Origin of the sequence: Mycobacterium intracellulare ATCC 13950 (assembly GCF_000277125.1) — a bacterium.
In the GTDB taxonomy this organism is placed as follows: Bacteria; Actinomycetota; Actinomycetes; order Mycobacteriales; family Mycobacteriaceae; genus Mycobacterium; species Mycobacterium intracellulare.
This window is the reverse complement of sequence record NC_016946.1, coordinates 3,262,581-3,320,251: the sequence shown is the minus strand read 5'-3', so window position 1 is coordinate 3,320,251 and position 57,671 is coordinate 3,262,581. Positions and strand designations below refer to the sequence as shown.

General features: G+C 69.9%; 15 protein-coding genes and 1 riboswitch (2 of these 16 cut by a window edge). Of the genes, 11 read left to right on the top strand and 4 right to left on the bottom strand.

Annotation, left to right across the window (positions count from 1 at the left end; translation table 11 throughout):
* Together OCU_RS39940 and OCU_RS39935 are read right to left on the bottom strand one after the other, a co-directional pair.
* Positions 1-2,510: the 5' portion of an MMPL/RND family transporter gene (locus tag OCU_RS39940; RefSeq protein ID WP_009953332.1), read on the bottom strand. Its footprint begins 385 nt before the window's first position; the window shows 2,510 of its 2,895 coding nt (coding positions 1-2,510); it begins with the start codon at positions 2,508-2,510; the stop codon falls past the left edge of the window.
* On the bottom strand, positions 2,507-2,926 hold the full coding sequence (locus OCU_RS39935; RefSeq protein ID WP_036390192.1) for an MmpS family transport accessory protein: 420 nt from the start codon (positions 2,924-2,926) through the stop codon (positions 2,507-2,509). Before OCU_RS39935 ends, OCU_RS39940 begins: the two co-directional genes overlap by 4 nt.
* 867 nt (positions 2,927-3,793) lie before the next feature.
* On the opposite strand from OCU_RS39935, the gene OCU_RS39930 reads away from it, so the two are divergent.
* The 9 genes from OCU_RS39930 (at position 3,794) to OCU_RS39890 (ending at position 54,903) form a co-directional block, all read left to right on the top strand.
* Positions 3,794-4,024, top strand: a complete 231-nt coding sequence (locus tag OCU_RS39930) for an MbtH family protein (protein WP_003877688.1) — start codon at positions 3,794-3,796, stop codon at positions 4,022-4,024.
* A gap of 44 nt (positions 4,025-4,068) precedes the next feature.
* Positions 4,069-14,340, top strand: coding sequence for a non-ribosomal peptide synthetase (locus OCU_RS39925; protein WP_014380392.1), 10,272 nt, complete (start codon positions 4,069-4,071; stop codon positions 14,338-14,340).
* Positions 14,337-21,995: a non-ribosomal peptide synthetase gene (locus tag OCU_RS39920; RefSeq protein ID WP_009953336.1), complete on the top strand. Its 7,659-nt coding sequence runs from the start codon at positions 14,337-14,339 to the stop codon at positions 21,993-21,995. Before OCU_RS39925 ends, OCU_RS39920 begins: the two co-directional genes overlap by 4 nt.
* A 527-nt stretch (positions 21,996-22,522) precedes the next feature.
* Complete coding sequence (locus OCU_RS39915) at positions 22,523-47,296, top strand: non-ribosomal peptide synthase/polyketide synthase (RefSeq protein ID WP_014380391.1); 24,774 nt, start codon at positions 22,523-22,525, stop codon at positions 47,294-47,296.
* Positions 47,297-47,416: 120 nt separating this feature from the next.
* Positions 47,417-47,992, top strand: coding sequence for a carboxymuconolactone decarboxylase family protein (locus OCU_RS39910; protein WP_009957085.1), 576 nt, complete (start codon positions 47,417-47,419; stop codon positions 47,990-47,992).
* A 69-nt stretch (positions 47,993-48,061) separates the two neighbouring features.
* Positions 48,062-49,186 (top strand): NAD(P)H-dependent flavin oxidoreductase, encoded by a 1,125-nt coding sequence (locus tag OCU_RS39905; protein ID WP_014380390.1) that lies wholly within the window; start codon positions 48,062-48,064, stop codon positions 49,184-49,186.
* A gap of 82 nt (positions 49,187-49,268) precedes the next feature.
* Positions 49,269-49,450, top strand: a riboswitch (M-box (ykoK) riboswitch).
* A gap of 288 nt (positions 49,451-49,738) precedes the next feature.
* A complete protein-coding gene (locus OCU_RS39900) occupies positions 49,739-49,984 on the top strand; it encodes an Rv1535 family protein (protein ID WP_008257871.1) in 246 nt (81 codons plus the stop codon).
* Positions 49,985-50,190: 206 nt separating this feature from the next.
* Positions 50,191-53,304, top strand: coding sequence for an isoleucine--tRNA ligase (gene ileS / locus OCU_RS39895; RefSeq protein ID WP_014380389.1), 3,114 nt, complete (start codon positions 50,191-50,193; stop codon positions 53,302-53,304).
* 198 nt (positions 53,305-53,502) lie between these two features.
* Positions 53,503-54,903 carry a DNA polymerase IV gene (locus tag OCU_RS39890; protein WP_009955503.1) on the top strand — a complete coding sequence of 467 codons (1,401 nt, stop codon included), beginning with the start codon at positions 53,503-53,505 and terminating at the stop codon, positions 54,901-54,903.
* On the opposite strand, the gene OCU_RS39885 is transcribed toward OCU_RS39890, so the two are convergent.
* Positions 54,868-55,794 carry an asparaginase gene (locus tag OCU_RS39885; RefSeq protein WP_041787201.1) on the bottom strand — a complete coding sequence of 309 codons (927 nt, stop codon included), beginning with the start codon at positions 55,792-55,794 and terminating at the stop codon, positions 54,868-54,870. The two genes, OCU_RS39890 and OCU_RS39885, sit on opposite strands and share 36 nt — an antisense overlap.
* Positions 55,795-55,864: 70 nt before the next feature.
* Here OCU_RS39885 and lspA point away from each other — a divergent pair, with 70 nt between their 5' ends.
* Together lspA and OCU_RS39875 are read left to right on the top strand one after the other, a co-directional pair.
* Entirely contained in the window at positions 55,865-56,467 is a 603-nt protein-coding gene (lspA, locus tag OCU_RS39880; RefSeq protein WP_026071344.1) for a signal peptidase II, read from the top strand.
* On the top strand, positions 56,460-57,386 hold the full coding sequence (locus OCU_RS39875; protein WP_008257866.1) for an RluA family pseudouridine synthase: 927 nt from the start codon (positions 56,460-56,462) through the stop codon (positions 57,384-57,386). The genes lspA and OCU_RS39875 overlap by 8 nt, the downstream gene beginning before the upstream one ends.
* Before the next feature lie 54 nt (positions 57,387-57,440).
* Here the strand turns inward: OCU_RS39875 and OCU_RS39870 are convergent, their stop codons facing one another.
* Positions 57,441-57,671, bottom strand: the end of a protein-coding gene (locus OCU_RS39870) for a class I SAM-dependent methyltransferase (RefSeq protein ID WP_008257865.1). Its footprint extends 528 nt past the window's final position; the window shows 231 of its 759 coding nt (coding positions 529-759); its start codon lies off the right edge, out of view; it ends in the stop codon at positions 57,441-57,443.

Genomic DNA, 57,671 nt, shown 5'->3' with positions numbered 1-57,671 from the left:
AGCACGATCACCGAGGTGGACAGCACCGTCCAGTGCAACTGCATGCCCAGGAGGTACTGCCAGACCAATACGGATAGCCCGAAGGACGCGCCGAGGGACAGCAAAACCGTGCCGACGATCACCATGGCGGCGATAAAACTTCGCGTCATGATCAGCATGATGATGAAAATGAGGCAGAGCGCGGAGACGCCGGCGATCAGGAGGTCGAACTTGGACCCGTCCACCAAATCTTTGGTGATCGCCGCCGTGCCGGTGAGGTAGATCTTGGCGTTTTCGAGGGGGGTCCCCTTGAGCGATTCTTCGGCCGCCGTCTTGATCTGTTCCACCCGCGAGAGGCCCTCGGGTGTCGCCGGATCACCCCGCTGCGAGATGAGCAGACGGAAGTCCTTCCCGTCCGGCGACATGAACACCTTCTCGACCCGTTTGAAGGCGTCGGAGCCGTTGATGATCCCCGGCGGGAGGTAGAAGGAATCGTCGTTTCTGGAGGCATCGAATGCCTGCCCCATGACGCTCGGATCCTTGGCGCTCGAATCCATCTGACCCATGACCCCGGACATGGTGCTGTGCATGGTCAGCATCATGCTGCGCATGCCGGACATGGTTTCGATCATGGGCGGGATCTGCATGACCAGCTGCGGCAGGATCGCGTCGAGCTGATCGAGGTTTTTCACCATCTCCTGCAGCTTGTCGCTGATCAAGTCCACGCCGTCGAGCGTGTCGAAAATCGATCTCAGCGAGAAGCAGATCGGAATGTCGTAGCAGTGTTTTTCCCAATAGAAGTAGTTGCGTAGGGGCCGCCAGAAATCCTCGAAATCCGAAATATGATCGCGTAGTTCCGACGTGATGTCCTGCATTTCATGCGTCGTCTGGACCATGTGGTGAGTGGTGGCGACGAGCTCTTTCATCAGACCCAGCATGTGCTGCATGATGCCGATCATTTTTCCCAGCTCGTTGGCCTGGACGAGCATGTCGTTCATGCGGTCTTTTTGAAAGGCCATGTTCTGCATCTGGCTGGCCTGACCCATGCTGATGATCCACGGAATCGTGGTGTGTTGCAGGGGCACACCTTCGGGGCGGGTAACGGTCTGCACCGTGGCAATACCCGGGACAGCAAGCACGGCCTTGGCGAGTTTGTTGATCACCAACATATCGGTCGGATTGCGCAAATCGTGATCGGTCTCGACCAACAGAATCTCGGGCATCTGCATTCGCTGGCCCGGAAAGTGCCGCGCCGCCGCGGCGTACCCCACATTGGCGGGAATGCTTTGCGGAATGAATTTCTGGTCGTCGTAGCTCGGGTGGTAATTCGGCAAGGCCAACAGGCCGATCAGCGCAACGGCCAACGATGCAACCAGAATGGGTGCCGGCCACCGGACGATGGCCGTGCCGATCCGTCGCCACCGGCGGGCCGAGACCGCCCGCCGAGGCTCGAACAGGCCGAACCGGGCTCCGGCTGCCAGCAGCGCCGGCCCCAGCGTCAGCGCAATTAGCACCGCAACCGCTATGCCGACCGCGCAAGGGATACCGAGCGGTTGGAAAAAGGGCAGACGGGTGAAGCTGAGGCAGAGCACCGCGCCGGCGATGGTCAAGCCGGAGGCCAACACAACCTTCGCGACCCCGGCGAATGTGGTGTAGAAGGCGTCTTCGCGACTTTCGCCGGCCTGCCGAGCCTCTTGATATCGGCCGACGAAGAAAATGCCGTAATCGGTTCCCGTCGCGATGACCGCCGCGACCAACAAGTTGACGGCAAAGGTGGTAAGGCCGACCAGCCCGAGATGGCCGAGAAGCGCGACCATACCGCGCGCGATCTGCAATTCCAGGCCGACGATGAGCAACAGAAGGATGACGGTGACAATCGATCGATAAACGATCAGCAACGTCAGGAAAATCACGCAAAGGCTGGCCAAAGTCACCAGCGCGACCGTCTTCGCGCCGGCGGCGTTCATGTCCGCGACGATGGCCGCGGGACCGGTGACGTAGACCTTGAGCCCGGGCGGGGGAGAAGCCTCCTGCACGATCTTTCTAACTGCGGCCACAGATTCGTCGCCCGCGGCCGCGCCCGCGTTGCCGTTCAGGTTCACCTGAACGTATGCGGCCTTGCCGTCCTGGCTTTGCGCGGCGCCGCGGGTAAGCGGGTCGCCCCAGAAATCCTGGACGTGCTGCACGTGCGTGTGATCGGCCTCCAACTGGCGAACCAAACGCGTGTAATACGTGTGCGCGTCGTCGCCCAGTTGCTGTTGACCCTCCAACAGGACCATGGCCATGGCGCCGGTATTGGTTTCCTTGAAATCCTCGCCCAGCCGCTCCATCGCCTTGAACGACGGTGCGCCCAAAGGACTTAGCGATACCGCATGCTCAGCCGAAACCTGCTCCAGTGAAGGGACGGCGACGCTGATGAGGACCGCGATGCCAAGCCAACCCAAGATGATGGGCACCGACAACCGGTGGATGATCCGCGCCACCCGTGATCGCGCGGCTGGCTGCTGGGTCTCCAATTGCTCGGTGCTCATGTGGCCGTCAACACGCAGTAGGTGAATGCGTTCAATTGGTGCGAGATCCTCTCGGTCTTGACAACGCCGTCCACCACGATGCGGCAGCCAAGAGTGTCGCTATTGCCCTGCGCCACTACGTTTCCCACGATTGACGGCAACGTGGTCGAGATGTCGAACGTCCACGGCAGCACGATGCCGGTGATGTGGTTCGGCTCGCCGTTGGCGTCAAAGTAGCTGATGTCGGCCATCGTCCCCGCCGGACCGAAGACCTCGTATTTCACGTGCTTGGGGTTGAACGGTTTGGTGTCCTGCTGCCGTGATTCGGCGTACGACGGGCGGTGCTCGGAACCGAAAACGCCGTGCAACCGCGAAACGGTCATGCCCCCGGCAATAACCACCGCCACGATCACCAACGGGATCCACAGCCGCTTCAGCAGGCTGAGAACTGCGGCACTCTTTTGGGATCGATTCGTTTGACGGCCAGTTTGCTGTGTGGTTTCAGGCGAAGATCGGCGAGCAAAGCCCAAGAAACCGCGTCTCCGGCCAGACGGTTGGCTAATTTCTCGTCCTTCCGCGATGGTGTTGTCGGGCCGGGCCCGCACGTCGGATTCGACCACTGCACCCCCTTCAGCCGTCTTCATGTCCGCGCGGGCTCCGCCACCCGAACATGCAACTACAGACCGGTAGCAACACGCCAGACTGCGGCGCCTTGATGCGGTGTACGTCGCCGACCAGTCGTGTCTCCGTTACCTCATGCGAGCCCCGCCCCCGGGGAACGCGACCAGGTCTTGATGAGTAAACCACGCCCGTCGCTTCCGTATCAGTGCTTTGGCAACGCGATACGGGATCGTGACCGATTCCACCTGCGTAAACGGCGTTTTGCTGACCCCTCCGCCCCGGGTAGCGGTCGCCAGCGCCGCGCAACCACCTAAGCACAGCAGTCCTCACGTGTCACCGGCCGGGAGGGTTCAACATGCCCTGCCGGGAGGCGGCAGCTCCGCCTCCGGGTGATTTTCGCGGCCGTCACGCGTTCGGCTAGGATGTGTGTCGACGAGCACAAAAACTTCATCGGCCTGAAGGACGTGCCTGCCCCAATAGCGATATTTCGCACCAACCGCCATTGATGCAGGTCACTGGAGCGAATTCAGGGGCATCGGGGCCCCTTCGCACACCAATCATTCGGTGGCGCCAAGACCTTCTCGGCCACACCAGGAACTTTCCCCAAACCGCCGACGGGCAGTGTTGCCCTCCACTATGGTTTGGACCTGTTCCACTCATGTCCACTATCTATCTGGAGAATTGTGAGCATCAATCCATTCGACGACGACAACGGCAGCTTTTTCGTCCTGGTGAACGACGAGGAGCAACACAGCTTGTGGCCGGCCTTCGCCGATGTTCCAGCGGGTTGGCGAGTGGTACACGGGGAAGCCGACCGAGCTGCGTGTTTGGAGTACATCGAGCAACATTGGCCCGACATCAGGCCGAAGAGCCTGCGGGACAAGCTCGCAACGGGTCGGGGTTTTGACCAGTAACCAGCCGGGGTACGGGGCGGGTGGGTGGAGACTTGGGGGAGTCGATGGCGAGGGATGATCGAACGCTGCCACTGACACGGGGTCAGCTCGACATCTGGCTATCCCAAGAAGCCGGCTTCGCCGGCACCCAGTGGCAGCTCGGCCTCCTGGTCAAAATCGACGGCCCGGTCCATCGCGATCAGTTTCAGCAGGCACTCACCCAGACGGTCGGCGAGGCCGAATCGGGCCGGGTCTCGTTCTTCGAGGTCGACGGCCAGGTGGTCCAGAAGCCGATCGACTACCCGCACGTCGAGCTCGAGTTCCATGACCTGAGGGGCGCGGCGGATCCGGTGCAGGATGCCCGCGAGATGTCATCCGCCATTCAGCGCACGCCGATGCCGTTGAACGGCCAGATGTTCAAATTCGTGCTCTTTCAAACGGGGCACGAGGAATTCTATTTGTTTGGTTGCTGCCACCACATTGCGATCGACGGTTTGGGCATGGCCTTGGTCTGCCGCCGGGTCGCAACCATTTATTCCGCGATGGTGGCGGGAAAGCCAATTCCCGACGCCTACTTCGGTTCTGCGCAGGACCTGGTCGACCTCGAGTCCGAGTACGAGGCTTCCGAGGATTACCTCGAAGACAAGGCCTATTGGAGCGAGCACCTTCCGCCGGAGAGCGGACCGGTCGACCGGCTCCCTGATGCGGGCACCGAGCAAGACCATTACTCGCCGTCCGCGTCGGTCCAGTTGGACCCCTCGGTCGTCAACCGGATCAAGGAGCTGTCCAAGAAGCTGGCCATCCGCCGGTTTTCGGTCACCACCGCCGCGTGCGCGCTGTTGGTGCGCGGATGGTCGGGCAGCGGCTCCGAGGTGGCGCTGGACTTCCCGGTCAGCCGGCGGGTGACTCCGGAGTCGAAGACGCTTCCGGCGATGCTGGCCGGTGTCGTGCCGCTGGTCCTGTCGACGGAACCGCAGACGACGGTCGCCGACTTCTGCAAGCACGTCGACAAGCGGATCCGCGAACTGCTGAAGCATCAACGTTTTCCCGCGCACACCCTCGAGGGCGACGGCCTGCGGCAGGCGCCGAACCGGGTGGGCATCAATTTCCTACCGATGAGGCTGACCCTGGACCTGGCCGGCTCGCCGGCGACGGCGTCGTACACCAACCACGGGCCGGTCGGGCACTTCGGGTTGTTCTTCCTCGGCGCCGGTGACCAGCTCTTCCTCAGCACCGCGGGCCCGGGCCAACCGTTCGCCGGCTTCGGCGTCGCCGACCTGGCGGGACGGCTGCAGCAGATCCTGGCGGCCATGACCGCCGACCCCGAGCGGCCGCTGTCGTCGATCGAGCTGCTGACGCCCGACGAGCCCGCGCTCATCGACCGGTGGAGCAACCGGCCGGCATTGGCCGAGCCCGCGCCGCCCCCGGTGTCGATTCCGGCCGCGTTCGCCGAGCACGTGCAGCGCACCCCCGAGGCGCCGGCCGTGACATTCGGCGACCACTCGCTGACCTACGCCGAGCTCGACGAGGCGTCGAACCGCTTGGGGCACCTGCTCGCCGGCCACGGCGTGGGCCCCGGCGACTGCGTGGCGGTGCTGTTCCCCCGCTGCGCGGACGCCATCGTTTCGATGCTGGCGGTGCTCAAGACCGGGGCGGCCTACGTGCCGATCGACCCTGCGCACGCGTCGTCGCGGATGGACTTCGTGCTCTCCGATGCCGCGCCCAGCGCGGTGATCACCACGGCGGAACTGCGCCCGCGGCTGGAGGGCCATGACGTTTTCGTCGTCGATGTGCACGACCCCGCCGTCGACAGCCAGCCCAGCACCGCGCTGCCGAACCCGGCCCCCGAGAACGTCGCCTACATCATCTATACGTCCGGAACGACGGGGACCCCCAAAGGCGTCGCCATCCCTCATCTGAACGTCACGTGGTTGACCGAGTCGCTCGACGCCGCCCTGCCGCCCGGAAATGTCTGGACGCAAAGCCACTCCTCGTCCTTCGACTTCTCGGTGTGGGAGATCTTCGGCGCGCTGCTGCGCGGCAGGCGGCTGCTGGTGGTGCCCGAATCGGTGGCGTCCTCCCCGCAGGATTTCCACGACCTGCTGGTCGCGGAGAAAGTCAGCGTGCTGACCCAGACGCCGTCGGCGGTCGCGATGCTGCCCGCCGAGGGCCTGGAGTCCACGGCGCTGGTGGTAGCCGGCGAGGCCTGCCCCACCGACGTCGTCGACCGGTGGGCGGCCCCCGGCCGGGTGATGATCGATGCCTACGGCCCGACCGAGACCACGGTCTGCGCGTCGATCAGCACGCCACTGACGCCCGGCTCGCCGGTGGTCCCGATCGGCTCCCCGATAGCCGGGGCGGCGATGTTCGTGCTCGACAAGTGGCTGCAGCCGGTGCCCGCCGGTGTGGTCGGCGAGTTGTACCTGGCGGGTCGCGGCGTCGGGCACGGCTACGTGCGCCGGCCCGGCCTGACGGCGTCGCGGTTCGTGGCCAACCCCTTCGGCGGCCCCGGGGCACGCATGTACCGCACCGGGGACCTGGTGTGCTGGGGTCCCGACGGGCAGCTGCAATACCTGGGCCGCGCCGACGAGCAGGTCAAGATTCGCGGCTACCGCATCGAACTCGGCGAAATCCAGGCGGTCTTGGCCGGGCTCGACGGCGTGGACCAGGCCGCGGTGATCGCCCGCGAGGACCGCCCCGGCGACAAGCGCCTCGTCGGCTACGTCACCGGCACCGCCGACCCCGCGGCGCTGCGCGCCCAACTGGCCGAGAAGCTTCCGCCGTACATGGTGCCGACCGCGGTGATGGTGCTCGACGCGCTGCCGCTGACCGGCAACGGCAAGCTCGACAAGCGCGCCCTGCCCTCGCCGGAATACACCGCGAGCGAATACCGGGCCCCGGCCGACGCGATCGAGGAGATCCTGGCCGACATCTACGCCCAGGTGCTGGGCGTGGAGCGCGTCGGCGTGGACGACTCGTTCTTCGACCTCGGCGGCGACAGCATCCTGTCGATGCAGGTGGTGTCCCGCGCGCGGGCGGCCGGCGTCATCTGCCGCCCCCGGGACGTCTTCGTCGAGCAGACCGTGGCGCGGCTGGCGCGGGTGTCCGAGGTGGCGGTCGACGGCGACCTCGGTGCGGCCGACGAGGGGATCGGCCCCGTGGTGGCCACCCCCATCATGCGGTGGCTGCAGACCATCGACGGCCCGATCGACGAGTTCAACCAGACCATGGTGCTGGCGGCGCCCGCGGGTGTGAGCGCCGACGACGTGGCGGTGGTGCTGCAGGCCCTGCTCGATCGCCATCCCATGCTGCGGCTGCGCGTGCAGGACGACGGCGCCGGCGGCTGGTCGCTGGAGGCGCCAGAGGCCGGGTCGGTGCAGGCCGGTGACTGCCTGCGCACGGTCGACACGCTCTCCGACGCGGACCTGGTCGAGGCCCGTTCCCGGCTCAACGTGGCCGAGGGGGTCATGGTGAGCGCGGTATGGGCAAGTGCGACAAGCCAATTGGCGTTGATCATTCATCACTTGGCGGTCGACGGTGTGTCGTGGCGGACCCTGATCGAGGACCTCAACATCGCCTGGGTCCAGCATCACAACGCCCAACCGGTGGCGTTGCAGGCGCCCGGGACCTCGTTCGCCCGGTGGTCGTCGCTGCTGGCCGAGCACGCGAAGGACCCGGCCGTCCTCGAACAGGCCGGCGCGTGGCAGGAGGTGGTCGCCACCCCGCCGGCGCTGCCGGCCGCCGGGCCGGAGGACACCTACGCGAACGCCGGACAGTTCTCGGCGTCGCTGGACGTCGAGACGACCCGGCAGTTGCTGGGGGAGGTGCCGGCGGCGTTTCACGCCGGCGTGCAGGACATCCTGTTGATCGCATTCGGGTTGGCGTTCACGGAGTTCCTGGGGTCCGTGGGGACCGCGACGCCGATCGGCATCGACATCGAAGGGCACGGGCGAAACGAAGAGATCGCTTCCCGCGTGGATCTGTCCCGCACGGTGGGCTGGTTCACCACCAAATACCCTGCGGCGCTGTCGATTACCGGCGGGCTGAGCTGGTCGAAGGTGGCCGCGGGGGACGCCGCGCTGGGCGCGGTGATCAAGGACGCCAAGGAGCAGCTGCGCGCCCTGCCGGACGGCCTGACCTATGGGCTGTTGCGCTATCTGAACACCGAGGTCGGCCTGCAGGGGCCGGACCCCGTGATCGGGTTCAACTACCTGGGCCGGCTGGCCGCGGGGGCCGACCTCTCCGAGGACTTGTGGCGCGTCAGCGAGGACAGCCTGTCGTCGGCCGCGGTCGCGACGGCGGTGGCGATGCCGTTGGCGCACACCGTGGAACTCAACGCCGGCACCATGGACACCGAGGACGGCCCGCTGCTGCACGCCAACTGGCGGTGGGCGACCTTGGCGCTGACCGACGAACAAGTAAACCGGTTGAGCCAGTTGTGGTTTGAGGCCCTGGCCGGCATCTGCGCGCACGTGCGCGCCGGCGGCGGCGGGCTGACCCCGTCCGACATCGCGCCGGCCCGCCTGGACCAGCAGCAGATCGACGAGCTGTGCCGGCAACACCAGATCGCCGACGTGCTGCCGCTGAGCCCCGTGCAGCAGGGTTTGTTGTTCCACACCAGCTTCGCGGCCGAGCTCGAAGACCTCTACGCGGTGCAGCTGGGCATCACCGTGAGCGGCAGCCTCGATCAGCACCGGCTGCGCGAGGCCGTGCAGACCGCCGTCAACCGCCACCCCAACCTGGTGGCGCGCTTCTTCGACGAATTCGGCGAGCCGGTGCAGATCATCCCCGCCGAGCCGGTAATGGCTTGGCGCTACGTCGAATTGGACGGCGGCGCGGACCAGGACCACCAGCTCGAGCAGTTGGCCGCCGACGAACGCACCGCCGTGTGCGATTTGGCGGGCCAACCCACCTTCCGGGCCGCATTGATCCGCATCGCCGACGACCGGCATCGGCTGCTGTTCACCATCCACCACATCGTGATCGACGGCTGGTCGCTGCCGGTCCTGCTGCGGGAGGTCTTCGCCGGCTACTACGGGCAGCGGCTGCCCGCGCCGCCGTCGTACCGCAGCTACCTGATGTGGCTGGTCGCCCAGGACCACGCCGCCGCCCAAGCGGCCTGGCGCGAGGCGCTCGACGGGTTCGAGGCCCCCACCCTGGTGGCCCCGCCCGGCAAGATCGGGCGCCGCGCCGTTGCCACCTATGCGGTTTCGGCCGACACGACGCGCGCGCTCGGCGAGCTGGCCCGCTCCAGCCGCACCACCATCAGCACCGTGCTGCAGGGCGCGTGGGCGCAGCTTCTTACGTGGCTGACCGGCCAGCACGACGTCGCCTTCGGCACCGCCGTCTCAGGCCGGCCCACCGAGCTGGCCGGCGCCGACGCCATGGTCGGGCTGCTGATCAACACCGTGCCCGTCCGGGCCAACATCGCCGCCGCGACCACCGTCGTCGACCTGCTCGAGCAGCTGCAACGCACCCACGCCGAGACCCTTGAGCATGAACACTTGGCGCTCAACGAGATTCACCGCGTCACCGGGCACGACCAGCTGTTCGACACCCTGTTCCTCTACGAGAACTACCCGATCGACGCCGGCGCGATGATGGGCGCCCAAGAGCTGGCCGTCACCGAATTCAGCAGCCGCGAATTCAACCACTACCCGCTGTCGGTCGTGGCCACGCCGGGCCACGAACTGAGCCTGCGCGTCGAGTACGACACCGAGGTCTTCGACGCGCCCGCCATCGAAACGCTGATCGAACGGCTGCGCCACGTGATGGCGGCCATGACCGCCGATCCCGCGCAACGGCTTTCATCGATCGATCTGCTCGACCCCGCCGAACACGAACGGCTGGACGAGTGGGGCAACCGGGCCGTCCTGGCCCAGCGGCCCACCGGGCAGGAGTCGATTCCGGCGTTGTTCGCCGGCCAGGTCGCCCGCGCCGCCGACGCCGTCGCGATCACCTGCGGCGACCGGTCGTTCACCTACCGCGAGGTCGAAGAGTCGGCAAACCGGTTGGCGCACTTGCTCGTTGGGCAGGGTGCCGGCCCTGGCCAGCGGGTGGCGGTGGTGATCCCGCGGTCGGCCGAAGCGGTGATCGCGATCTTCGCCGTCCTCAAGACCGGGGCCGCCTACGTGCCGATCGACCCGAGCGTGCCCGCGGCGCGCCTCGAATTCGTGCTCGGTGACGCCGCGCCGATCGCGGCGGTGACCACCGCCGAGGTGCGGCCGCAGTTGGGCGGGTTCGCCGGGCAGATCATCGACATCGACGACCCGATAGTGGCCGACCAGCCCACGACCGGCCTGCCGGTGCCGGCGCCGGACAACATCGCCTACATCATCTACACCTCGGGCACGACGGGAACGCCCAAGGGCGTGGCGATCCCGCACCGCAACGTCACGTTGCTGCTGGAGACACTGGATGCTCAGCTGGGGTTGGGCCAGGTGTGGACGCAATGTCACTCGCTGGCGTTTGACTTCTCGGTGTGGGAGGTCTTCGGGTCGCTGCTGTACGGCGGGCGCCTCGTGATGGTGCCCGACGCGGTGGTGCGCTCCGCGGAAGACCTGCACGCCTTGCTGGTTCGCGAGCAGGTCAGCGTGCTCAGCCAGACCCCGTCGGCGTTCTACGCGTTGCAGAGTGCCGACGCGTTGGCCCCGGAGCTGGGTGAGCAGCTGAAGTTGCAGACGGTCGTGTTCGGTGGGGAGGCGTTGGAGCCGCGCCGGCTGTCGACGTGGCTGCATCACCATCCCGGCCTGCCGCGGATGATCAACATGTACGGCATCACCGAGACCACGGTGCACGCGTCGTTCCGCGAGATCCTTCGCGGCGACGTCGACAACAACGTCAGCCCGATCGGGGTGCCGCTGGGCAACCTCGCCTTCTTCGTGCTCGATGGGTGGCTGCGCCCCGTGCCGGTCGGGGTGGTCGGCGAGTTGTACGTCGCCGGTGGGGGATTGGCCACCGGCTACGTGGGCCGCCCGGGGCTGTCGGCCACCCGATTCGTGGCCTGCCCGTACGTCGGCGCGGAAGCGCCCGGACAGAGGATGTATCGCACCGGTGACCTCGTCCGGTGGAGCGCCGACGGGCAACTGCAGTACATCGGCCGCGCCGACGAGCAGGTCAAGATCCGCGGCTACCGCATCGAACTCGGCGAAATCCAGGCCGCCCTCGCCTCGCTCGACGGCGTCGAGCACGCCGCGGTGATCGCCCGCGAGGACCGTCCCGGCGACAAGCGTCTGGTCGGCTACGTGACCGGCACCGCCGACCCGGCGGAGGCCCGGGCCCAACTCAGCGAACGGCTGCCCGGCTACATGGTCCCGTCCGCGGTGGTGGTGCTCGACGTGCTGCCGTTGACCGTCAACGGCAAGCTCGACACCCGCGCCCTGCCCGCCCCGGAATACTCCGACGTCGACCGCTACCGGGCGCCGGCGAGCGCCATCGAGGAGATCCTGGCCGGCATCTACGCCCAGGTGCTGGGCGTGGAGCGTGTCGGCGTGGACGACTCGTTCTTCGACCTGGGCGGCGACAGCATCCTGTCCATGCAGGTGGTGGCCCGCGCCCGCGCCGCCGGCGTGGTGTGCCGCCCCCGGGACGTCTTCACCGAGCAGACGGTCGCGCGCCTGGCGCGCGTCGCCACGATCGCCAGCCCCGAGGACGACGTGGTCGACGAGGGCATCGGGCCGGTGGTGGCCACCCCGATCATGCGCTGGCTGCAGAACATGGACGGCCCCGTCGAACAGTTCAACCAGACGATGGTGCTGGCGGTCCCCGCCGACGTAACCGCCGACGACGTGCCGGTGGTGCTGCAGGCGTTGCTGGACCGGCACGCGATGCTGCGGGTGCGCGTCGAGGACGACGGCGTGGGCGGCTGGTCGTTCGAGGTGCCCGAGCCCGGCTCGGTGCAGGCCGGCGACGTCCTCGAGACCGTCGACGAGTTGTCCGAGGCGGCCCTGGTCGAGGCCCGGTCGCGGCTGAACCTGGCCGACGGCCTCCTGGTGAGCGCCGTATGGGCAAGCGCGACAAGCCAATTGGCGTTGATCGTCCACCACCTGGCCGTCGACGGTGTGTCGTGGCGGACCCTGATCGAGGACCTCAACATCGCCTGGGCGCAGCACCACAGCGGCCAGCCGGTGGCCCTGCCGGCCGGCGGGACCTCGTTCGCCCGGTGGTCGTCGCTGCTGGACGAGCACGCGCGCCGCCCCGAGGTGGTCGAGCGGGCCGAGGAGTGGCGGCAGGTGGCCGCGATCCCGGCGGTGTTGCCGGCCGCGCAGCCCGAGGACACCTACGCGACGGCCGGGCAGCTGTCGGCGTCGCTGGACGTCGAGACGACCCGCCTGTTGCTGGGGGAGGTGCCCGCGGCGTTTCACGCTGGGGTGCAAGACATTTTGTTGATCGCGTTCGGGTTGGCGTGGACGCAGTTCATGGGCACCGGCGCGCCGATCGCCATCGACGTGGAGGGCCACGGGCGCAGCGAGGAGCTCGGCCCGCAGGTGGACCTGTCGCGCACGGTCGGGTGGTTCACCGCCAAGTACCCGGTGTCGCTGCGCGTCGGCGGCCTGTCGTGGGGCCAGGTGATCGGCGGAGACGCGGCGCTGGGCCCGGTGATCAAGGACGCCAAGGAACAGCTGCGCGGCCTGCCCGACGGCCTCACCTATGGGTTGCTGCGTTACCTGAATCCCGATGTGGACCTTGGTGATTCGGATCCCGCCATCAGCTTCAACTACCTGGGCCGGCTCGGTGGCGGGGCCGCCGACTTGTCGCCCGACCTGTGGCAGCTCAGCGAGGACAGCTTCGCGTTGGCCGGTGCGGCCGGGGCGGTGGCCTTGCCGCTGCCGCACACGGTGGAGCTCAACGCCGGCACCATGGACACCGCGGACGGTCCCCACCTGCAGGCCAACTGGACGTGGGCGCGCTCGGCGCTGGACGAAAAGCAGATCGGCAAGCTCAGCGAGTTGTGGTTCGACGCGCTGGCCGGCATCTGCGCGCACGTCCGCGACGGCGGCGGCGGGTTGACCCCGTCCGACATCGCGCCCGCCCGGCTGACCCAGCGGGACATCGACGAACTGCAGCAGCAGCACCGCGTCGCCGACGTGCTGCCGCTGACCCCGCTGCAGCAGGGCCTGCTGTTCCACACCGGCACGGCGCAGGGCGCCCAAGGCTCCGAGGACCTCTACGCCGTGCAGCTCGACATCTCGGTCAGCGGCGCCATTGACCCGGAGCGGCTGCGCGACGCCGTGCAGACCGTCGTCACCCGCCACCCCAACGTGGTGGCCCACTTCAGCGAGGACTTCGGCGAGCCGGTGCAGGTCTTGTCGGCCGATCCGGAACTGGCCTGGCAGTACGTCGAGCTGGACGCCGGCGGCGACCAAGACCACCGGATCGAGGAGCTGTCGGCCGCCGAACGCGTCGCCGTCTGCGACCTGGCGGGCAAGCCGCCGTTCCGGGGCACGCTGATCCGCACCGGGGACGACACCTACCGGTTCGTGCTCACCAACCACCACATCGTGCTCGACGGCTGGTCCAAGCCCGTCCTGCTGCAGGAGATCTTCGCCAGCTACTTCGGGGTGCGGCTGCCCGCGCCGGTGCCCTACCGCAGCTTCATCACCTGGCTGTCCGAGCAGGACCGCGCCGCCGCCCAGGCGGCGTGGCGCGAGGTGCTCGCCGGATTCGACACCCCCACGCTGGTGGGCCCGTCGGGCCGGATGGGACTCGGTCCGCGCGGCGTCGCCGAATTCCACGTGTCCGCGGAGACCAGCCGCCTGCTCGGCGAATTGGCCCGCTCGTGCCGCACCACCGTCAGCACCGTGCTGCAGGCGGCCTGGGCGCAGCTGCTGATGTGGCTGACCGGCCAGCACGATGTGGTCTTCGGCACAGCGGTTTCGGGCCGGCCCACCGATTTGGCCGGTTCGGAGTCCATGGTGGGCCTGCTGATCAACACCGTGCCGGTGCGGGCGACGATCGGCGCCGAAACCACCATCGCCGACCTACTTGACCAGCTACAACAGGCCTACACCAGGACCCTGGACCACCAGCACCTGGCGCTGAACGAAATTCATCGTGTAACGGGACACGATCAAATTTTCGACACAATGTTCGTGTACGAGAACTATCCCATCGATACCGCCGCGCTATCGGCCGTGGACGAGTTAACTATTAGGGGATTCACGAATCGGGAATACAACCATTACCCGCTTTCGGTTCAAGCCGTGCCGGGCCACGAAATTGGCCTCCGCGTCGAGTTCGATACCGACGTGTTCGGCGAGGCGAGGATCGAGAAGCTGGTCGAGCGTTTCAAGCGGGTGCTGGAAGCCATGACCGTGGACTTGGAGGAGCAGTCATGACCGTCGGTGCGGGACGGCGATTGTTGTCGATTGATCTACTGGATGGCGGCGAGCACGACCGACTCGACGAGTGGGGCAACCGGGCGATATTGACCAAGCCGGTCAAGGCGCCCACGTCCATTCCCGAAATGTTCGCGGCCCAGGTGGCGCGCGCCCCCCAGGCGGCGGCGCTCAGTTTCGAGGGTCGCTCGATGACGTACCTGGAGCTCGACGAGGCCGCCAACCGGCTGGCGCACCTACTGGCCGAGCAGGGCGCCGCCCCGGGCGAGTGCGTGGCGCTGCTGTTCTCCCGCTCGGCCGAAGCCATCATCTCGATCCTCGCGGTCTTGAAGACCGGGGCGGCCTACCTGCCGATCGACCCCGCCCTGCCCGCCGCCCGCATGGAGTTCATGCTCGGCGACGCCACCCCGATCGCCGCGGTCACCACCGCCAGCCTGCGCACCCGGCTGGACGGCTTCGACCTGCCCGTCATCGACGTCGACGAGGCCGCCGCCGACAGCCAGCCCAGCAGCGCGCTGCCCGGACCGGCACCCGACGACATCGCCTACATGATCTACACCTCGGGCACCACCGGCGTCCCCAAGGGTGTCGCGGTCACGCACCGCAACGTGACCGAATTCCTGAAGACCCTGCACGCCAAGCTCCCGTCCGGCGCGGGCCAGGTGTGGTCGCAGTGGCACTCCCTGGTGTTCGACGTCTCCGTGTGGGAGATCTGGGGTGCGCTGCTGCACGGTGGGCGCCTGGTCGTGGTCCCCGAATCGGTCGCGGGCTCGCCCGACGACCTGCACGACCTACTTGTCGCCGAGAAGGTCAACGTGCTGAGCCAGACCCCGTCCGCGGTGGGGATGCTCTCGCCCGAGGGCCTGGAGTCCACGGCGCTGGTGGTGGCCGGCGAGGCCTGCCCCGCCGAGGTCGTCGACCGGTGGGCGCCCGGACGCGTGATGATCAACGCCTACGGCCCGACCGAGGCCACCGTCTACGCCGCGATGAGCGCGCCGCTGACGGGGGACTCGGGCGCGCCGCCGATCGGCTCGCCGGTGCCCGGCGCGGCGCTGTTCGTCTTGGACAAGTGGTTGCGGCCCGCGCCCGAGGGCGTGGTCGGTGAGCTGTACGTGGCCGGCCGCGGCGTGGCCACCGGGTACGCGCGACGGTCCGGCCTGACGGCGTCGCGGTTCGTGGCCTGCCCCTTCGGCGGCCCGGGCGCGAGGATGTACCGCACCGGCGACCTGGTGCGCTGGGGCACCGACGGTCAGCTGCAGTACCTGGGCCGCGCCGACGAGCAGGTCAAGATCCGCGGCTACCGCATCGAACTCGGCGAGATCCAGTCGGCCCTCGCGGCGCTCGACGGCGTGGACCAGGCCGCGGTCATCGCCCGCGAGGACCGCCCCGGCGACAAGCGCCTCGTCGGCTACATCACCGGCACCGCCGACCCGGCGGAGCTGCGCACCCAGCTCGGCAAGCGGTTGCCCGCCTACATGGTCCCCGCCGCCGTGGTGGTGCTCGAGGCGCTGCCGCTGACGGTCAACGGCAAGCTCGACAAGCGCGCCCTGCCCGCGCCGGAGTACCACAAGCGCGCCGGTGAGTACCGCGCCCCGTCCAACCACACCGAGGAGATCCTGGCCGGCATCTACGCCCAGGTGCTGGGTGTGGAGCGCGTCGGCGTCGACGACTCGTTCTTCGACCTGGGCGGCGACAGCATCCTGTCCATGCAGGTCGTGGCCCGCGCCCGCGCCGCAGGCGTGGTGTGCCGCCCCCGCGACGTGTTCGTCGAGCAGACCGTGGCCCGGCTGGCCCGCGTGGCCACCGACCGCGACGACGAGGAGGACGTGGTCGACGAGGGGATCGGCCCGGTGGTGGCCACCCCGATCATGCGCTGGCTGCAGACCGTTGACGGCCCGATCGACGACTTCAACCAGACCATGGTGCTGGCGGCCCCCGCGGGCGTCACCGCCGACGAGGTCGTCGTCGTGCTGCAGGCCCTGCTGGACCGCCACCCGATGCTGCGGCTGCGCGTCGAAGACGACGGCGAGGGCGGCTGGAAGTTGCACGCGCCCGACCCGGGCACGGTGCAGGCCGGCGACTGCCTGCAGACCGTCGACACCCTGACCGACGCGACGCTCGTCGAGGCGCGGTCGCGGCTGAACCCGGGCGCCGGCGCGATGGTGAGCGCCGTATGGGCAAGCGAGACAAGCCAATTGGCGTTGATCATCCACCACGTGGCCGTCGACGGTGTGTCGTGGCGGACCCTGATCGAGGACCTCAACATCGCCTGGGCGCAGCACCACAGCGGTCAGCCGGTGGCCCTGCCGGTCGGCGGTACTTCGTTCGCCCGGTGGTCGTCGCTGCTCGCCGAGCACGCGCAGAGCCCGGCGGTCGTCGAGCAGGCCGACGCCTGGCGCGAGGTGGTGTCCACCCCGGCCCTGCTGCCGGCGGTGCGACCCGAGGAGGACACCTACCAGACGGCCGAGCAGCTGTCGGTGTCGCTGGACGTCGAGACCACCCGGCTGCTGCTGGGTGAGGTGCCCGCGGCGTTCCACGCCGGGGTGCAAGACATTTTGCTGATCGCGTTCGGGATGGCCTGGACGGAATTCCTGGGTTCCAAGGCTGCTGGCGCGCCGATCGGCATCGACGTCGAGGGTCACGGCCGCCAGGAAGAGCTGGGACCGCACGTTGACCTGTCGCGCACCGTGGGGTGGTTCACCACCAAGTACCCGGTGGCCCTGACCATCGACGGGCTGGACTGGGCCAGCGTGGTGGGCGGTGACGACGCGCTGGGCGCCGCCGTCAAGGCCACCAAGGAGCAGCTGCGCGCCCTGCCCGACGGGCTGACCTACGGCCTGCTGCGCTACCTGAACCCCGACGTCGATCTGGGTGGATCCGACCCGGTGATCGGCTTCAACTACCTGGGTCGGCTCGGCGCGGCCGCCGACCTGCCCGGCGAGTTGTGGCGGTTGAGCCCCGACAGCCTGTCGCTGAGCGGCGCGGCCGCCGCGGTGGCGATGCCGCTCATGCACACCGTCGACCTCAACGCCGGCACCATGGACACCGAAGAGGGCCCGCACCTGCACGCCAACTGGACGTGGGCGGCCTCGGCGATGGACCGCGAGCAGATCAGCCAGCTCAGCCGGCTGTGGTTCGAGGCCCTGGCCGGCATCTGCGCCCACGTGCAAGCCGGCGGCGGCGGGCTGACCCCGTCCGACATCGCGCCGGCGCGCCTGAACCAGCGGCAGATCGACGAGCTGAGCAAGCAGCACCAGGTCGCCGACATCCTGCCGCTGACCCCGCTGCAGCAGGGCCTGCTCTTCCACGCCAGCTTCGCCCAAGACCCGGGCGACGACGTCTACGCGGTGCAGCTGGGCATCACCGTGACCGGCGCCCTGGACTCGCACCGGCTGCACGAGGCGGTGCACACCGTGGTGAACCGCCACCCCAACCTGGCGGCCCGGTTCTGCCCGCAATTCGGCGAACCCGTCCAGGTGATCCCGGCCGACCCGGTCATGGCGTGGCGCTACATTCAGCTCGGCCCCGAAGACCCCGACCCCGAACAGCGGGTCGAGGAGCTGTGCGCCGCCGAGCGCGCCGCGGTGAGCGACCTGGCCAACCGGCCGGCGTTCCGGGCCGCGCTGATCCGCACCGCGGACAACCGGTACCGGTTCGTGCTCACCAACCACCACATCGTGATGGACGGCTGGTCGCTGCCCATCCTGCTGCGCGAGATCCTGGCCAACTACTACGGCGACCAGCTGCCCGCGCCCGCGACCTACCGCAGCTACCTGACCTGGCTGGCCGGCCAGGACCGCGCCGCCGCGCAGGCGGCGTGGCGCGAGGTGCTCGACGGATTCGACGCCCCCACCCTGGTGGGCCCGGCCGGCCGGATGCGGCTCGGCCGGCGGGCCGTGGAGTCCTACCGGCTCTCCGCGGAAACCACGCGCGCCCTGGGCGAGCTGGCCCGCTCGTGCCACACGACCGTCAACACCGTGCTGCAGGCCGGGTGGGCGCAGCTGCTGATGCGGCTCACCGGCCACCACGACGTGGCGTTCGGCACCGCCGTCTCCGGTCGGCCCGCCGACCTGGCCGGCGCCGAATCGATGGTGGGCCTGCTGATCAACACCGTCCCGGTGCGCGCCAACATCGACGCGGAGACCACCGTCGCCGACGTGCTGGACCAGCTGCAGCAGCACCACAACGACACCCTCGAACACGAGCACCTGGCGCTGAGCGAGATTCACCGCGTGACCGGCCACGACGCCCTGTTCGACACCCTGTTCCTGTACGAGAACTACCCGATCGACACCAGCGTGCCGTTGGGCTTCCACGAGTTGGCCATCACCGATGTCACCAACCGCGAGTACAACCACTACCCGCTGTCGGTGATGGCGCTGCCGGGCCGCGAACTGGGCCTGCGCGTCGAATACGACACCGACGTGTTCGACGCCGCCGGCATCGAGAAGATGACCGAGCGGTTCCAGCGCGTGCTCTCCGAGATGACCGTCGACCCCACCCGACGGCTGATGGCGCTCGACGTCGTCGACGAGGCCGAGCACGAGCTGCTCGACTCCTGGGGCAACCGGTCGGTGCTGAGCCAGCCGGCGACCGGCACGTCGATCCCGGGGTTGTTCGCCGCGCAGGTGGCCCGCACCCCGGACGCGGCGGCGCTCAGTTTCGACGGACGCTCGATGACCTATCGGGAACTCGACGAGGCCGCAAACCGGTTGGCGCACTTGCTGATCGAGGAGGGCGCGGGCCCGGGCGAGCGGGTCGCGCTGCTGTTCTCCCGCTCGGCCGACGCGATCGTCTCGATCCTCGCCGTCCTCAAGACGGGCGCGGCGTATCTGCCGATCGACCCGGCGCTGCCGACCGCCCGGATCGAGTTCCTGCTCGGAGACGCCGAGCCGGTCGCAGTGGTCACCACGACGGGCCTGCGGTCGCGGCTGGAGGGCTGCCGCCCGACGGTCATCGACGTCGACGACCCGGCGCTGGACGCCCAGCCCAGCGACCCGCTGCCGATCCCGTCGTCGGACAACATCGCCTACCTCATCTACACGTCGGGCACCACCGGCGTCCCCAAGGGCGTGGCCGTCACCCACGACAACGTCACCCAGCTGGTGGAGTCCCTGCACGCCGACCTGCCGGAGGCGGGGGTGTGGGCGCAGTGGCACTCCCTGGTCTTCGACGTGTCGGTGCACGAGATCTGGGGCGCGCTGCTGCACGGTGGCCGCCTGGTCGTGGTGCCCGAATCGGTCGCGGCCTCCCCGGATGAGCTGCACGCGCTGCTGGTCTCCGAAGGCGTCACCGTGCTGAGCCAGACCCCGTCGGCGGTGGGCATGCTCTCGCCGGAGGGCCTGGACTCGACGGCGCTGGTGGTGGCCGGCGAGGCCTGCCCGGTCGAGGTCGTCGACCGGTGGGCGCCGGGGCGCGTGATGATCAACGCCTACGGCCCGACCGAGGCCACCGTCTACGCGGCGATGAGCGCGCCGCTGCAGGCCGGGGCCGCGTCGGCGCCGATCGGTTCACCGGTGCCGCGGGCCGCGTTGTTCGTGCTCGACCGGTGGCTGCGCCCGGCGCCCGAGGGTGTCGTGGGCGAGCTGTACATCGCCGGCCACGGTGTGGCGACGGGATATTCGCGACGGTCCGGTCTGACGGCGTCGCGGTTCGTCGCCTGCCCGTTCGGCGGCCCGGGCGCGCGGATGTACCGCACCGGCGACCTGGTCCGGTGGAGCCACGACGGTCAGCTCGAGTACCTGGGCCGCGCCGACGAGCAGGTCAAGATCCGCGGCTACCGCATCGAACTCGGCGAAGTGCAGGCGGCGCTGGCCGGGCTGGACGGGGTCGAGCAGGCGGCGGTGATCGCCCGCGAGGACCGTCCCGGCGACAAGCGGCTGGTCGGTTACATCACCGGCACCGCCGACCCGGTCGGCATCCGCATCCAGCTGGCCGACCGGCTGCCGGCCTACATGGTGCCGGCCGCGGTGGTGGTGCTCGACGCGCTGCCGCTGACGGTCAACGGCAAGCTCGACAAGCGCGCCCTGCCCGCACCGGAGTACCAGAAGCGCGGCGGCGAATACGTCGCCCCGTCCAACCCGACCGAGGAGACCATCGCCGGCATCTTCGCCCGGGTCCTCGGGATGGAGCGGGTCTCGGTCGACGACTCCTTCTTCGAGCTCGGCGGCGACTCGCTGTCGGCGATGCGGGTGATCGCCGAGATCAACACCGCCCTGGACGGCGCCCTGTCGGTGCGCACCCTGTTCGACTCGCAGTCCATCCGGGCTCTGAGTCAGCGGATCGCCAGCGGCGCCGACACCGAGAACGCCGCGGGGCCCGGCTTCGCGGCGGTGCACGGCGCCGACGCCACCGAGGTGTACGCCCGCGACCTCACGCTGGACAAGTTCATCGACGCGACGACGCTGGCGACCGTGCCGTCGCTGCGCGCTCCCAGCTCCGAGGTCCGGACGGTCCTGCTGACCGGCGCGACCGGATTCCTGGGTCGCTACCTGGTGCTGGAATGGCTCGAGCAGCTGGAACAGGTCGAGGGCAAGCTGATCTGCCTGGTGCGGGCCCGCTCCGACGAGGACGCCTGGCGCCGGCTGGAGAAGACCTTCGACAGCGGCGACCCCGAGCTGCTGCGGCACTTTCGGGAACTGGCCGAAGACCACCTGCAGGTGGTCGCCGGCGACAAGGGCCAGGCCAACCTGGGCCTGGACGACCAGACCTGGCGGCAGCTGGCCGACACCGTCGACCTCATCGTGGACTCCGCGGCCGTCGTCAACGGGGTGCTGCCCTACAACGAGCTGTTCACGCCCAACGTCGGCGGCACGGCCGAGCTGATCCGCTTGGCGCTCACCACGAAGATGAAGCCGTACGCCTACGTGTCGACGTCGGACGTGGGGCGCCAGATCGAGCCGTCGGCGTTCACCGAGGACGCCGACATCCGGGTCATCAGCGCCACCCGCGTCGTCGACGGCAGCTACGCCAACGGCTACGGCAACAGCAAGTGGGCGGGCGAGGTGCTGCTGCGCGAGGCCCACGACCTGTGCGGCCTGCCGGTCTCGGTGTTCCGCTCCGACATGATCCTGGCCGACACCAGCTACGCGGGCCAGCTCAACGTGGCGGACATCTTCACCCGGATGATCCTGAGCGTCGTGGCCACCGGCTGCGCGCCCAAGTCGTTCTATCAGCTCGACGCCGAGGGCAACCGGCAGAGCGCGCACTTCGACGGCCTGCCCGTCGAGTTCGTCGCCGAGGCGATCGCCAAGCTGGGCGCCCAGGTGATGGAGGGGTTCGAGACCTATCACGTGATGAACCCGCACGACGACGGCATCGGGCTCGACGAATACGTCGACTGGCTGATCGAGGCCGGCTACCCGATCGAGCGCGTCGGCGACTTCGGGGAGTGGCTGCAGCGCTTCGAGACCGGCCTGCGCGGCCTGCCGGAACGGCAGCGCCAGAACTCGGTCCTGCAGATGCTCCTGTTGCTGCTGCGCGATCCGAAGAACCTGCAGCCCGCCGAGCCGGCCCGCGGCGCGTTCGCGCCGACCGACCGGTTCCGCGCCGCCGTGCAGGAAGCGAAGGTCGGTCCGGACAACGACATCCCGCACGTCAGTGCACCGGTGATCGTCAAGTACGTCACCGACCTGCAACTGCTCGGCCTGCTCTAACCGATCGCGGAACTTCAGCGCGGCGTGGTCCCTACGGACCGCGCCGCGCTGCTGCATGCGCAATTCCCGTTTGTGATTGAGTGACGCCCGCCAGCCCCGCCGCCAATCACGCGGCAATAACGGTCACCGCCGCGAAAGGCGTCGGCGAAACCGTCAAACCCCCTGATCCAATCAATACTGTATGTAGCTACACTATCTACGATCAGTACCTCAGGTATCTGAAGTACGGGATTAGCAGGTGCAGTCTACGGTTTTGGGTAATTCACAGGACATTAAGTTTGGATAACCCTGGACTACCGGGGTTCGCGTCTACTAGCCTTCCCAACTGTTGCACTCGTGTTGAAGACGAGATTTCCGGAGTCGGTGAGCGTCGGCCGTTCGATAGCGACACCCGCCAGCCTGGTCGTCTCGGTCAACGACGAACTGCGACGCCGGGGCTACATCGAACGGAAGCGGACCGGGCTTCTGCGCGAGCGGTATCAGACAACCGGGGGGTTGAAAGGAAGACCCTGTGGTTGGGGCGTGGGATGCAGCTTGATCATCAAGCACTTCCGCTGACGCGCGGACAGCTGGACATCTGGCTGGCGCGCGAGACCGGTCACTCCAACACCGAGTGGCAGCTCGGTCTGTTCGTGCGGATCGACGGCGTGGTCCAGCGCGATGCCCTGCAGTGGGCGATCCGGCAGGCGGTGCGGGAGGCCGAGCCGGCCAGGGCGGCCTTCTTCGAGGTGGACGGCCAGGTCTTCCAGCGGGCGATCGATTACCCCGACGTCGAGCTGGCCTTTGACGACCTGACCGACGCGCCCGATCCCGTGCGGGAAGCGCGCCGGCGGGCGCTGGCGATCCAGCGCACGCCCATGCCGCTCACCGGGCCGCTGTTCCGGTTCGTCCTATTTGCGACCCGGCGCGACGAGTTCTTCTTGTTCGCCTGCTGCCACCACATCGTCATCGATGGGACCGGCGTCGCGCTGGTCGGTCACCGCATCGCCTCGATCTACTCCGCGATCGTGTCCGCCGGACCCATTCCCACGGCCGTCTTCGGCTCCTTGCAGGAGCTGATCGACTGCGAATCGCAGTACGAGCGCTCCGGTGATTACCGGGACGACGAGGCGTATTGGACGGCGAACCTGCCCCCCGCCGGCCAGGGCCACCATCGGCCGCCCGACGGCGCCACGGAGCGCGACCCGTGGCCGTCCGCCCCGACGGCCCTGGACCCCGCGGTGCTGCGCCGCGTCAATCGGTTCTGCGAGGCGTGGGCGGTGTCCCAGACATCGGTCATCACCGCGGCCTGCGCGCTGCTGGTGCGCGGGTGGTCCGCCGACGGCTCGGACGTGGTGCTCGATTTCCCCGTCAGCCGGCGCGTACGTCCGGAGCAGAAGACGCTGCCCGGGATGGTCGCCGGCGTGGTGCCGCTGGTGTTGAGCGCCTCGCCGCAGTCCACCGTCGCCGCCTTCTGCAAACACGTCGAGACGCGAATCGACGAAGCGATCCAGCACCAGCGCTTTCCGGTGCACGCGCTGGAGCGCAAGGTCCGCGGCCTGACGCAACCGCCCGAACGGGTCAGCGTCAACTTCATCCCGTCGGCGTTCACGCTGCCCTTCGGCGGCGTCATGGCCTCGGCGTCGTACACGAACTCCGGTCAGGCGGACGGCTTCGGGCTGATCTTCTCCGGCGACGGCGACGACCTCTTCCTCAGCACGGCGGGCGCGTGGGAACCGTGGGCCCACCTCGACGCCGCCGGCCTGGCGGACCGACTCGAACAGCTCTTGGTCGCGATGACGGCCGATCCGACCCGGCGGCTGCTGTCCCTCGACGCCGTCGACGCCGACGAGCGCGCCCGGCTCGACGAATGGGGCAACGCGTCCGCGTTGCGCCGGCCGGCGGCGCCCGTGACCGTGGTCGAGCTGCTCGCCGCGCAGGCGGCGCGCACCCCGGATGCGGTGGCGCTGACGTTCGAAGACCGGTCCATGACCTACCGCGAGCTCGACGAGGCCGCCAACCGGCTGGCGCACGTGCTGGTCGACCGCGGCGCCGGCCCGGGTGCGTTTGTGGCGCTGCTGTTTTCGCGGTCGGCCGAGGCGATCGTGGCGATCCTGGCGGTGCTCAAGTCCGGCGCGGCGTATCTGCCGATCGATCCCGCCCTGCCGGCGGCCCGGGTGGAGTTCATGCTCACCGACGCCGCCCCGGTGGCCGCGGTCACCACCGCCGACCTGGCCGACAGGTTCGACGGCTTCGACCTGATCGTCGTCGACGTGGCCGACCCGGCCGTGGCGGGCGCGCCGTGCACCGCTTTGCGGGCGCCGGATCCGACGGATTTGGCCCATTTGATCTACACCTCGGGCACCACCGGTGTGCCCAAAGGCGTTGCGGTGACTCAACACAACGTCGCGCAGTTGTTCGACGACCTGCGGCTCGGTTTCGCCTTGTCGGCCGAGCAGGTGTGGACCCAATTCCACTCCTATGCGTTCGACTTCTCGGTGTGGGAGATCTGGGGCGCGCTGCTGCATGGCGGGCGCCTGGTCGTCGTGCCGGATGCGGTGGCCCGCTCACCCGAGGAGTTCCACGCCCTGCTGGTGCGCGAGGGCGTCACGGTGTTGACCCAGACCCCCTCGGCGGTGGGGCTGCTGCCCACCGACGGCCTGGACTCCACGGCGTTGGTGATCGGCGCCGAGCCCTGCCCGCCGGAGCTGGTGGACCGCTGGGCGCCGGGTCGGGTGATGGTCAACGTGTACGGCCCGACCGAGACCACGATGTGGGCGTGCAAGAGCGCGCCCTTGACGGCGGGGTCGGGCTTCCCGCCGATCGGCTCCCCGGTGAGCTGGGCGGCGTTCTTCGTGCTCGACGAGTGGTTGCGCCCGGTGCCCGCCGGGGTGGTCGGGGAGCTGTACCTGGCCGGCGAAGGTGTCGGTGTCGGCTATTGGCGGCGTCCCGGGCTGACCGCGTCGCGGTTCATGGCCTGCCCGTTCGGCGAACCCGGCACCCGCATGTACCGCACCGGCGACCTGGTCTGCTGGGGCCGCTCCGGATCCGGGGAGGGGCAGCTGCAGTATCTGGGCCGCGCCGATGAACAGGTTAAGGTGCGTGGGTATCGCATCGAATTGGGCGAGATCCGCGCCGCGCTGCTCGAGGTGGAGGGCGTTGAACACGCGGCGGTGCTCGTCCGTGAAGATCGTGCCGGCGAGAAGCGTCTCGTCGGCTATGTGACAGGAGCCGCTGACCCGACCGATATTCGGGCCCGGTTGGGTCGGCGGCTCCCCACGTACATGGTCCCGTCGGCGGTCGTGGCACTCGACGCGCTGCCGATGACGGTCAACGGCAAGCTCGACACCCGCGCCCTGCCCGCCCCGGACTACCAGGGCGGCAACGGATATCGCGCCCCGGAAAGCGCCATCGAGGAAATCCTGGCCGGCATCTTCGCCCGGGTCCTCGGCGTCGAACGCGTCGGGATCGACGACTCCTTCTTCCACCTCGGCGGCGACTCGCTGTCCGCGATGCGGCTGGTCTCCGCGGTCAACACCGGCCTCGACGCCCACCTCGGGGTGCGGACCTTGTTCGAGTCGCCCACGGTCGCCGAGCTGGCGCCGCGGGTGTGCGGCGGGGGAAGCACGCTCGCGCGGGTCGTCGCGGCCGAGCGGCCGGCCGTGGTGCCGCTGTCGTTCGCGCAATCCCGCCTGTGGTTCCTCGACCAGCTGCACGGTCCGTCGCCGGTGCACAACATGTCCGTCGCCCTGCGGCTGCGCGGGCCGCTGGACCCCGACGCCATGGGCACCGCGCTGGGCGACGTGGTGGCACGCCATGAAAGCTTGCGCACGGTGTTCGTCGCGTCCGAGGGGACGCCCCGGCAGGTGGTGGTCCCGGTCGAGCGCGCCCGGGTCGGCTGGCAGGTCATCGACGCCGGCGGATGGCCGGTCGGCCGGCTGAGCCAGGCCATCGAGACCGAGGCGTGCCACCGATTCGACCTTTCCAACGAAATCCCTTTGCGGGCAAAGCTTTTCCGGCTCGCCGAGGACGACCACGTGTTGGTGGCGGTGGCCCACCACATCGCCGCGGACGGATGGTCGCTGACCCCGCTGGTGCGCGACCTCGGCGCGGCCTACGTGCGCAGGTCCCGCGGGCAGGCCCCGGATTGGGCGCCGCTGCCGGTGCAATACGTCGACTACACGCTATGGCAACGCGCCCAATTCGGTGACCTCGACGATCCGGGCAGCCCCATCGCCGCGCAGCTGAGGTACTGGCAGGACGCGCTGGCCGGGATGCCCGAACGCCTCGAACTGCCGACCGATCGCCCCTACCCGCCGGTCGCCGACCACCGCGGCGCGCGCATCGACGTCGAGTGGCCGGCCGAACTGCAGCAGCGGGTCGCGCAGGTGGCGCGGGCCCACAACGCGACCACCTTCATGGTCGTGCAGGCGGCCCTGGCCGTGCTGCTGTCGAAGGTCAGCGCGAGTTCCGATGTGGCGGTGGGCTTCCCGATCGCCGGCCGCGGCGATCCGGCGCTCGACGATGTCGTCGGCTTTTTCGTCAACACCCTGATTTTGCGGGTCGACCTGAGCGGCGACCCCAGCGTCGCCGAGCTGGTGGCCCGGGTGCGCCAGCGCAGCCTGGCGGCCTACGAACACCAGGACGTACCCTTCGAAGTCCTGGTGGACCGGCTCCATCCCACCCGCGACCTGGCGCATCATCCGCTCGTCCAGGTGGTGTTGGCCTGGCAGAACCTGCCCTGGCAGCACGACGGCCCCGCCGCCGGGCTGGAGCTGGGCGACGTTCGGGTCACCCCGCTGCCGGTCGACACCCAGGTCGCCCGCATGGACCTGGTGTTCTCCCTGGCCGAACGGTGGGACGAGGAGGGCGCGCCCGCCGGCATCGGCGGCATGGTGGAGTTCCGCACCGACGTGTTCGACGCGGACAGCATCGAGACGCTGATCGAGCGGCTGCGCCGGATGCTCGCGGCCATGACCGCCGACCCCGACCGCCCGCTGTCGGCGATCGACCTGCTCGACGCCGCCGAGCGCGAACGGCTCGACGACATCGGCAACCGCGCGGTGTTGACCATGCCGTCCATGGCCGCCCTGGTGTCGATCCCGGCGTTGTTCGCCGCGCAGGTGGCCCGCGGCCCGGGGGCGGTGGCGATCACCTGCGGCGGGCGGTCGTTCACCTACCGCCACCTGTACGAGGCCACAAATCGGTTGGCGCACTTGCTCGTTGAGCGGGGCGCGGGCCCGGGCCAGCGGGTCGCGGTCGCGGTGCCGCGGTCGGCCGAGGCGATCGTGGCGATCCTGGCGGTGCTCAAGACGGGCGCCGCCTACGTGCCGATCGACCCGAGCGTGCCGGCGGCGCGGGTGCAGTTCGTGCTCGGTGACGCCGCGCCGATCGCGGCGGTGACCACCGCCGAGGTGCGGCCGCAGTTGGGTGGCTTCGCCGGGCAGATCATCGACATCGACGACCCCGCCGTCGCCGGCCAGCCCGCCACGGGCCTGCCGGTGCCGTCGGCGGACAGCATCGCCTACATCATCTACACCTCGGGCACGACGGGAACGCCCAAGGGCGTGGCGGTGACCCACAGCAACGTCACCCAGCTGCTGGAGTCCATCGACGCTCAACTCGACGTCGGGCAGGTCTGGACCCAGTGCCATTCCCTGGCTTTCGACTTCTCGGTGTGGGAGGTCTTCGGCGCTCTCCTGCACGGAGGTCGCCTGGTCGTCGTGCCCGACGACGTCGTGCGATCACCAGATGACTTGCGCGCCTTGCTGGTTCGCGAGCAGGTCAGCGTGCTCAGCCAGACCCCGTCGGCGTTCTATGCGCTGCAGAGTGCCGACGCGTTGGCCCCGGAGGTGGGTGAGCAGCTGAAGTTGCAGACGGTCGTGTTCGGTGGGGAGGCGTTGGAGCCGCACCGGCTGTCGACGTGGCTGCATCACCACCCCGGCCTGCCGCGGATGATCAACATGTACGGCATCACCGAGACCACGGTGCACGCCTCGTTCCGCGAGATCCTTCGCGGCGACGTCGACAACAACGTCAGCCCGATCGGGGTGCCGCTGGGCAACCTCGCCTTCTTCGTGCTCGATGGGTGGCTGCGCCCGGTGCCGGTCGGGGTGGTCGGCGAGTTGTACGTCGCCGGTGGGGGATTGGCCACCGGCTACGTGGGCCGCCCGGGGCTGTCGGCCACCCGTTTCGTGGCCTGCCCCTTCGGTGCGCCCGGCGCGCGGATGTATCGCACCGGTGACCTCGTCCGCTGGAGCGCCGACGGGCAGCTCGAGTACATCGGCCGCGCCGACGAGCAGGTCAAGATCCGCGGTTACCGCATCGAGTTGGGCGAGATCCGTGCCGCGCTGGCCGACGTCGAGGGCGTCGAGCAGGCGGCGGTGCTCGTTCGTGAGGATCGTGCCGGCGAGAAGCGTCTGGTCGGCTATGTGACCGGAGCCGCCGACCCTTCCGAGATTCGGGCCCGGTTGGGTCGGCGGCTCCCCACCTACATGGTGCCGGCGGCGGTGGTGGTGCTCGACGTGCTGCCGTTGACCGTCAACGGCAAGCTCGACACCCGCGCCCTGCCCGCCCCGGAGTACTCCGACGTCGACCGCTACCGGGCGCCGGCGAGCGCCATCGAGGAGATCCTGGCCGGCATCTACGCCCAGGTGCTGGGGGCCGAGCGCGTCGGCGTGGACGACTCCTTCTTCGACCTCGGCGGGGACTCGCTGTCGGCGATGCGCCTGATCGCGGCCGTGAATACCGCTCTGGATGCCGGGGTTTCGGTGCGCGCGTTGTTCGAGGCGCCCACGGTGGCCCAATTGGCTCCGCGCCTCGACGAGGGTGCGGAGCGGCTCTCGCGGGTCGCGGCGGCCGACCGGCCGGCGGTGGTGCCGTTGTCGTTCGCGCAGTCCCGGCTGTGGTTCATCGATCAGCTGCAGGGGCCCTCGCCGATGTACAACATGGCAGCAGCGTTGCGGCTGCGCGGGCCGCTGCAGGTGGAGGCGCTGCGGGCCGCGCTCGTCGACGTGGTGGGCCGCCACGAGAGTTTGCGCACGGTGTTCGCCGTGTCCGACGGGACGCCACAACAGGTGGTGCTGCCCGCCGAGGGGGTCGATATCGGGTGGGAAGTAATAGATGCCGCCGGCTGGTCGCCGGCACGGATAAAGGAGGGCGTTGATGCCGCAGCCGATTATGCATTTGATCTGTCAGCCGAAATACCCTTGCAGGCCAAGCTTTTCCGTGCCTCCGACGACGAGCATGTGCTGGTGGCGGTGGTCCATCATATTGCTGCGGATGGTTGGTCGCTGAATCCTCTGGTGCACGACCTGGGGGTCGCCTATGCCGGCCGCTGCGCCGGACGGGCCCCACAATGGTCTCCGCTCGCGGTGCAGTACGTGGATTACACCCTCTGGCAGCGCGCCCAATTCGGAGACCTCGACGACCCGGAGAGCCCGATCGTCGAGCAGCTCGCGTATTGGGAGCGCACGCTGGCGGACCTGCCCGAAAGGGTCGAGCTGCCGACGGATCGGCCGTACCCGGCGGTGGCCGACTACCGCGGCGCCAACGTGGACATCGACTGGCCGGCCGAGTTGCAGCAACACATCCGCGCCGTGGCGCGGGCGCACAACGCCACCAGCTTCATGGTGGTGCAGGCCGCCCTGGCGGTACTGCTCAGCAAGATCGCCGCGACTTCCGATGTGGCCGTGGGCTTTCCGATCGCCGGGCGGCGCGATCCCGCCCTGGACGAACTGGTGGGCTTCTTCGTCAACACGTTGGTGCTGCGGGTCGACCTGGCCGGCGATCCCAGCGTTGCCGACGTGTTGGCCCGGGTCCGCCGGAGCAGCCTGGCGGCCTACGAAAATCAGGACGTGCCGTTCGAGTTCCTGGTGGAGCGACTCAACCCCACCCGTTCCCTGGCGCATCATCCGCTGACGCAGGTGATGTTGGCCTGGCAGGGCAACGATCCCGCCGAGCTGAGCCTGGGTGAACTGCGGATCACCGCGGTTCCGGTGCAGACCCGCACCGCGCGTACCGATTTGACGTTCTCCTTGTTCGAACGCCGCAGCGGCGACGGCCGGCCCGCGGGAATCGGCGGCACCGTCGAGTTCCGCACCGACCTGTTCGACGCGGACACCATCCGTGTGCTCACCGAACGGTTGCGGCGGGTGCTGGTCGCCATGGCCGCCGACCCCGGTCGCAGACTCTCGTCGATCGACGTGCTGGACGACGACGAGCACGCCCGCCTTGACCAGTGCGCCAATCGTTCGGCATTGCGCCGGCCGAGCGCGGGGGCGTCGGTCCCGGCGCTGTTCGGCGCGTGGGTGCAGCGCGCGCCGCACGCGGTGGCGATCAGGTGCGCTGGGCGATCGTGGACCTACGAGCAAGTGGAGTCGGACGCGAATCGGCTGGCGCACCTGCTGGTTGGCCGCGGTGTGGGCCGCGGCCAGCGCGTGGGCCTGCTGCTCGAGCGCTCGGCCGAGGCCGTGATCGCGATTCTGGGGGTGCTGAAAACGGGGGCGGCCTATGTGCCGATGGACCCGGCGGTGCCGGCGGCGCGGATCGGCTTCATGGTCGCCGACGCCGGCATGCGGGCCGTGGTGACCAGCGCCGAGTTGCGTTCGCGGCTAGGAGAATTCGGCGGGCCGATCGTCGAGGTCGACGACCCGGCCCTGGCGCCGCATCCGGCGACGCCGGTGGCGGCGGGGCCGGCGGCCGACGACGTCGCGCACGTCATCTACACGTCGGGCACCACGGGTAGGCCCAAGGGGGTGGCGGTCACCCACGCGAACGTGACGCAGCTGTTCGGTGCGCTGGACGCCGGGGTGGAACTGGGGCCCGATCAGGTGTGGAGCCAGTGCCATTCGCTGGCATTCGATTTCTCGGTGTGGGAGATCTGGGGTGCGCTGCTGCACGGCGGGCGGCTGGTGGTGGTGCCCGATACGGAGGCCCGGTCGCCGGAAGAGTTGCGCGCCAAACTCATTGGCGAGCGCGTCACCGTGTTGACCCAGACGCCGTCGGCGCTGGGGATGCTGTCGCCGCGGGGCTTGGAGACGGTCACGGTGGTGGTGGGCGCCGAACCGTGTCCGGGTGAGCTGGTGGATCGGTGGGCGCCCGGCCGGGTGATGGTCAACGTGTACGGCCCGACGGAGACCACCATGTGGGTGTCGCACAGCCCACCTCTGACAGCGGGGCGGGCGCGGTCCGGGCCACCGGCAATCGGGTCGCCGGTGGCCGGAGCCGCGCTCTTCGTGCTGGACGGGTGCCTGCGCCCGGTGCCCGCCGGGGTGGTGGGGGAGTTGTACGTCGCCGGTGCCGGGGTGGGCGTGGGCTATCTGGGGCGGGCGGGGCTGACGGCGTCGCGATTTGTGGCGTGCCCGTTCGGTGGGGCCGGCGCACGGATGTATCGCACCGGCGACCTCGCCCGATGGGACCGCGACGGACAGTTGCACTATGTCGGCCGCGCCGACGAGCAGGTCAAGATTCGCGGCTATCGCATCGAGTTGGGCGAAATCCGCTCCGCCCTGGCCGAATTGGAGGGTATCGAGCAAGCCGCGGTGCTCGCCCGCGAAGATCGTGCCGGCGAGAGGCGTCTCGTCGGCTATGTGACCGGAGCCGCTGACTCCGCCGACATTCGGGCCCGGTTGGGTCAGCGGCTCCCCACCTACATGGTGCCGGCGGCGGTGGTGGTGCTCGACGCGATGCCGTTGACGGTCAACGGCAAGCTCGACACCGCCGCCCTGCCCGCACCGGACTACCGGGACGCCGGCCGGTATCGGGCCCCGGACAACGCGGTCGAGGAGACTCTGGTGGGCGTCTACGCCCGGGTGCTCGGCGTCGAACGGGTCGGGGTCGACGATTCCTTCTTCGACCTCGGCGGCGACTCCCTCTCGGCGATGCGTTTGATCACCGCGATCAACGCCGACCTGGACGCCGGGCTGACCGTCCGATCCGTGTTCGAGGCCCCCACGGTCGCGCTGCTGGCGCCCCGGGTCGAGGCCGGCACCGGCCGCGCCGGACGATTGGTGGCCGGCGAGCGCCCGGCGCTGCTTCCGTTGTCGTTCGCCCAGACCCGCCTGTGGTTCATCGATCAGCTGCAGGGGCCCTCGCCGATGTACAACATGGCGGTCGCCCTGCGCCTTTCCGGCCGCCTGGATGCCGACGCGATGGGGGCCGCCCTGGACGACGTGGTCGCCCGCCACGAAAGCCTGCGGACGATCTTCCTCGCCCCCGAGGGCGCCCCCCAACAGGTCGTGCTGCCCGCCGAACGGGCCGACGTCCACTGGCAGGTCGTCGACGCGACGCGGTGGCCGGCGTCCTGGCTGGCGGAGGCCACCCAGGACGCGGCGCGCTACACCTTCGACCTCGCCACCGAAATCCCGTTGCGGGTATGGCTTTTCCACACCGGCGAGGACGAACACGTGTTGGTGGCGGTCGTCCACCACATCGCCGCCGACGGATGGTCGGTGACCCCGCTGGTGCGCGATCTGGGGGAGGCCTACGCGGCCCGCCGCGGCGGGCGGGCGCCGGATTGGGCGCCGCTGCCGGTGCAATACGTCGACTACACCCTGTGGCAACGGGGCCGATTCGGTGACCTCGACGACCCCGACAGCCCCATCGCGGCGCAACTGGACTATTGGGAGCGCGCCCTGGCCGGGCTGCCGGAACACGTTGAGCTGCCCACGGATCGGCCCTACCCACTGGTGGCCGACCATCGCGGGTCCAGCGTGGACGTGCAGTGGCCGGCCGCCCTGCAGCACCAAGTCGCCGAGCTGGCGCGGGCGCACAACGCAACGAGCTTCATGGTCGTCCAGACGGCCCTGGCGGTGCTGCTGTCCGCGTTGAGCGCCAGTCCCGATGTGGCCGTGGGGTTCCCGATCGCCGGGCGGAGCGACCCCGCCCTGGATGAGGTGGTCGGGTTCTTCGTCAACACCCTGGTTCTGCGGGTCGACCTCAGTGGCGACCCCACCGTCGCCGAACTGCTGGGCCGGGTGCGTCGGCGCAGCCTGGCGGCCTACGAACACCAGGATGTGCCGTTCGAGGTGCTGGTGGAACGGCTCAACCCGGCCCGCGACATGTCCCATCATCCGCTGGTCCAGGTCATGCTGGCCTGGCAGAACAACGACCCCGTCGACATGAGCCTCGGCGACCTGCGGGTGACGCCGCTGCCGCTCGAAACCCAGGTCGCCCGCATGGATCTGGTGTGGTCGCTGGCCGAACGGTGGGACGAGGACGGGGAGCCCGCCGGCATCGCCGGGACGCTGGAGTTCCGCACCGACGTCTTCGATGCGGCCAGCATCGAGACACTCGTCACGCGCTTGCAACGCGTGCTGGCCGCCATGACCGCCGACCCCGCCCGGCCGCTGTCCGCGATCGACGTCCTCGCCGAATCCGAGCGCGCCCACCTCGACGCCATCGGCAACCGCGCCGTGCTGACCCGGCCCGCGACCGCACGCGCGTCCATCCCGGCCTTGTTCGCCGCGCAGGTGGCACGGGACCCCGAGGCAGTCGCGATCACCTGCGGCGAGCGGGCGTGGACCTACCGTGAAGTGTACGAGATCACAAACCGGTTGGCGCACAGGCTGATTGGTTGCGGCGCCGCGCCGGGCCAGCGGGTCGCGGTGGCGATGCCACGGTCGGCCGAAGCGATCGTGGCGATCCTGGCGGTCCTCAAGACCGGGGCCGCGTACGTGCCGATCGACCCGGCGCTGCCGACCGTCCGCGTCGAGTTCATGCTCACCGACGCCGAACCGATCGCGGCGGTGACCACCGCCGAGGTGCGGCCACGGTTGGGCGCATTCGCCGGGCACATCATCGACGTCGACGACCCCGCCATGGCCACCCAGCCCGCCACCGGGCTGCCGGACCCGTCGCCCGACGACATTGCGTACGTCATCTACACCTCCGGGACCACCGGCGTGCCCAAGGGTGTGGCGGTCACGCACCACAACGTCACCCAGCTGTTGCGGTCGGTGGACGCCCGACTGGACCTGGGGCGGGTGTGGAGCCACTGCCACTCGCCGGCCTTCGACTTCTCGGTCTGGGAGATCTTCGGCGCGCTGCTGCGCGGGGGACGCCTCGTCGTCGTCCCCGACGACATCGTCGGCTCGCCGGAAGACCTGCACGCCTTGCTGATTGCCGAACGCGTCACCGTGCTGAGCCAGACCCCGTCGGCGGTGGCGGCGCTCTCGCCGCACGGGCTGGACTCGGTGGCGCTGGTCGTCGGCGGCGAGCCGTGCCCGGTCGAGGTCATGGACCGGTGGGCCCCCGGGCGGGTGATGGTCAATCAATACGGCCCCACCGAGACCACGATGTACGCGGCCATGACGGCGCCGCTGACGGCGGGCTCCGCTCCGGTGCCGATCGGGTCGCCGGTGCCCGGGGCCGCCCTGTTCGTGCTGGACCGATGGTTGCGCGCGGTGCCGCCCGGCGTGGTCGGCGAGCTGTACATCGCCGGACGCGGCGTCGCCGCGGGCTACCTGGGCCGGGCGGCGCTGACGGCCTCGCGGTTCGTGGCGTGCCCGTTCGGCGGTAACGGAACGCGGATGTATCGCACCGGGGACGTGGTGCGCTGGGGCCGCGACGGTCAGCTGGAGTACCTCGGTCGCGCCGACGAGCAGGTCAAGATCCGCGGCCACCGCATCGAACTGGGCGAAATCCGCTCCGCCCTCGCCGAATTGGACGGCGTCGAGCAGGCCGCGGTGATCGCCCGGAACGACCCTCCCGCCGCGCGGCTGGTGGGCTACGTGACCGGGACCGCCGACCCGTCCGAGACCCGGGCGCGGCTCGCCGAGCGGCTGCCGTCCTACATGGTGCCGTCGGCGGTGGTGGTGCTGGACGCCTTGCCGTTGACGGCCAACGGCAAGCTCGACACCCGCGCCCTGCCGGCACCGGACTACCAGGGCGGCAACGGATATCGCGCTCCGGAAAACGCCATCGAGCAGATCTTGGCCGGCATCTACGCCCAGGTGCTGGGCGTCGAACGGGTCGGGGTGGACGACTCGTTCTTCGACTTGGGCGGCGACAGCATCCTGTCGATGCAGGTGGTGGCCCGGGCCCGCGCGGCCGGCGTAATGTGCCGGCCCCGCGATGTTTTCGTCGAGCAGTCGGTGGCCCGGCTGGCGCGGGTCGTCACGCTGGCCACCGGCGAGGACGACGTGGTCGACGAGGGGATCGGGCCGGTGGTGGCCACCCCGATCATGCGTTGGCTGCGCGACATGGACGGCCCCATCGAGCAGTTCAACCAGACCATGGTGCTGGCGGCGCCCGCCGGGGTGGGCCAGGCCGACGTGGCGGTCGTGCTGCAGGCGCTGCTGGATCGCCATCCCACGCTGCGGCTCTGCGTCGACGACGACGGGGCCGGCGGCTGGGACATACACGTTCCCGAAGCGGGCTCGGTGGACGCCCGGGCCTGCCTGCGCACCGTCGACGCGCTCTCGGAGGAGGCGCTGATGCGGGCCCGCGCGCGGCTGAACCCCGGCGCCGGCGTGCTGGTGTGCGCGGTATGGGCAAGCGCGACAAACCAATTGGCATTGATCGTCCACCACCTGGCCGTCGATGGTGTGTCCTGGCGGACCCTGATCGAGGACCTCAACATCGCCTGGGCCCAACATCACCGCGGCCAACCGATCGAGCTGCCCGCCCCCGGCACCTCGTTCGCCCGCTGGTCGTCGCTACTGGCCCAGCACGCGAAGGATCCGGCGGTGACCGAGCTGGCGGAGGTGTGGCGGCGAATCACCGAGACGCCGCCCGCGTTGCCGCCCGCCCAGCCGTGGGACACCTATGAGACGGCCGGGCAGTTGTCGGCGGCGCTGGACGCCGAGACGACCCGCCAGCTGCTGGGCGAGGTGCCCGCCGCGTTTCACGCCGGGGTGCAAGACATCCTGCTGATCGCCTTCGGGCTGGCATTCACCGAATTCCTGGGGACGGCGATGCCGATCGGCATCGACGTCGAGGGCCACGGGCGCAACGAGGAACTGGCCCCCCACGTGCACCTGTCCCGCACCGTCGGGTGGTTCACCGCCAAGTACCCGGTGGCCCTCGACGTCGGCGGGCTGGACTGGGCTCGCGTGGTCGCGGGTGAGGCCGCGCTGGGGGCGGTGATCAAGGACGCCAAGGAGCAGTTGCGCGGGCTGCCCGACGGCCTGACCTACGGGCTGTTGCGCTACCTGAATCCCGAAGCGGGCCTGGGCGGTCCGGACCCGGCCATCGGCTTCAACTACCTGGGCCGCCTCGGGGGAGCGCCCGCCGAATCGTCCGACGGGCTATGGCAACTCAGCCCGAACAGCCACGCGCTGGGCGCCGCGGCGGCGGCGGTGGCCCTGCCGTTGCCGCACACGGTGGAACTCAACGCCGGCACCATGGACACCGAGGACGGCCCGCACCTGCACGCCAGCTGGACGTGGGCGTCCTCGGCGCTCACCCACGATCAGGTAAACCGGTTGAGCCGGTTGTGGTTTGACGCCCTGGCCGGCATCTGCGCACACGTGCGCCGCGACGGCGGCGGGCTGACGCCGTCGGACATCGCACCGGCCCGCCTGGACCAGCAGCAGATCGACGAACTCGAGCGGCGATACGACGTCGCCGATATCCTGCCGTTGACCCCGCTGCAGCAGGGGCTGCTCTTTCATTCGACGACGCAACCCGACGGCGACGTGTACGCGGTGCAGCTGACCATCACGCTGCGCGGCGGCCTCGACCCCCAGCGGCTCCACCACGCCGTGCAGAACGCCGTCGCCCGCCACCCCAACCTCGCCGCCCGATTCTGCTCCGGCTTCGGCGACCCGGTGCAGATCATCCCGGCGGCCCCCGAAATCGCCTACCGCGACGTCGAACTCGAGGGCGACGCCGACGACATCGACGACCAGGTCCGGCGGATGTCCGCCGCAGAACGCGCCGCGGTGCGAGACCTCGACGACCAGCCGCCCCTGCGCGCCACGCTGATTCGCACCGCGGACAAGGAATTCCGGTTCGTGCTCACCGTGCACCACATCGTGATGGACGGCTGGTCACTACCGATCCTGCTGCAGGAGATCTTCGCCTGCTACTACGGGTCGCGGCTACCGGCTGCGCCGCCCTACCGCCGCTTCGTCACCTGGCTGGCGGGCCGGGACGCTCCGGCCGCCCGCGCCGCGTGGCGCGACGCGCTCGACGGTTTCGACACCCCCACCCTGGTGGGCCCGGCGGGTCGGGCGGCGCTCGGGCCGCGGAGAGCCGCCGCTGTCCAGCTCTCCGCCGAAACCACCGGTGCGCTCGGCGAACTCGCCCGCTCCTGCCGCACCACCCTCAACACCGTGCTGCAGGCCGCCTGGGCGCAACTGCTGATGTCGCTGACCGGCCGGCACGACGTCGCCTTCGGCACCGCGGTGTCCGGCCGGCCGGCGGAATTGCCCGGCGCCGAATCCATGGTGGGCCTGCTGATCAACACCGTGCCGGTGCGCGCCCAGGCCACCGCGACGACGACCGTCGCCGAATTTCTGGACCGGCTGCAACGCGCCCACAACGACACCGTCGAGCACCAGCACCTGGCTCTGAACGAAATCCACCGCGTCACCGGACACGACCAACTGTTCGACACGTTGCTGGTGTACGAGAACTATCCGATCGACGCCGCCGCGCTATCGGCGGCCGACGACCTGACCGCCACCGAATTCACCAGCCACGACTACAACCACTACCCGCTGTCGCTGCAAGCCGTGCCGGGCGACGAACTGCGCCTGCGCATCGAATTCGACACCGACGTCTTCGAACCCGCCGCCGTCGAGGCCCTGGCCGACCGCCTGCGCCGGTTCCTGACGGCCATGCCCGCCGATCCGGATCGGCCGTTGCGATCATTGGATGTGCTCGACGCGCCGGAGCGCGCCCGGCTGCAACTGTGGGGCAACCAAGCGGTGCTGGCCGCCGAGTCGAGCGCCGCCCTATCGCTCCCGGCGCTGTTCGCCGCGCAGGTGTCCCGCGTCCCCGAGGCGGGAGCGGTCACTTTCGAGGGTCGTTCGATGACCTACCGCGAACTCGACGAGGCATCGAACCGATTGGCGCACAGGCTGATCGAGCGCGGCGCGGGGCCCGGGGAGTCTGTGGCGCTGCTGTTCCCGCGTTCGGCCGAGGCGATCGTGGCGATCCTCGCGACGCTCAAGGCGGGGGCCGCCTACCTGCCGATCGACCCCGCGCTGCCCGCGGCGCGCCTCGAGTTCGTGCTCGGCGACGCCACCCCGGTCGCCGCGGTCGCCGCCGCCGGCCTGCGGGCCCGGCTGGACGGATTCGACCTGCCGGTCCTCGACGCCGGTGAAGCCGACGTCGGGCCCGCCGGGCCGTTGCCGGCGCCCGCGCCCGAGAACGTCGCCTACGTCATCTACACCTCGGGGACGACCGGCGTCCCCAAAGGTGTTGCGGTGACCCACCGCAACGTCACCCAGCTGCTGGAATCGCTGCACGCGCCGCTGCCCGAGGCGGGGGTGTGGTCACAATGCCACTCGTACGGCTTCGACGTCTCGGTGCAGGAGATCTGGGGTGCGCTGGCCTGCGGCGGTCGGCTGGTGGTGGTGCCCGAGTCGGTGACACGCTCACCGGACGAGCTGCACACCCTGCTGGCCGCCGAGCGGGTGAGCGTGCTGAGCCACACCCCGTCGGCGCTGACCGCTCTGTCACCGCGAAAGCTGCGCTCGGCGTTGATCATCGGCGGCGAGCCCTGCCCGGCCGCGCTCGCGGACCAATGGGCGCCGGGCCGCGTGATGATCAACGCCTACGGCCCGACGGAAACCACCGTGGACGCGACGCTCAGTGCGCCGCTGACCGCGGGCGCCGGAGCGCCGCCCCTGGGGTCGCCGGTGCCCGGGGCGGCGCTGTTCGTGCTGGACGACTGGCTGCGGCCGGTGCCCGCCGGTGCGGTCGGTGAGCTGTACGTGGCGGGGCACGGGGTCGCCGTCGGGTATCCGCGCCGTCCCGGTTTGACGGCGTCGCGGTTCGTCGCCTGCCCGTTCGGCGCGGCCGGTGCGCGCATGTACCGCACCGGGGACCTGGTGCGGTGGGCGCCGGACGGCCGGCTGCACTACGTCGGCCGCGCCGACGAGCAGGTCAAGATCCGCGGCCACCGCATCGAGCTGGGCGAAATCCAGTCCGCGCTCGCCGAATTGGACGGCGTCGGGCGGGTCGCGGTGATCGCCCGCGAGGACACGCCCGGCGACAAGCGGCTCGTCGGCTACATCACCGGCACCGCCGACCCGGTCGAGCTGCGCGCCCGGCTGGCCGACCGGCTGCCGGCCTACCTGGTGCCGGCCGCGGTGGTGCCGATCGAGGCATTGCCCCTGACACCGAACGGCAAACTCGACACCGGGGCCCTGCCGGCGCCCGAATACACCGGCGGCCGGTATCGGGCGCCGGCCACGCCCACCGAGGAGATCTTGGCGGGCATCTACGCCCAGGTGCTCGGGCTCGAGCGGGTCGGCGCGGACGACTCCTTCTTCGACCTGGGCGGGGATTCGCTGTCGGCCATGCGGGTGATCGCCGCGATCAACTCCGGTCTCGACGCGCACCTCGGCGTGCGAACGCTGTTCGAAGCGCCCACAATCGGCGAGCTGGCGGCGCGCGTCAGCGCGAACGGCGGGCGCCTGGCCGGCGTGGAGCCGCGCGAGCGGCCGGCGGTGGTGCCGTTGTCGTTCGCCCAATCGCGGCTGTGGTTCATCGATCAGCTGCACGGCCCGTCGCCGGTGTACAACATGGCGGCGGCGCTGCGCCTCGCCGGGCGCCTGGACGCAGGTGCGCTGGGTGCCGCGTTCGCCGATGTGGTGGCGCGGCACGAGAGTTTGCGGACGGTGTTCGCCGCCACCGAGGGCATACCGCAGCAGGTGGTGCTGCCGCCCGATCGGGCCGACGTCACATGGCAGACCATCGACGCCACCGGCTGGTCACCGGCCCGGCTGGAGGGCGCCATCCGCGACGCGGCCCGGCACACCTTCGACCTGGCGACCGAAATCCCGCTGCGGGCAATGCTTTTCCGGGTGAGCGACGAGGAACACGTGCTGGTGGCCGTGGTGCACCACATCGCTGCCGACGGGTGGTCGCTGACTCCGCTGGTGCGCGACCTGGCGCTCGCCTATGCCAGCCGGTCGGTCGGGGATGCGCCGGGCTGGGCGCCGCTGCCGGTGCAGTACGTCGACTACACGCTCTGGCAGCGCGCCCAGTTCGGTGACCTGGAAGACCCGGGCAGCCCGATCGCCGCGCAGCTCGCGTACTGGGAGGAGGCGCTGGCCGGCCTGCCGGAACGGCTGGAACTGCCCACCGATCGTCCGTATCCGTTGGTGGCCGATTTCCGCGGGGCCAGCGTGGCCGTCGACTGGCCGGCGGAGTTGCAGCAGCGGGTGCGCGCGGTGGCGGGCGCGCACAACGCGACGAGCTTCATGGTGGTGCAGGCCGCGCTGGCGGTGCTGTTGGCCAAGATCAGCGCGAGTTCTGATGTGGCGGTGGGCTTCCCGATCGCCGGGCGGCGCGACCCGGCCCTCGACGATGTGGTGGGCTTCTTCGTCAACACCTTGGTGCTGCGCGTCGATCTCGGCGGCGACCCCACGATTGCCGAACTACTGGCGCGGGTGCGCCAACGCAGCCTGGCCGCCTACGAGCATCAGGACGTGCCGTTCGAGGTCCTCGTCGAACGGCTCAACCCGGCCCGCAGCCTCGCGCACCATCCGCTGGTGCAGGTCATGCTGGCCTGGCAGAACGACGAACCCACCGACGTGAGCCTGGGCGACGTGCGCATCACCGCGCTGCCGGTCGACACCCGCACCGCCCGCACGGATCTCGCGTGGTCGCTGGCCGAACGCTGGAGCGCCGACGGCCGGCCCGCCGGCATCGGCGGTGCCGTGGAGTTCCGCACCGACGTGTTCGACACCGCCACCATCCAAAGTCTGATCGAACGATTGCAGCGGGTGCTGGCGGCCATGACCACCGACCCCGCCCGGCGGCTGTCGTCGATCGACGTGCTCGGCCCCGACGAGCACGCCCGGCTCGACGCGATCGGGAACCGGGCGGCGCTGACCCTGCCACCGCACGCACCGGCCTTGACCCGGGCCTCGATCCCGGCGCTGTTCGCCGCCCACGTCGCGCGCACCCCCGAAGCGGTGGCGCTGAGCGACCGGGACCGTTCGATGACCTACCGCGAATTCGATGAGTCCACAAACCGGTTGGCGCACTTGCTCGTTGAGCGGGGAGCGCGGCCGGGGCGGTGCGTCGCCGTCCTGATGGAGCGCTCGGCGCCCGCGATCGTCGCGATCGTGGCGGTGCTGAAGACGGGGGCCGCCTACCTGCCGATCGACCCGGCGATGCCGGACACGCGGGTCGCATTCATGCTGACCGACGCCGCACCGATCGTCGCCCTCACCACCGCGGAACTGCGAGACCGGCTCGACGGTTTCGACGGAGCTGTCATCGACGCCGACGACCCCGCCGTGCACACCCGGCCCGCCACCGCCCTGCCGCCGCCGGCCGACGACAACATCGCCTACGTCATCTACACCTCCGGCACCACCGGCACCCCCAAGGGCGTGGCGGTCACCCACCACAACGTCACCCACCTGCTCGCCTCGCTGCTCGACCGGCCGGCGCCGGCGGGGGTGTGGAGCCAGTGCCATTCGCTGGCCTTCGACTTCTCGGTGTGGGAGATCTTCGGCGCCCTGCTGGGCGGCGGACGCCTGCTGGTCGTGCCCGACGAGGTGGTGCGCTCGCCGGAAGACCTGCACGCCTTGCTGATCGCCGAGAACGTCAGCGTGCTGAGCCAAACCCCGTCGGCGTTCTCGGCGCTGCAGAGCCTGGACGGCGCGCGGTCGGGCCCGCGGCTCAACGTCCGGGCCCTCGTGTTCGGGGGCGAAGCGCTGAGCCCGCAACGGCTGGCGAAGTGGCTCGACAGCCATCCCCACCGGCCGCGCGTGATCAACATGTACGGCATCACCGAGACGACGGTGCACGCCTCCTACCGGGAGATCGTCGACAACGACATCGACACCAACGCCAGCCCCATCGGAATGCCATTGGCGCATCTGGGATTTTTCGTGCTCGACGCGTGGCTGCGGCCGGTGCCCGAGGGTGTGACGGGCGAGCTGTACATCGCCGGTTCCGGCGTCGCGGCCGGTTACGTCGGCCGGGCCGGCCTGACGGCGTCCCGGTTCGTCGCCTGCCCGTTCGGCGAGGACGGCGCGCGCATGTACCGCACCGGGGATCTGGTGCGGTGGGGCCCGGGCGGACAGCTGCACTATCTCGGCCGCGCCGACGAGCAGGTCAAGATCCGCGGCTACCGCATCGAGCTCGGCGAGATCCAGTCCGCGCTCACCGAATTGGACGGCATCGAACAGGCCGCGGTCGTCGCCCGCGAGGACCGGCCCGGCGACAAACGGCTCGTCGGCTACATCACCGGGACCGCCGATCCGGTCGAGGTCCGCGCCCGGCTGGCCGAGCATCTGCCGGCCTACATGGTCCCGGCCACGGTGCTCGCCGTCGACGCAATGCCGCTGACCGCCAACGGAAAACTCGACACCCGCGCGCTGCCCGCACCCGACCACTCGCACCGGTCGCAGGGCTCCGATCACTACCGCGCCCCGACCACCGCCGTCGAGCGGGCCCTGGCCGATATCTACACCCACGTCCTGGGCGTCGAGAACGTCGGGATCGACGACTCCTTCTTCGACCTCGGCGGGGACTCGCTGTCGGCCATGCGCCTGGTCGCGGAGGTCAACACCGGCCTCGACGTCCACCTCGGCGTGCGGGCCCTGTTCGAGGCGCCCACCATTCGCCGGCTGGCGGCGCGCCTGGGCACCGACGGCGGAGCGCGCGCGCCGCTGGTGGCCGGCGAGCGGCCGGAGATGGTGCCGTTGTCGTTCGCCCAGTCGCGGCTGTGGTTCATGGGCCAATTGCACGGGCCCTCACCGGTGCACAACATGGCGATCGCGTTGCAGCTGCACGGGCGCCTGGACGCCGAGGCCTTCGGCGCGGCGCTGGCCGACGTGATGGCCCGCCACGAGAGCCTGCGGACGATGTTCCCGGCGCGGGAGGGGATACCGCGGCAGCTGGTCGTCGATGTGGACGACGCCGACTGCGGCTGGCAGATCAGCGACGCGCGCGGGTGGTCGACCACCCGGCTGGGCAACGCGGTCGAGACCCTGGTGGGTCACCGGTTCGACCTGGCCACCGAAATCCCGCTGCGGGCAATGCTTTTCCGGGTGAGCGACGACGAACACCTGCTGGTGGCCGTGGTGCACCACATCGCCGCCGACGGGTGGTCGCTCACCCCGCTGGTGCGCGACCTGGGGGAGGCCTACGCCAGCCGCTCGGCCGGCTGCGCCCCGGACTGGGCGCCGCTGCCGGTGCAGTACGTCGACTACACGCTCTGGCAGCGCGCCCAATTCGGCGAACTGCAGGATCCGCACAGCCTGATCGCCGGACAGGTGCGGTATTGGGAACACGCCCTGGCCGGAATGCCCGAGCGGCTCGAATTGCCCACGGACCGTCCGTATCCGTTGGTGGCCGATTTCCGCGGCGCGAGCGTGGCCGTCGACTGGTCGGCGGAGTTGCAGCAGCGGGTGCGCGCGGTGGCGGGCGCGCACAACGCGACGAGCTTCATGGTGGTGCAGGCCGCGCTGGCGGTGCTGTTGGCCAAGATCAGCGCGAGTTCTGATGTGGCGGTGGGCTTTCCGATCGCCGGGCGGCGCGATCCGGCCCTCGACGACGTGGTGGGCTTCTTCGTCAACACCTTGGTGCTGCGCGTCGACCTGGCCGGTGACCCCACCATCGCCGAGGTGCTGGCCCACGTCCGCGCGCGCAGCCTGGCCGCCTACGAGCATCAGGACGTGCCGTTCGAGGTCCTCGTCGAACGGCTCAACCCGGCCCGCAGCCTCGCGCACCATCCGCTGGTGCAGGTCATGCTGGCCTGGCAGAACACCGACTCCGCGGAGCTGAGCCTGGGCGACGTGCGCGTCACCCCGCTGCCGGTCGACACCCGCACCGCCCGCATGGATCTCGCGTGGTCGCTGGCCGAACGCTGGAGCGCCGACGGCCGGCCCGAGGGCATCGGCGGGGCCGTGGAGTTCCGCACCGACGTGTTCGACACCGCCACCATCCAACGTCTGATCGAACGATTGCAGCGGGTGCTGGAGGCCATGACCGCCGACCCCGCCCGGCGGCTGTCGTCGATCGACGTGCTCGGCCCCGACGAGCACGCCCGCCTCGACGCGATCGGCAACCGCGCGGTGCTGGACGGCCCGTCGCGCCCGCCGATGTCGATACCCGAGGTATTCGCCGACCACGTCGCGCGCACCCCGCAAGCGGTGGCCGTCACCCACGGTGCGGACTCGTGGACATACCGCGAACTCGACCAGTCAGCAAACCGATTGGCGCACTTGCTCATTGACCACGGCTGCGGGCCGGGGCAGTGCGTGGCGCTGCTCACCGAGCGCTCGGCGCGGGCCGTCGTCGCCATCCTGGCGGTGCTCAAAACCGGGGCCGCGTACGTCCCGATCGACCCAGGCCTGCCCGCCGCCCGAATCGACTTCATGCTCGCCGACGCCGCACCGGCGGCGGTGCTCACCACCGCCGAACACCGCTCGCGCCTCGACGATTTCGACGTGCTCGTCATCGATATCGATGACCCGGCGATCCAGCACCGGCCCACCACGGCGTTGCCGGCGCCCGCGCCGCACCACATCGCGTACACGATCTACACCTCGGGCACCACCGGAGTTCCCAAGGGCGTGGCGGTCACCCACCACAACGCCACGCAATTGTTCGCCTCCCTGGGGGCCGCCGGTCTGCCCGCGGCACCGGCACGGGTGTGGAGCCACTGCCATTCCCTGGCGTTCGACTTCTCGGTGTGGGAGATCTTCGGCGCGCTGCTGCACGGCGGGCGGGTGCTCGTCGTACCGGACGAGGTCGTGCGTTCCCCGAAAGACCTGCACGCCTTGCTCGTCGCCGAACGCGTCGACATGCTGACCCAGACACCGTCCGAGGTGACGATGCTCTCGACCGAGGGCCTGGAGTCCGCGGTGCTGGCGGTCGCGGGCGAAGCGTGCCCGGCCGAAATCGTGCAGCGGTGGGCGTCCGGGCGGGTGATGGTCAACGTCTACGGCCCCACCGAGATCACGATCGTCGCGGCCGTCAGCGCGCCGCTGACACCGGGACCCGAAGCGCCGCCGATCGGTTCGCCGGTATCCGGGGCCGCGCTGTTCGTGCTCGACGGATGCCTGCAGCCGGTGCCCGCGGGCGTGGTCGGCGAGCTGTACGTGGCCGGCGGCGGCGTGTCGACCGGTTACCTGGGCCGGCCCGGTCTGACCGCGTCCCGGTTCGTGGCGTGCCCCTTCGGCGGGGAGGGCGCGCGCATGTATCGCACCGGCGACCTGGCGTCGTGGGGTTCCGACGGGCAGCTGCGCTACGTCGGGCGCGCCGACGAACAGGTCAAGATCCGCGGGTATCGCATCGAACTCGGCGAAATCCAATTGGCGCTGGCCGCGCTGGACGGTGTGGAGCAGGCGCTGGTGATCGCCCGCGAGGACCGCCCGGGCGACAAGCGTCTGGTCGGCTACATCACCGGGACGGCCAACCCGGCCGAACTCCGCACCCTGCTGGCCGACCGGCTGCCCGCCTACATGGTGCCGGCCGCGGTGGTGGTGCTCGACAGGCTGCCGCTGACACCCGCCGGCAAACTCGACGTCCGCGCCCTGCCCGCCCCCGATTACCAGGGCGGCGACGACTACCTCGCCCCGGCCACCGCGGTCGAGGAGATCCTGGCCTGGCTCTACGCCCAGGTGCTGGGCCTCGAGCGGGTCGGGGTGCAGGAGTCGTTCTTCGACCTGGGCGGGGATTCCCTGTCGGCCATGCGCCTGGTCGCCGCGATCTACAACGCCCTCGACATCCACCTGCCCGTGCGCGCCGTCTTCGAGGCGCCGTCGGTGCGCAGCCTGAGCCAGCAGCTCAACCGCGATCACGATGCCGGGGAAGGCCACCAGGGCGACTTCGCGTCGGTGCACGGCCGCGACGCCACCGAGGTGTACGCCTGCGACCTCACGCTGGACAAGTTCATCGACGCCCCGACGCTGGCCGCCGCGCCGTCGCTGCCGGGGCCGAGCGCCGAGGTGCGCACGGTGCTACTGACCGGGGCCACCGGCTTTTTGGGTCGCTACCTGGTGCTGCAATGGCTGGAACGGTTGGAACTGGCCGACGGCAAGCTGATCTGCCTGGTGCGGGCCACCTCCGACGAGGATGCGCGGCGCCGGCTGCAGAGGACCTTCGACCCCCCCGGGTTTGCAGGGGACCCCGCTTTGCGGCGGTATTTCGACGAGCTCGCCGCCGACCACCTCGAGGTCATCGCCGGCGACAAGGGCCGCACCAATCTCGGCCTGGACGAACAGACCTGGCAGCGGCTGGCCGACACCGTCGACCTCATCGTCGACTCCGCGGCGGTGGTCAACGGCGTGCTGCCCTACAGCGAGCTGTTCGCCCCCAACGTCGCCGGCACCGCCGAGCTGATCCGGCTCGCGCTGACCACCAAACTCAAGCCGTACACGTATGTCTCGACCGCCAACGTCGGCGACCAGATCGAGCCGGCCGCGTTCACCGAGGACGCCGACGTCCGCGTCGCCGGCCCGATCCGCACGATCGACGGCAGCTACGGCAACGGCTACGGCAACAGCAAGTGGGCCGGCGAGGTGCTGCTGCGCGAGGCCCACGACCTGTGCGCGCTGCCCGTCGGCGTGTTCCGCTGCGACATGATCCTGGCCGACACCACCTACGCCGGCCAGCTCAACCTGTCCGACATGTTCACCCGGTTGCTGTTCAGCGTCGTCGCCAGCGGCGTCGCGCCGCGCTCGTTCTACCAGCTCGACGCCCGCGGCAACCGGCAACGCGCGCACTTCGACGCCCTGCCGGTCGAGTTCGTCGCCGAGTCGATCACCACGCTGGGCGCCCAGGTGGGCCGCGATTCCGCCGCAGGGTTCGAGACCTATCACGTGATGAACCCGCACGACGACGGCATCGGGCTCGACGAGTACGTCGACTGGGTCATCGAGGCCGGCTATCCGATCGAGCGGGTCGACGACTTCGGGGAGTGGCTGCACCGGATGGAGACCGCGCTGCACGCCCTGCCGGAACGCCAGCGCCACCAGTCGGTGCTGCAGCTACTGCAGTTGCGCAACGCCCAACACGTGCCGCCGGCGGACCCGGCGCGCGGCTGCCTGGGACCGACCGAACGGTTCCGCGCCGCGGTGCAGGAAGCCAAAATCGGCCCCGATAACGACATCCCGCACATCACCGCGGCGGTGATCGTCAAATACGTGACCGACCTGCGGTTGCTCGGTCTGCTCTGAAATATTTTGGCCTGCAGCGTATTTCGCCGCCGTGTCCGAAGTCGTCGTCGCCACGCCTCCCGCTGACTACCATGACCGTAGAACGCGACGGTCCCGCCGCCGGAGAGGAGTGCTCATCCGATGACAACAGCGCGCCTGCCCAAACTGCCACTGGACGAAGCCAAAGCCGCCGCCGACGAAGCGGCCGTCCCCAACTATATGGCCGAACTGAGCATCTTCCAAGTGCTGCTCAACCATCCGCCGCTGGCGCGCGCCATCAACGACCTGCTCGCCACCATGCTCTGGCACGGCGCCCTCGACGCGCGGTTGCGCGAGTTGGCGATCATGCGGATCGGCTGGCTGACCGCGTGCGACTACGAGTGGACGCAGCATTGGCGCGTCGCGTCCCGGCTCGGCGTCCCGGGTGACGACCTGCTCGGCGTGCGAGATTGGCGGAACTACGCCGGGTTTGGGCCCGCCGAGCGGGCGGTGCTGGCGGCGACCGACGACGTGGTGCGCGACGGCGCGGTCAGCGCCGCGAGCTGGGCGGCCTGCGAGCGCGAATTCGACGGCGACACAACGGTTCTCGTCGAGCTGGTCACGGTCATCGGCGCGTGGCGCATGGTCTCCTCCATCCTGCAGAGCCTTGAGGTGCCGCTTGAGGACGGCGTATCGAGCTGGCCTCCGGACGGCCGGCCGCCCGGGCCCAAGGGTTGAGCCGGCGGCGCGAATTGCACAGGGCCGTAAGCGATTGACTTCTCAAGCGGGAACTCTTAGCGTCGGGCAATGAGAACCAGGGTCGCCGAGATGCTCGGTGTCGAATTCCCGATCTGCGCCTTCAGCCATTGCCGCGACGTGGTGGCCGCGGTGACCAACGCGGGCGGATTCGGCATCCTGGGCGCCACCGCGCACAGCCCGGCGCGACTGCGCAGCGAGCTGACCTGGATCGAGCAGCAGACCGGCGGCAAGCCCTACGGGGTCGACCTGCTGCTGCCGCCCAAATACGTCGGCGCCGAGCAGGGCGGGATCGACACCGACCAGGCCCGGACCCTGCTGCCCGAGGAGCATCGCGCGTTCGTCGACGACCTGCTGGCCCGCTACGGCGTGACGGCGCCCGCCGGGGACGCCCGCCCGTCCGTGGGCGGTTTGAACATCTCGCCCAAGAGCTACCAGCCGCTGCTCGACGTGGCCTTCGACCACGACATCCGGCTGATCGCCAGCGCGCTCGGCCCACCCCCGTCGGACCTCGTCGAACGCGCCCACGCCGCCGGCGTGCTGGTGGCCGCGCTGGCCGGCACCACCCGCCACGCCCAGCGGCACGCCGCCGCCGGCGTCGACCTGATCGTCGCGCAGGGCACCGAGGCGGGCGGCCACACCGGCGAGGTGGCGACGATGGTGCTGGTGCCGGAGGTCGTCGACGCCGTGGCCCCGGTGCCGGTGCTCGCCGCCGGGGGGATCGCCCGCGGCCGCCAGATCGCGGCGGCGCTGGCGCTGGGCGCCGAGGGCGTGTGGTGCGGGTCGGTGTGGCTGACCACCGAGGAAGCCGAGACGGTGCCCGTGGTCAAGGAGAAGTTCCTGGCCGCCACGTCCTCGGACACGGTGCGGTCGCGCTCGATGACCGGCAAGCCGGCGCGCATGCTGCGCACCGCCTGGACCGAGGAGTGGGACCGGCCGGAGAACCCCGACCCGCTGGGCATGCCGTTGCAGACCGCGCTGATCACCGAGCCGCAGCTGCGCATCAATTCCGCCGCCGCCCACGACGGTGCCAGGGCGCGTGAGCTGGCGACTTACTTCGTCGGGCAGGTGGTGGGCTCGCTCGATCGGGTCCGCCCGACGCGCTCGGTGGTGCTGGACATGGTCGAGGAATTCATCGACACGATCGGCCGGCTCGACGGCCTGGTCGAGAAGTGATCGCGGTCCGGTCGGTAACGAATCGCGGACACGCTGTCCAGGGATTTGACCGCGTCAGACCGCTCGTGCATTATCGGTCGGGTAAGCACCTCGTTAGGTGAGGCGTCTACACGAATACAGGCCACTGACCCCGAACGTCGAAAGACGCCCCGGGTCAGGACAGCTCCTCCCGGCTTAAGGGTTGAGCCCAGGTGGCTTCCGGTTTGGTTTTTCCAGGCCAGGACACGTCGTGTGGTGCCGAAGCTCTGACGAGAGGGGTGCGGATCTCCGGCGGTCGTCGGATTCTGCTCCTTTTGCTGCGCCTAGATCGCATGCGACCCCGCATGCGTCGCGACCGCGAGGAGGTGAGGGACACATGAGTTCTTGCGATAGTCCGGATCGAAGTCCGAACCCTGTTTCGTCCCGATCCGTTCTCCGGCGCGACCTCCTCGGCTGAGGCGTCGCACACGCTAAGTGCTTATCCGCCAAGCGTTCTGAGATCGGAACCCACCCGGGACGGGACACGTCAGTCCTTTTTTGGTCCCCGTTGGAATTCTCCTCTAGGAGTCGATCATGACCGCAGCTCTCTACGACGACGTCGTCACCGTCGCGCCCGCCCGCACCCTGAGGGTGGTACGCGACGTCCCCGAAATCCACGTCCCCGAGCCCGTGGAAGAGCCGCGCCGCAGCGACTTCCCGCTCTTCGGCCCGGGCGGCGACCCGCTGATCCACGGGGCCTGCCGGTTGCTCAGCATTCCGCTGCGCCACGTGTACGCGGCGCTGTGGCGGGTGGGTGTGCTCGAGGTTCGGGGCCAGTAGAATCGTTCCATTGGCGTCGATCCGGCCATCACCGGGGAGCTTTCGGAAGAACAGCCGTTCCGGCTCAGTAGAACCGAACGGGTAGGCCCGTCACAGCCTTCGATGAGCGGTCGCGCGTGAGCGCGGCAAGCGGGGTGGTACCGCGGCGCTCGCGCAGCCGGCGCGTCGTCGTCCCCAGGCCTGGAGACTGGCACAGGAGACGACGTTTGACCGAGCACACATACCCGAAGCCGGCGGGCGGGGCGCCCGACTTCCCGGCCCTCGAGGTCGAGGTGCTGGACTACTGGGCTCGAGACGACACCTTCCGCGCCAGCATCGCCCGCCGCGACGGCTCGCCGGAGTACGTGTTCTACGACGGGCCGCCGTTCGCCAACGGCCTGCCGCACTACGGGCACCTGCTCACCGGCTACGTCAAGGACATCGTCCCGCGCTACCGCACCATGCGCGGCTACAAGGTGGAGCGTCGATTCGGCTGGGACACCCACGGGCTGCCGGCCGAACTCGAGGTCGAGCGCCAGTTGGGCATCACCGACAAGTCCCAAATCGACGACATGGGCATCGCCGCCTTCAACGACGCCTGCCGCGCCTCGGTGCTGCGCTACACCGACGAGTGGCAGGCCTACGTCACCCGCCAGGCGCGCTGGGTCGATTTCGACAACGACTACAAGACGCTGGACCTGCCGTACATGGAGTCGGTGATCTGGGCGTTCAAACAGCTGTGGGACAAGGGCCTGGCGTATGAGGGCTACCGGGTGTTGCCCTATTGCTGGCGCGACGAAACCCCGTTGTCCAACCACGAATTGCGGATGGACGACGACGTCTACCAGAGCCGCCAGGACCCCGCGCTCACCGTCGGATTCCGGGTGGTGGGCGGTTCGCTTGATGGCGCGCATCTGCTGGTGTGGACGACGACGCCCTGGACGTTGCCGTCCAACCTCGCCGTCGCCGTCAACCCCGACGTGACCTACGTGCAGGTGCGGGTGGGCGAGCGTCGTTTCGTGCTGGCGGAGGCGCGGCTGGCCGCCTACGCCCGCGAGCTGGGCGAAGAGCCCGAGGTGCTGGGCACCTACCGGGGCGCGGACCTGCTCGGCACCCGGTACCTGCCGCCGTTCCCGTATTTCGTGGACACCCCCAACGCGTTTCGGGTCCTGCCGGGCGAGTTCGTCACCACCGAGGACGGCACCGGCATCGTGCACATGGCGCCGGCCTACGGCGAGGACGACATGGCGGTCGGCGAGGCGGCCGGCATCGCGCCGGTCACGCCGGTCGACTCCAAGGGCCGATTCGACGCCAGCGTCCGGGATTACCAGGGGCAGCACGTCTTTGACGCCAACCCGCACATCATCCGCGACCTGAAGAACGGCACCGGCCCCGCCGCGGCCAACGGGGCGGTGCTGGTGCGCCACGAAACTTACGAGCACCCCTACCCGCACTGCTGGCGGTGCCGCAATCCGCTGATCTACCGGGCGGTGTCGTCGTGGTTCGTCGCGGTCACCGAATTCCGGGACCGCATGGTGGAGCTCAACCAGCAGATCACCTGGTACCCCGAACACGTCAAGGACGGCCAGTTCGGCAAGTGGTTGCAGGGGGCCCGCGATTGGTCGATCTCGCGAAACCGCTACTGGGGCACCCCGATTCCGGTGTGGAAGTCCGACGATCCGGACTACCCGCGCATCGACGTGTACGGCAGCCTCGACGAGCTGGAGCGCGATTTCGGGGTGCGGCCGACCAACCTGCACCGTCCCTTCATCGACGAGCTGACCCGGCCCAATCCCGACGATCCGACCGGGCGTTCGGTGATGCGGCGCATCCCAGACGTGCTCGACGTGTGGTTCGACTCCGGGTCGATGCCCTATGCCCAGGTGCACTACCCGTTCGAGAACTCCGACTGGTTCGACACGCACTACCCGGGCGACTTCATCGTCGAGTACATCGGCCAGACCCGCGGCTGGTTCTACACGCTGCACGTGCTGGCTACCGCGCTGTTCGACCGGCCCTCCTTCAAAACCTGTGTGGCCCATGGCATCGTGCTGGGCTCCGACGGCCAGAAGATGAGCAAGTCGCTGCGCAACTATCCCGACGTGTCCGAGGTGTTCGACCGCGACGGCTCCGACGCCATGCGGTGGTTCCTGATGGCCTCGCCGATCCTGCGCGGCGGCAACCTCATCGTCACCGAGCAGGGCATCCGCGAGGGCGTGCGCCAGGTGCTGCTGCCGTTCTGGAACGCCTACAGCTTCCTGGCCCTCTACGCGCCGAAAGTCGGTACCTGGCGTACCGATTCGGCTCAGGTGCTGGATCGCTACATCCTGGCCAAGCTCGCCCAACTGCGCGACGACCTGACCCGCGAGATGGACAGCTGTGACATCTCGCGGGCCTGCGAGCAGCTGCGCCTGTTCACCGAGGCGTTGACGAACTGGTATGTGCGACGGTCGCGTTCGCGGTTCTGGGCCGAGGACGTCGACGCCATCGACACCCTGCACACCGTGCTCGAGGTGACCGCGCGGCTGGCCGCGCCGCTGCTTCCGTCGGTGACCGAGGTCGTCTGGCGCGGCCTGACTTCTCAGCGCTCGGTGCACCTGACCGATTGGCCGGCACCCGGTGACGTGCCCGCCGACCCCGAGCTGGTCGCCGCGATGGATCAGGTTCGCGAGGTGTGCTCGGCCGCCTCGTCGCTGCGCAAGGCCAAGAAGCTGCGGGTGCGGTTGCCGTTGCCGAAACTCACTGTGGCCGTGGAGAACCCGCACCTCCTGGAGCCGTTCGTCGACCTGATCGCCGACGAGCTCAACGTCAAGACCGTCGAGCTGACCGACGCGATCGACACCTACGGCTCCTTCGAGCTCACCGTCAACGCGCGGGTGGCCGGCCCGCGGCTGGGCAAGGACGTCCAGGCGGCGATCAAGGCGGTCAAGGCGGGGGAGGGCGTCGTCAACGACGACGGCACCCTGACCGCCGGGCCCGCGGTGCTGCAGCCCGGTGAGTACAGCTCGCGGCTGGTGGCCGCCGACCCGGAATTCACCGCGGCCCTGCCCGACGGCGCGGGCCTGGTGGTGCTGGACGGCACCGTCACACCAGAACTCGAAGCCGAGGGCTGGGCCAAGGACCGCATCCGCGAACTGCAGGAGCTGCGCAAGTCGAGCGGGCTGGACGTCTCCGATCGCATCAGCGTGGTGATGTCGGTGCCCACCGAGCGCGCCGACTGGGCGCGGGCGCACCGCGACCTCATCGCCGGCGAAATCCTGGCCACCAGCTTCGAATTCGGCGACCCGGCCGACGGCGCGGACATCGGCGACGGCGTGCGGGTGAGCATCGCCAAGGCCTGAGCCGTCACATCCGCCACTTTCGTCTCTCCGCGAGACGACACGTTTTGTGCCCACCTCCGAGCGACAATCGCCACCGCAGCGTGTCGGCGTGACCAACTGTCGCTGTGAGGCGGGCACAACACAACACCATATGGTCGGACGCGGCTTTCGGCGGCCAAGCGAGCCGGGCGCGCGTCCGGAGGGCCCTAGCATCAATCTGTGGAGTCGCGTTGGGTGCTGCACCTGGACATGGACGCGTTCTTCGCTTCCGTCGAGCAGCTCACCCGGCCGACCCTGCGCGGTCGGCCGGTGCTGGTCGGCGGTTTGGGTGGGCGCGGAGTGGTTGCCGGCGCCAGCTACGAGGCCCGGGTGTTCGGCGCCCGGTCGGCCATGCCCATGCATCAGGCCCGCCGGCTGGTCGGCGTGAGCGCGGTGGTGTTGCCGCCGCGCGGCGTGGTGTACGGGGTGGCCAGCCGACGGGTGTTCGACACCATCCGCGCCGTCGTCCCCGTCGTCGAGCAGCTCTCCTTCGACGAGGGATTCGGCGAACCCGCGCAGCTGGCCGGCGCGTCCGCCGCCGACGTCGAAACCTTCTGCGAGGACCTGCGCCGACGGGTCCGCGACCAGACCGGGCTGATCGCCTCGGTCGGCGCGGGCTCGGGCAAACAGATCGCCAAGATCGCCTCCGGTCTGGCCAAGCCCGACGGGATCCGCGTCGTCCGCCGCGACGAAGAACGGTCGCTGCTCGGCGGGTTGCCGGTGCGCCGCCTGTGGGGGATCGGTCCGGTCGCCGAGGAGAAGCTGCATCGCCTCGGCATCGAGACCGTCGGCGAGCTGGCCGCGCTGAGCGACGCCGAGGCGGCCAACATCCTGGGCGCGACGATCGGGCCGGCGCTGCACCGGCTGGCCCGCGGCGTCGACGACCGCCCCGTCGCCGAGCGCGCCGAGGCCAAACAGATCAGCTCCGAATCGACCTTCGCCGTCGACCTGACCAGCCTCGAGCAGCTGCGGGAGGCGATCGAACCGATCGCCGAGCACGCCCATCACCGGCTGGTGCGCGACGGCCGCGGCGCCCGCACGGTCACGGTCAAGCTGAAGAAGTCCGACATGAGCACGCTGACCCGGTCCGCGACGCTGCCCTACGCCACCACCGAGGTCGCCGCGCTGGTCGGCGTGGCCCGCCGGCTGTTGCTCGATCCGCGCGAGATCGGGCCCATTCGCCTTCTCGGCGTGGGGTTTTCGGGGTTGAGCGACGTGCGCCAGGAGTCGCTGTTCCCCGATTTGGAATTGCCGCAGCCGCAACCGGATTCGTCTTCGGTCGAAACCGCGACCGAGGTGATGTTCACCAAGGGGCCGGAAGAGGCTGGGTGGCGGGTGGGCGATGACGTCGTACACCGCGAGCTCGGGCACGGCTGGGTGCAGGGCGCGGGCCACGGCGTGGTGACCGCGCGGTTCGAAACCCGCACCTCCGGGCCGGGCCCGGCCCGCACGTTTCCCGCCGACAGCGGAGAGCTCGCCCGCGCCAACCCGGTCGATTCGCTGGACTGGCCGGACTATGTGGGCGATCTGCAGACCGACGCCGCGTCAGCCCCACCGGCCGATGACGTCGGCGACCGGTAACCCGGCGGCCAGCGCGGCGATCAGCAAAACGCGCGCCTGGGCCGGGCGCAGCCCGGGCACCATGATCGCCCCGGCCGCCGCCATGTCATGGCCGGGGCCGTAACTCGCGCCGACCCGCCCGCCGGGGACCCGGGTGGACACCGCGACGACGACCCCGTCGCCGCAGTGCCGGCGCACCGCGTCGACCACCGCGGGACCGGCGTTCCCCGAGCCCAGCGCCTCGAGCACCACGCCGCGCGCCCCGGCAGCCACGCAGGCGTCGAGCGCGACCGCGTCACTGCCCAGGTAGGCCGCGACGATGTCCACCCGCGGCGCCGAGCCCGCCCGCACCTCGCCCACGTACGGCCTCGTCTTCGACCCGGTCAACGCCACCTCGCCGGCGACGGTGCCCAGCAGCCGGCCGGTGAAGCCGCTCAGGTCCTCGGTGGCCACCTTGTACATGCCCAGCGGCTGCAGCACCCGGCCCGCGAAACACATCACCACGCCCAGGCCGCGGGCGGCGGGGCTGGCCGCCACGGCCAGGGCGTCGCGCACGTTCGCCGGACCGTCCGCGTCGGGCGCGTCGGCGCTGCGCATGGCGCCGGTCAACACGATCGGCGCGTCACCGCCGTAGGTCAGGTCGAGCCACAGGGCGCTTTCCTCCATGGTGTCGGTGCCATGCAGGACGACCACCCCGTCGGCGCCGGCGTCGAGCGCGGCCGTCACCGCGTCGCGGATCCGGTCCCAATCGGCCAGCGTCAGCTCCGAGCTGTCGACCGCCAGCAGGTCCACGACGTCGACGTCGAGACCGGACGTCAGCTCCGCCGCGCCGTAGGCCGGCCGGTGCACCCCGTCGGCGCCGGTGGCGGTCGATATCGTGCCCCCGGTGGCGATCACGGTGAGGCGGGCCATGTTCGAATCATTGCGCATCGCCGTCGCGGACGTCGCTCGCCCGCGCGGGGCGGTAGGGGATGATGGGAGAGTGCCTGAAGAACCAAGCGGATCGACTGAGCCGGTGACCTCGGCCGACAAGCCCGAGGACGCCGCGGCGACCGACCCGCAGCGGCCCCCGCGCCGACTGCGCCTGCTGCTGTCGGTCGCGGCCATCGTCCTGGCCCTCGACATCGTCACCAAGGTGCTCGCCGTCAAGCTGTTACCGCCCGGCCAGCCGGTGCCGATCATCGGCGACACGATCACCTGGACCCTGGTGCGCAATTCGGGTGCCGCGTTCTCGATGGCCACCGGATACACGTGGATGCTGACCTTGATCGCGACCGGCGTGGTGGTCGGCATCTTCTGGATGGGCCGGCGGCTGGTATCCCCCTGGTGGGCGGTCGGTCTGGGGTTGATCCTCGGCGGCGCCATGGGCAACCTGGTCGACCGCTTCTTCCGGGCCCCCGGACCGCTGCGCGGCCACGTCGTCGACTTCCTCTCCGTCGGTTGGTGGCCGGTGTTCAACGTCGCCGACCCCTCGGTGGTCGGTGGAGCCATCCTGCTGGTGGTGCTGTCGATCTTCGGCTTCGACTTCGACTCGGTCGGTCGGCGTCGCAAGGACGACGACACCGGGGACAGCGCGGGTGAGTGACCGCTCGATGCCGGTCCCCGAGGGACTGGCGGGCATGCGCGTCGACGCCGGGCTGGCCCGCCTGCTGGGGCTGTCGCGCAGCGCGGCGGCGGCGCTGGCCGAAGACGGCGGCGTCGAGCTGGACGGGGTGCAGGCCGGCAAGTCCGATCGTCTGACCGGCGGGGCGTGGCTGCAGGTGCGCCTGCCCGAGCCGCCGGCGCCGTTGCAGAACACGCCGGTCGACATCGAGGGCATGACGATCCTGTATTCCGACGACGACATCGTCGCGGTCGACAAACCGGCCGCGGTGGCCGCGCACGCGTCGGTGGGCTGGAGCGGGCCGACGGTGCTCGGCGGCCTGGCGGCCGCCGGTTACCGGATCACCACCTCCGGCGTGCCCGAGCGGCAGGGCATCGTGCATCGCCTCGACGTCGGCACCTCCGGGGTGATGGTGGTGGCGCTCTCCGAGCGCGCCTACACGTTGCTCAAGCGGGCGTTCAAGCAACGCACCGTCGACAAGCGCTATCACGCGCTGGTGCAGGGACACCCGGATCCGTCCAGCGGCACCATCGACGCGCCGATCGGGCGCCACCGCGGCGGCGAGTGGAAGTTCGCGATCACCAAGGACGGCCGGCACAGCCTCACCCACTACGACACCGTGGAGGCCTTCGTCGCCGCCAGCCTGCTCGACGTGCACCTGGAAACCGGGCGCACCCACCAGATCCGGGTGCATTTCTCCGCGTTGCACCACCCGTGCTGCGGAGACCTGGTCTACGGCGCCGACCCAAAGCTCGCGAAAAGGCTTGGGCTGGAACGTCAATGGCTGCACGCCCGCTCGCTGTCGTTCGCCCACCCGGCCGACGGCCGGCGGATGGAGATCGTCAGCCCCTATCCGCCCGACCTGCAGCACGCGCTGGACGTGCTGCGCGACGAGGGCTGACTCAGTCTGATGGTCGCGACCCGCTGCGCCCGGCTTCGCCGCGCTTGCGATCGCTCAGCTGGGCTTGCGGGCCTCGACGAGCAGCCGCACGGAGTCGGTGACGAACGGCCCCTCGGACTCGATGCGCTCGTGCAGTTCGGCCAGCCGGTCGCGGTAGCGCTGGACGGTGAAGTCGGGCACCGACCAGATCACCTTGCGTAGGAAGTAGACGATGGCGCCGATGTCGAAGAACTCCGCGCGCATCCGCTCCATGCGCAGATCGACGATCTGCAGCCCGGCCGCCTC

What these genes read in the sequence shown, in the direction of transcription:
- OCU_RS39920 (WP_009953336.1), top strand. Translation starts at nt 14,337, where the DNA reads ATGACCGTCGGTGCGGGACGGCGATTGTTGTCGATTGATCTACTGGAT.
- OCU_RS39910 (WP_009957085.1), top strand. Translation starts at nt 47,417, where the DNA reads ATGACAACAGCGCGCCTGCCCAAACTGCCACTGGACGAAGCCAAAGCC.
- OCU_RS39925 (WP_014380392.1), top strand. Translation starts at nt 4,069, where the DNA reads ATGGCGAGGGATGATCGAACGCTGCCACTGACACGGGGTCAGCTCGAC.
- OCU_RS39885 (WP_041787201.1), bottom strand. Translation starts at nt 55,794, where the DNA reads ATGGCCCGCCTCACCGTGATCGCCACCGGGGGCACGATATCGACCGCC.
- OCU_RS39900 (WP_008257871.1), top strand. Translation starts at nt 49,739, where the DNA reads ATGACCGCAGCTCTCTACGACGACGTCGTCACCGTCGCGCCCGCCCGC.
- OCU_RS39915 (WP_014380391.1), top strand. Translation starts at nt 22,523, where the DNA reads ATGCAGCTTGATCATCAAGCACTTCCGCTGACGCGCGGACAGCTGGAC.
- OCU_RS39905 (WP_014380390.1), top strand. Translation starts at nt 48,062, where the DNA reads ATGAGAACCAGGGTCGCCGAGATGCTCGGTGTCGAATTCCCGATCTGC.